Origin of the sequence: Salinisphaera sp. C84B14 (assembly GCF_040361435.1) — a bacterium.
In the GTDB taxonomy this organism is placed as follows: domain Bacteria; phylum Pseudomonadota; class Gammaproteobacteria; order Nevskiales; family Salinisphaeraceae; genus Salinisphaera.
Genome location: NZ_APNL01000014.1, coordinates 1 through 57,671 on the forward strand (window position 1 = coordinate 1; position 57,671 = coordinate 57,671).

The 57,671-nt window shown below is 62.2% G+C and carries 52 protein-coding genes and 1 pseudogene (1 of these 53 running past the window's edge); 31 read left to right on the plus strand and 22 right to left on the minus strand.

The features are described from left to right. Nucleotides 1-65: 65 nt before the first annotated feature. From C84B14_RS12580 to C84B14_RS12595, 4 genes are all read right to left on the minus strand, one after another. On the minus strand, nt 66-422 hold the full coding sequence (locus C84B14_RS12580; protein ID WP_353224555.1) for a hypothetical protein: 357 nt from the start codon (nt 420-422) through the stop codon (nt 66-68). Nucleotides 423-467: 45 nt separating this feature from the next. Beyond that, the gene (locus C84B14_RS12585) at nt 468-824 is read right to left on the minus strand and encodes an ArsR/SmtB family transcription factor (protein WP_353224557.1); all 357 of its coding nucleotides are present in this window, start codon (nt 822-824) and stop codon (nt 468-470) included. A 279-nt stretch (nt 825-1,103) separates the two neighbouring features. Beyond that, nucleotides 1,104-2,738 carry an alkaline phosphatase family protein gene (locus C84B14_RS12590; protein WP_353224559.1) on the minus strand — a complete coding sequence of 545 codons (1,635 nt, stop codon included), beginning with the start codon at nt 2,736-2,738 and terminating at the stop codon, nt 1,104-1,106. Nucleotides 2,739-3,100: 362 nt separating this feature from the next. After that, complete coding sequence (locus C84B14_RS12595; RefSeq protein WP_353224561.1) at nt 3,101-4,039, minus strand: AraC family transcriptional regulator; 939 nt, start codon at nt 4,037-4,039, stop codon at nt 3,101-3,103. Nucleotides 4,040-4,184: 145 nt separating this feature from the next. On the opposite strand from C84B14_RS12595, the gene C84B14_RS12600 reads away from it, so the two are divergent. The 7 genes from C84B14_RS12600 (at nt 4,185) to C84B14_RS12630 (ending at nt 12,945) form a co-directional block, all read left to right on the plus strand. Beyond that, nucleotides 4,185-5,498 carry a GntP family permease gene (locus tag C84B14_RS12600; RefSeq protein ID WP_353224563.1) on the plus strand — a complete coding sequence of 438 codons (1,314 nt, stop codon included), beginning with the start codon at nt 4,185-4,187 and terminating at the stop codon, nt 5,496-5,498. Nucleotides 5,499-5,598: 100 nt separating this feature from the next. After that, nucleotides 5,599-7,125: a CoA-acylating methylmalonate-semialdehyde dehydrogenase gene (locus C84B14_RS12605; RefSeq protein ID WP_353224565.1), complete on the plus strand. Its 1,527-nt coding sequence runs from the start codon at nt 5,599-5,601 to the stop codon at nt 7,123-7,125. Nucleotides 7,126-7,134: 9 nt separating this feature from the next. Then, nucleotides 7,135-8,295: an acyl-CoA dehydrogenase family protein gene (locus C84B14_RS12610; RefSeq protein ID WP_353224567.1), complete on the plus strand. Its 1,161-nt coding sequence runs from the start codon at nt 7,135-7,137 to the stop codon at nt 8,293-8,295. After that, nucleotides 8,292-9,083: an enoyl-CoA hydratase gene (locus C84B14_RS12615; protein WP_353224569.1), complete on the plus strand. Its 792-nt coding sequence runs from the start codon at nt 8,292-8,294 to the stop codon at nt 9,081-9,083. The genes C84B14_RS12610 and C84B14_RS12615 overlap by 4 nt, the downstream gene beginning before the upstream one ends. Beyond that, nucleotides 9,080-10,219 (plus strand): enoyl-CoA hydratase/isomerase family protein, encoded by a 1,140-nt coding sequence (locus tag C84B14_RS12620; protein WP_353224570.1) that lies wholly within the window; start codon nt 9,080-9,082, stop codon nt 10,217-10,219. The genes C84B14_RS12615 and C84B14_RS12620 overlap by 4 nt, the downstream gene beginning before the upstream one ends. Nucleotides 10,220-10,272: 53 nt before the next feature. Next, nucleotides 10,273-11,184: a 3-hydroxyisobutyrate dehydrogenase gene (gene mmsB / locus C84B14_RS12625; protein WP_353224571.1), complete on the plus strand. Its 912-nt coding sequence runs from the start codon at nt 10,273-10,275 to the stop codon at nt 11,182-11,184. A gap of 78 nt (nt 11,185-11,262) precedes the next feature. Continuing rightward, on the plus strand, nt 11,263-12,945 hold the full coding sequence (locus tag C84B14_RS12630; protein ID WP_353224573.1) for an AMP-binding protein: 1,683 nt from the start codon (nt 11,263-11,265) through the stop codon (nt 12,943-12,945). A gap of 324 nt (nt 12,946-13,269) precedes the next feature. On the opposite strand, the gene C84B14_RS12635 is transcribed toward C84B14_RS12630, so the two are convergent. Beyond that, complete coding sequence (locus C84B14_RS12635) at nt 13,270-13,764, minus strand: Fur family transcriptional regulator (RefSeq protein WP_348765654.1); 495 nt, start codon at nt 13,762-13,764, stop codon at nt 13,270-13,272. A 49-nt stretch (nt 13,765-13,813) separates the two neighbouring features. Then, complete coding sequence (locus C84B14_RS12640; RefSeq protein ID WP_348765655.1) at nt 13,814-14,248, minus strand: MerC domain-containing protein; 435 nt, start codon at nt 14,246-14,248, stop codon at nt 13,814-13,816. A 62-nt stretch (nt 14,249-14,310) separates the two neighbouring features. Here C84B14_RS12640 and C84B14_RS12645 point away from each other — a divergent pair, with 62 nt between their 5' ends. The 9 genes from C84B14_RS12645 to C84B14_RS12685 all read left to right on the plus strand — a co-directional run bounded on the left by C84B14_RS12645 (nt 14,311) and on the right by C84B14_RS12685 (nt 20,771). Beyond that, nucleotides 14,311-14,934 carry a copper chaperone PCu(A)C gene (locus C84B14_RS12645; protein ID WP_353224575.1) on the plus strand — a complete coding sequence of 208 codons (624 nt, stop codon included), beginning with the start codon at nt 14,311-14,313 and terminating at the stop codon, nt 14,932-14,934. Between the two features lie 7 nt (nt 14,935-14,941). Next, entirely contained in the window at nt 14,942-15,784 is an 843-nt protein-coding gene (gene dapF / locus C84B14_RS12650; RefSeq protein ID WP_353224577.1) for a diaminopimelate epimerase, read from the plus strand. Nucleotides 15,785-15,865: 81 nt separating this feature from the next. Continuing rightward, nucleotides 15,866-16,594 carry a DUF484 family protein gene (locus C84B14_RS12655; RefSeq protein ID WP_348765658.1) on the plus strand — a complete coding sequence of 243 codons (729 nt, stop codon included), beginning with the start codon at nt 15,866-15,868 and terminating at the stop codon, nt 16,592-16,594. A 25-nt stretch (nt 16,595-16,619) separates the two neighbouring features. Beyond that, on the plus strand, nt 16,620-17,534 hold the full coding sequence (gene xerC / locus C84B14_RS12660) for a tyrosine recombinase XerC (protein ID WP_353224579.1): 915 nt from the start codon (nt 16,620-16,622) through the stop codon (nt 17,532-17,534). 178 nt (nt 17,535-17,712) lie between these two features. Next, nucleotides 17,713-18,255, plus strand: coding sequence for an ATP-dependent protease subunit HslV (gene hslV, locus C84B14_RS12665; protein ID WP_293623558.1), 543 nt, complete (start codon nt 17,713-17,715; stop codon nt 18,253-18,255). A gap of 64 nt (nt 18,256-18,319) precedes the next feature. Beyond that, nucleotides 18,320-19,660: an ATP-dependent protease ATPase subunit HslU gene (hslU, locus tag C84B14_RS12670; protein ID WP_353224734.1), complete on the plus strand. Its 1,341-nt coding sequence runs from the start codon at nt 18,320-18,322 to the stop codon at nt 19,658-19,660. A gap of 117 nt (nt 19,661-19,777) precedes the next feature. Continuing rightward, complete coding sequence (locus C84B14_RS12675; protein WP_353224581.1) at nt 19,778-20,137, plus strand: gamma-butyrobetaine hydroxylase family protein; 360 nt, start codon at nt 19,778-19,780, stop codon at nt 20,135-20,137. Nucleotides 20,138-20,202: 65 nt separating this feature from the next. Next, the gene (locus C84B14_RS12680; RefSeq protein WP_353224583.1) at nt 20,203-20,475 is read left to right on the plus strand and encodes a YlcI/YnfO family protein; all 273 of its coding nucleotides are present in this window, start codon (nt 20,203-20,205) and stop codon (nt 20,473-20,475) included. After that, complete coding sequence (locus tag C84B14_RS12685; protein WP_353224585.1) at nt 20,472-20,771, plus strand: type II toxin-antitoxin system RelE/ParE family toxin; 300 nt, start codon at nt 20,472-20,474, stop codon at nt 20,769-20,771. The genes C84B14_RS12680 and C84B14_RS12685 overlap by 4 nt, the downstream gene beginning before the upstream one ends. Before the next feature lie 215 nt (nt 20,772-20,986). Here C84B14_RS12685 and C84B14_RS12690 read toward each other — a convergent pair whose 3' ends face one another. Further along, a complete protein-coding gene (locus C84B14_RS12690) occupies nt 20,987-21,379 on the minus strand; it encodes a hypothetical protein (protein WP_353224587.1) in 393 nt (130 codons plus the stop codon). 233 nt (nt 21,380-21,612) lie between these two features. Here C84B14_RS12690 and C84B14_RS12695 point away from each other — a divergent pair, with 233 nt between their 5' ends. From C84B14_RS12695 to C84B14_RS12720, 6 genes are all read left to right on the plus strand, one after another. Further along, nucleotides 21,613-21,813, plus strand: coding sequence for a hypothetical protein (locus C84B14_RS12695; RefSeq protein ID WP_353224589.1), 201 nt, complete (start codon nt 21,613-21,615; stop codon nt 21,811-21,813). Next, nucleotides 21,810-23,165 (plus strand): amidase, encoded by a 1,356-nt coding sequence (locus tag C84B14_RS12700; RefSeq protein ID WP_353224591.1) that lies wholly within the window; start codon nt 21,810-21,812, stop codon nt 23,163-23,165. Before C84B14_RS12695 ends, C84B14_RS12700 begins: the two co-directional genes overlap by 4 nt. Nucleotides 23,166-23,300: 135 nt before the next feature. Next, nucleotides 23,301-25,007 carry an AAA family ATPase gene (locus C84B14_RS12705; RefSeq protein WP_353224593.1) on the plus strand — a complete coding sequence of 569 codons (1,707 nt, stop codon included), beginning with the start codon at nt 23,301-23,303 and terminating at the stop codon, nt 25,005-25,007. Between the two features lie 683 nt (nt 25,008-25,690). After that, nucleotides 25,691-26,557: a hypothetical protein gene (locus tag C84B14_RS12710; protein WP_353224595.1), complete on the plus strand. Its 867-nt coding sequence runs from the start codon at nt 25,691-25,693 to the stop codon at nt 26,555-26,557. A gap of 234 nt (nt 26,558-26,791) precedes the next feature. Then, the gene (locus tag C84B14_RS12715) at nt 26,792-26,992 is read left to right on the plus strand and encodes a hypothetical protein (RefSeq protein ID WP_353224597.1); all 201 of its coding nucleotides are present in this window, start codon (nt 26,792-26,794) and stop codon (nt 26,990-26,992) included. Then, a complete protein-coding gene (locus tag C84B14_RS12720) occupies nt 26,989-28,383 on the plus strand; it encodes an amidase (protein ID WP_353224599.1) in 1,395 nt (464 codons plus the stop codon). Before C84B14_RS12715 ends, C84B14_RS12720 begins: the two co-directional genes overlap by 4 nt. A 236-nt stretch (nt 28,384-28,619) precedes the next feature. On the opposite strand, the gene C84B14_RS12725 is transcribed toward C84B14_RS12720, so the two are convergent. The 3 genes and pseudogenes from C84B14_RS12725 to C84B14_RS12735 form a co-directional block, all read right to left on the minus strand. After that, nucleotides 28,620-30,662 (minus strand): DUF8754 domain-containing protein, encoded by a 2,043-nt coding sequence (locus tag C84B14_RS12725; RefSeq protein ID WP_353224601.1) that lies wholly within the window; start codon nt 30,660-30,662, stop codon nt 28,620-28,622. A 1,010-nt stretch (nt 30,663-31,672) separates the two neighbouring features. Then, entirely contained in the window at nt 31,673-32,668 is a 996-nt protein-coding gene (locus C84B14_RS12730; protein ID WP_353224736.1) for a methyl-accepting chemotaxis protein, read from the minus strand. A 107-nt stretch (nt 32,669-32,775) separates the two neighbouring features. Then, nucleotides 32,776-33,048, minus strand: a pseudogene (locus tag C84B14_RS12735) (PAS domain S-box protein); the annotation flags it as partial. Nucleotides 33,049-33,587: 539 nt separating this feature from the next. Between C84B14_RS12735 and C84B14_RS12740 the strand changes: the two are divergent. From C84B14_RS12740 to C84B14_RS12750, 3 genes are all read left to right on the plus strand, one after another. Continuing rightward, the gene (locus tag C84B14_RS12740) at nt 33,588-35,090 is read left to right on the plus strand and encodes a flavin-containing monooxygenase (protein WP_353224602.1); all 1,503 of its coding nucleotides are present in this window, start codon (nt 33,588-33,590) and stop codon (nt 35,088-35,090) included. 199 nt (nt 35,091-35,289) lie between these two features. Further along, nucleotides 35,290-36,204, plus strand: coding sequence for a bestrophin family protein (locus tag C84B14_RS12745; RefSeq protein ID WP_348765669.1), 915 nt, complete (start codon nt 35,290-35,292; stop codon nt 36,202-36,204). Nucleotides 36,205-36,396: 192 nt separating this feature from the next. Then, a complete protein-coding gene (locus C84B14_RS12750; RefSeq protein ID WP_353224604.1) occupies nt 36,397-37,527 on the plus strand; it encodes a GGDEF domain-containing protein in 1,131 nt (376 codons plus the stop codon). A 324-nt stretch (nt 37,528-37,851) separates the two neighbouring features. On the opposite strand, the gene C84B14_RS12755 is transcribed toward C84B14_RS12750, so the two are convergent. From C84B14_RS12755 to C84B14_RS12765, 3 genes are all read right to left on the minus strand, one after another. Further along, nucleotides 37,852-39,867 (minus strand): methyl-accepting chemotaxis protein, encoded by a 2,016-nt coding sequence (locus C84B14_RS12755; RefSeq protein WP_353224606.1) that lies wholly within the window; start codon nt 39,865-39,867, stop codon nt 37,852-37,854. Nucleotides 39,868-40,285: 418 nt separating this feature from the next. Next, a complete protein-coding gene (locus C84B14_RS12760; RefSeq protein WP_353224608.1) occupies nt 40,286-40,738 on the minus strand; it encodes a hypothetical protein in 453 nt (150 codons plus the stop codon). Between the two features lie 183 nt (nt 40,739-40,921). Further along, nucleotides 40,922-42,088 (minus strand): thiolase domain-containing protein, encoded by a 1,167-nt coding sequence (locus C84B14_RS12765; protein WP_353224610.1) that lies wholly within the window; start codon nt 42,086-42,088, stop codon nt 40,922-40,924. A 190-nt stretch (nt 42,089-42,278) separates the two neighbouring features. On the opposite strand from C84B14_RS12765, the gene bla reads away from it, so the two are divergent. After that, nucleotides 42,279-43,163, plus strand: a complete 885-nt coding sequence (gene bla / locus C84B14_RS12770) for a class A beta-lactamase (protein ID WP_353224612.1) — start codon at nt 42,279-42,281, stop codon at nt 43,161-43,163. A gap of 69 nt (nt 43,164-43,232) precedes the next feature. On the opposite strand, the gene C84B14_RS12775 is transcribed toward bla, so the two are convergent. From C84B14_RS12775 to C84B14_RS12810, 8 genes are all read right to left on the minus strand, one after another. Then, nucleotides 43,233-44,849 carry a hypothetical protein gene (locus C84B14_RS12775; RefSeq protein ID WP_353224614.1) on the minus strand — a complete coding sequence of 539 codons (1,617 nt, stop codon included), beginning with the start codon at nt 44,847-44,849 and terminating at the stop codon, nt 43,233-43,235. A 2-nt stretch (nt 44,850-44,851) separates the two neighbouring features. After that, nucleotides 44,852-45,373, minus strand: coding sequence for a hypothetical protein (locus C84B14_RS12780; RefSeq protein WP_353224616.1), 522 nt, complete (start codon nt 45,371-45,373; stop codon nt 44,852-44,854). A 703-nt stretch (nt 45,374-46,076) separates the two neighbouring features. Further along, nucleotides 46,077-46,799 carry an aspartate/glutamate racemase family protein gene (locus C84B14_RS12785; protein ID WP_353224618.1) on the minus strand — a complete coding sequence of 241 codons (723 nt, stop codon included), beginning with the start codon at nt 46,797-46,799 and terminating at the stop codon, nt 46,077-46,079. A gap of 206 nt (nt 46,800-47,005) precedes the next feature. Next, nucleotides 47,006-48,514: an NCS1 family nucleobase:cation symporter-1 gene (locus C84B14_RS12790; protein ID WP_353224620.1), complete on the minus strand. Its 1,509-nt coding sequence runs from the start codon at nt 48,512-48,514 to the stop codon at nt 47,006-47,008. After that, on the minus strand, nt 48,511-49,050 hold the full coding sequence (locus C84B14_RS12795) for an ureidoglycolate lyase (RefSeq protein ID WP_353224622.1): 540 nt from the start codon (nt 49,048-49,050) through the stop codon (nt 48,511-48,513). The genes C84B14_RS12790 and C84B14_RS12795 overlap by 4 nt, the downstream gene beginning before the upstream one ends. A 49-nt stretch (nt 49,051-49,099) precedes the next feature. Further along, a complete protein-coding gene (puuE, locus tag C84B14_RS12800; RefSeq protein WP_353224624.1) occupies nt 49,100-50,032 on the minus strand; it encodes an allantoinase PuuE in 933 nt (310 codons plus the stop codon). A gap of 43 nt (nt 50,033-50,075) precedes the next feature. After that, complete coding sequence (locus C84B14_RS12805; RefSeq protein WP_353224626.1) at nt 50,076-50,768, minus strand: GntR family transcriptional regulator; 693 nt, start codon at nt 50,766-50,768, stop codon at nt 50,076-50,078. Further along, complete coding sequence (locus C84B14_RS12810) at nt 50,765-51,613, minus strand: bifunctional allantoicase/(S)-ureidoglycine aminohydrolase (protein WP_353224628.1); 849 nt, start codon at nt 51,611-51,613, stop codon at nt 50,765-50,767. The genes C84B14_RS12805 and C84B14_RS12810 overlap by 4 nt, the downstream gene beginning before the upstream one ends. 528 nt (nt 51,614-52,141) lie before the next feature. On the opposite strand from C84B14_RS12810, the gene C84B14_RS12815 reads away from it, so the two are divergent. The 5 genes from C84B14_RS12815 (at nt 52,142) to C84B14_RS12835 (ending at nt 57,248) form a co-directional block, all read left to right on the plus strand. Then, a complete protein-coding gene (locus tag C84B14_RS12815; RefSeq protein ID WP_353224630.1) occupies nt 52,142-52,462 on the plus strand; it encodes a hypothetical protein in 321 nt (106 codons plus the stop codon). A 553-nt stretch (nt 52,463-53,015) separates the two neighbouring features. Then, nucleotides 53,016-53,831, plus strand: a complete 816-nt coding sequence (locus C84B14_RS12820) for a DUF3800 domain-containing protein (RefSeq protein ID WP_353224632.1) — start codon at nt 53,016-53,018, stop codon at nt 53,829-53,831. Between the two features lie 115 nt (nt 53,832-53,946). Then, nucleotides 53,947-54,324, plus strand: coding sequence for an Ltp family lipoprotein (locus C84B14_RS12825; protein ID WP_353224634.1), 378 nt, complete (start codon nt 53,947-53,949; stop codon nt 54,322-54,324). A 135-nt stretch (nt 54,325-54,459) separates the two neighbouring features. Then, on the plus strand, nt 54,460-56,082 hold the full coding sequence (locus C84B14_RS12830) for a TIGR04141 family sporadically distributed protein (RefSeq protein WP_353224636.1): 1,623 nt from the start codon (nt 54,460-54,462) through the stop codon (nt 56,080-56,082). 209 nt (nt 56,083-56,291) lie between these two features. Then, complete coding sequence (locus C84B14_RS12835; RefSeq protein WP_353224638.1) at nt 56,292-57,248, plus strand: TIGR01777 family oxidoreductase; 957 nt, start codon at nt 56,292-56,294, stop codon at nt 57,246-57,248. Between the two features lie 81 nt (nt 57,249-57,329). Here C84B14_RS12835 and C84B14_RS12840 read toward each other — a convergent pair whose 3' ends face one another. After that, a protein-coding gene (locus tag C84B14_RS12840; protein WP_353224640.1) for an alpha/beta fold hydrolase crosses the window boundary here: on the minus strand, nt 57,330-57,671 show its final stretch. Its footprint extends 633 nt past the window's final position; only the last 342 of its 975 coding nucleotides appear in the window; the start codon falls outside the window, past its right edge — the gene reads right to left on this strand; the stop codon is at nt 57,330-57,332.

The window sequence follows — 57,671 nt, forward strand, 5'->3', positions numbered from 1 at the left end:
AAAAAAAACCCGGACGCGTCGGCGTCCGGGCATGCGGGGTCGTTACAACCCGGCGGATCGACGGCTTAGTTGACGACTTCGAGCGGGCCGTGATCGTCGCAATGATCGCTGTGCGGGTGGTGCAGGTGGCCATCGACGAGATAGTCGACATGATCGCCATGGGGCACCGGCTCATGCCCGCAGCCGGGGCCGTGGACATGGGATGCGTCGTGGCAGCCGCAGTCGTGTGCCGGCGTGCATTGATCGGGGTTCTTGTCCGATACCTCGATCACGTGCTCGTCCACGTGGTCACCGTGCGGATGGTGCAGGTGGCCATCGTGCAGATAGTCCACATGGTCGCCGTGGCGCACGCCGGTGTGCTCGCACTCCGGGCCGTGCGTATGCGGATGGGGCTGATGATGGTCGTGATTGCATTCGGTCATATCGGGCTCCTTTGCTTGGGTTATCGAGAAGACGTGCTTGCGCGGTTAGCGCGAACTCGTGTCCTCGGCTGAATGTTCGAGGGCGGTGACAACGATCTGCAGTACGTGATCGTCGGTCAGCCGGTAATACATATGTTTGGCTTCACGGCGCCGGCTCACCAGCCGCGCGCCGAGCAGCAGCTTGAGCCGTGCCGATACGGTCGTAACCTTTTGATCTTCCAGCGCGGCCAGTTCGGTGACACAGGTTTCGCCGTCCGCCAGCCGTGCCAGCAGGCGCAGGCGATCCGGGTCGGCGAGTGCCTTGAACATATCCGCGGCAAACGAAAGATCAGCATCGATCGGCAGCCGTGGCGGCTGGGGGTCGACCGAATGTTCGCAGGCGCTATGTGTTGTGGCCGTCATCAAAAATCTATCATTCCATGAATCGATGGAATGATAGATTCATGAGCGGGCGCATGCAAGCGTTTTCGATATTTTTCGACGTGTTTGGGCACGCGGGTCAGGCGAGCGCCGGCCGGCCCGAGCCGTGCTTGGGTATTGAACTGGCACCCACATCAACAATTGTTCGCGGTGATAACGCGTGGTTGTGGATACGCGTGCGCCGTCAGCGGCTGCGAAGGTATTGAAAATAAACGACGGATGGGGCCGGATCGATAACGGCTCACCCGTCGAAAAACGCGTCTATTCGGCCGGCGCGGGCAGCTCGGCCGGTGGCGAGGTCCGCTCGGCACCGCCCGCAAACGCGCTCAGGAAGCGTTCGTAGAAGGCGTCCATTCGCAAGGCCGGGGCCGTGGCGCCGGGCGTCATGCCGGTCTGCCACTGCCAGCTATCGATGGCGGCGAGAACGGATGGATCGGTTGAGAGGATATGGATCGGCACGTCTCGCGAGGCCTCGGGCCCGGTGATGATGGGCGCCGGCTGGTGGTCGCCGAGGATGACCAGCACCAGATCGTCGTGCGCGCGCTCGCCGACAAACGAAGCCAGCGTCGCCAACGAATAGTCGATGGCCTTGAGGTACTGGGCGCGGACCCGGTCGGGGTCCTTCCATACCTCGACCGGGGGGTCGCCGGCGCGGGCATAGTCGTCGAACACCTGGCCATCGCCGATCGTGGCCCAGTCCAGCAGCGGCGGAATGGGTACCCACGGTGCATGGCTGGAAATCAGCGCGGCTTCGATCATCACCGGCTGCTCGCCTGCCGGGTCGAGCTCGGCGCGCTGCAGTGCAGTCAGGGTGTACTGATCGGGCATGGTCACCCAGTTGAAGGGCTCGCCTTCATAGCCGAGATCGTCGCTGGCATAGACGCGGTCGTAGCCGAACCAGGCGGCCTCCGGCCAGTCGCGGGTGATGGCCGGCATGACCGCCGCGGTGCGCCAGCCGGCCTGGCCAAAGCGTCGGTTCAGGGATACGCGATCGCTGGCGATCAGCGCCTCGTAGCGCGGCTGGCTGTCGATCCATAGCCCGGACAAAAGCGTGGCGTGGGCCAGCCAGCTCTGGCCGCCCACGGTGGGCGCGGTCAGCCAGCCGCTGCGGGCCGTAAAGCCGGCCTCGCCGATACGCCGTTCGAAGTCGGCCAGCCGTGATTTGACCGTGTCGGCATAAAGGGCGCGCTCGAACAGGGTACGCCCATAGGATTCGACGAATACGAACAACACGTCCTTGCCCGCCAGACCGGCCAGGGTCGTTTCGCCCGGCGTGGGGGAACCACGCAGACCGGCTTCGAAGCGGGCGGTGTCGGCATGGCGGTTCTGGAATTGTTCGACGTGCATCGCCAGGCGGTCGTAGACCGGCGTGGGCCCATGCGGCCCCAGCCAGGCAATGATCAGGCTCACTGCGACGTACACGCCGAGCACTGCGGCCAGCACGCGGCGTTGTGGGCCGCGCGCCTGTGTCCAGGCGCCCAGGGCATGAAACAACAGCGCCAGCAGTAGCAGCAAAACGCCGGCGACCGCGATCAGGGCTACGGCTGCCGGCCAGGGCCCGATCGCCTGAGAGAATACGTTCCAGCCGAAACCGGGCAATTGGCTGTCGCGGGCGAGGTTGAAGGGCCGGCCGAAGGCCAGGCCGGTGGCCCAGTCGGCTAAGGTCAATGTCAGCACACCGGCAAAGACGAGCGTGACCAGCGCACGCAGCGCTCTGTCCTGTACTCGCGCCAGCAGCAATAGCGCAGCGAGCAGCAGGGCGGGCTCGATTGCTGCCCAGCGCCAGTCGCCGCCGGGCAGGCCGGGAACGATGGCAAGCGCATAAAGCGTCAGCAGCGCGACGACAGCGCCTGCAACGGGGGCGAAACGAAAACCGGGCAAAGCGTTAAGCTCCATGGTCCAAAGCGCTCGGCGGTGGCCGTGTTCGGTGGCGCACCGCCGGTACCAGTGTTTCATAGTCCCTTCTGGAGCGGTCGCGATTCGGGCACTTGGCGATGACGCCCAACCGGCGCGCGGCGTTTTGCCTGTGCGTGGTGGATGCGCGAACGCCCCGGCTTCGAGCCGCTGCGCCGTGGGCCAATCGGCGTATACGGCGAATGGCGAATACAACGATTCAAACGCCGGGCGTAGGATCAGAATGCAGCCGATGAGCCGGTCCCGACGCCGGTCCCGGTCGGTGGCTGATTTCATGGTAGCTGTTGTGCGGTAAGAAATACCGGTATGCGCCCCTGGCGCATGCCGGTTTTTTTTTGTCCGGCTTAGAAGGCGTGGCGGTGGTCGGCGGGGGTAATCGTGTCCACCGCCTGATGTTCACGCCGATAGTCGCGTGGCGGAATGCCGGTCACCTTCTTGAACAGCCGCGAAAAATAATAGGGGTCGTCGTAGCCCAGATCGCAGGCGATCTCGGTCACGCTCCATTCGGTGATATCGAGCAGATAGCAGGCGCGGCTGATCTTCAGGCGCTGAAAGGCCTGCATGGGCGTTTGCCCGGTCTGGCGTTTGTATTCGCGGATGAAGTGATAGCGCGATATCGAGCTGGTCGCCGCAACCAGCGCGTCGAGGTCGATACGGTCATGCAGATGCGCCTGCAGCCAGGCCTGCACGCGATCGATATCGAGTGCCGTGCTCCGCTGACTGTGCTGGCGATGCACCAGCGCCATGAACGACAGAATGCTCTGCAGCAGGTTTGCGGCATACACGAAGTGATGATCGCGAAAGCGTTCTGCCACCGTGAGCAGCAGATTCAGGTCGTCGGTCAGGCGTGGATGCAGGCCGACCGGCACCACGAACGTCTCACGCACCTCGGCAATTTCGTCGAAGAAACAGTCGACGGCATCACCGCCCAGATGCGCCCAGTAGATCGACCACGGGTCGTTGCGATTGGCGCAGTAGCTGTGGCGTTCGCCGGCGCGTAGCAGCAGCACGTCCCCCGGGCCGATCGCCTGCTGACGCCCTTCCCGCCGTGCAATACCCGAGCCGGCCAGGCAGTAGATGAACAGATGATCGCGCGGATTGCGCCGGCCCATGCGATGGCCGGCCGCGGTTGGATAGTAGCCCACGCCGTGGGGCAGGCAGTCGCGACACAGCGGGTTGCCTGCCATTGCATCGACCAGCCCCTGCGGAATGATCACGCGCCGGCCGGTGTCGGGCAGCGGCCAGCGCGAGGTTTCTATGCCGGCATCCGCTAGATCACGCATGAAGCAATTTTGTCCAGCCCGGGTCAATTAAAGCCATTTCAGACGGTAGATCAGCATGATCTGATTGGCAATAAATTAGAAATCGGCACGACGGCCCAGGCGGCCGATCGTCGTCGAGAAATAACAATAAGGCGGAGGAGACGAAATGCTGGTGCTCAGCTATTTCGGTCTGTTGGCGAGCCTGGTGCTGCTCGTCGCGCTGACCATGCGCGGTGTGAACATCATCGTGGCCGCGGTTGGCTGTTCGGTGCTGGTGGCCCTGTGCAGCCAGGTGCCGCTGCGCGAGGCCATGCTCGTCGATTACATGGACGGCTTCACCGGTTTTTTCACCACCTGGTTTCCGGCCATTCTGCTCGGCGCCATCTTCGGCCAGCTCATGGATGACAGCGGCGCGGCGAAGGCGATCGCCGGCAAGTCGCGGCAGTGGTTCGGCGAACAGCGGGCGGTCGCGGCCGTGATCGGCGCCGCCGCCATCCTTACCTATGGCGGGGTGAGCGTCTTCGTGGTGGGTTTTAGCGTCTACCCCATCGCCTACGAGCTGTTTCGCGGCGCCGATCTGCCGCATCGCTTCATCCCGGTGGCCATGGTGTTCGGCTCGATCTCCTTCACCATGACCTCGCCCGGTTCGCCCGAGGTTCAGAACCTCATTCCGACCGAATATTTCGGCACCACGCCGATTGCGGGTGGCCTGATCGGCATTTTCAGCGGTCTGCTGATCCTGGCCATCGGCTCGCTGGCTATCCGCCGTACCATCGGCCAGGCAGTGGCCGCGGGCGAAACCTTCGATCCGCCGGCTGCGGCCGCTGCCCGTGCGGCGTCCACGCCGGCGGATCGGCCGGTGCCCATTCTGGCCGCCCTCGCGCCGATGGTGGTGCTCGTGGGCTCGTTCAACGTCTTCTCCTTCGTCTTCGATATTCGCGCGGTGGAGGCGCTGCTGATCGCGATCCTGATCAGCCTGGTGCTCGGCTTCGTGCTGTTGAATCGACGCCTGGCGGCGCGTATCCGCACCCTCGGCAGCGGCGCGGATAACGCCCTGGTCGCCACCGCCAACACCTGTGCGGTGGTGGGCTTCGGTGCGGTGGTATCGCAGACGCCGGCCTTCGATCAGATCGTCGAGCAGCTCACGAGCATGCCCGGCCTGGAATACGCCGGCCTTGCCATGGCGGTGACCGTGATCGCCGGCATCACCGGCTCGGCCTCCGGCGGGCTGGGGATCGCCCTGCCGATTCTGGCGCCCATCTATCAGGGCATGGGGCTGGACAACGGCGCCATGCACCGCATTTCCGCGCTGGCCTCGGGCGGGCTCGATTCTCTGCCGCACAACGGTTATGTGGTGACCACCGTCCGCGTGATCTGCAACGAAACGCATCAACGCGCCTATCCGGCGATCTTCATGGCCAGCGTGCTGGTGCCGTCCATCGTGCTCGCGATCGCGGTGGTGCTGTACACGATTTTTTGACCCGGCGAACGCAGCACAACCCGGTGCATGCTTCGACAGACATCCGTTGATTCGGCGGCTTGACCAGCGCCGACCATTTGAAAGCTAGAAGGTGAATGCCATGACCTCGTCCCAGATCCAGAACATACGCAAGAGTGGCCACGTGCCGCTGTTCATCGACGGCGAATTCGTCGACAGCGCCACCTCGGAGTGGATCGAGTTGAACAACCCGGCCAGCCAGGCGGTTATCGCCCAGGTGCCGGTGGCGACCGACGATGAAATGCAGCGCGCGGTCGAATCCGCCAAGGCGGCGTTCAAGGCGTGGCGCGATGTGCCCACCGTCGAGCGCGTGCGCTATCTGTTCAAGTATCAGGCCCTGCTCAAGGAACGTCAGGAAGACATCGCCCGGGTGCTTTCCGAAGAAACCGGCAAGACCTTTGCCGACGCCATGGGCGATGTCTGGCGCGGGATCGAAGTGGTGGAACACGGCTGCGGCATGACCACCCACATGATGGGCGAAACCGCCGAGAACGTGGCCCGCAATATCGATACCCACAGCTATGTGCACCCGATCGGCGTATGCGCCGGCATCACGCCCTTCAACTTCCCGGCCATGATCCCGCTGTGGATGTATCCGCTGGCGGTGGCCTGCGGCAACAGCTTCATCCTCAAGCCTTCGGAGCAGGATCCGCTCACGCCGGTGATGCTCACCGAGCTGTTCGCCGAAGCGGGCTTTCCCAAGGGGCTGCTCCAGCTCATCCACGGCGACAAACGCCAGGTGGACGCCATTCTCGATCACCCGGATGTGAAGGCGGTGTCGTTCGTGGGCTCGGTCCCGGTGGCCGAGCACGTCTATAGAAAAGGCACGCACAACCTCAAGCGCGTGCAGGCCATGGCCGGGGCCAAGAATCACATGATCGTCATGCCCGATGCCGACAAGGATCAGGTGGTGTCGTCGCTGGTCGGCTCCTCCTGTGGCGCGGCCGGACAGCGTTGCATGGCCATTTCCGTGGCCGTGCTGGTAGGCGAATCCACCCGCGACTGGGTCGACGATATCAAGAACGCGCTGGCCGAGATCCGTCCCGGCGCGCCGGGCGACGACGGTGCCGCCTACGGCCCGCTGATCAACAAGAAATCACGCGACCGCGTACGCGACTTGATCCAGGGCGCGGCCGCCGAGGGTGCCGACGTACTGCTCGACGGCTCGGACTGCACGGTCGACGGCTACCCCGACGGCAACTGGGTTGGCCCCACGCTGTTCGACAACGTCACCACCGACATGGCGATCTATCAGGAAGAGATCTTCGGACCGGCCCTGTGCGTGATGCATGTCGACACCCTCGAAGAGGCGATCGAGCTGGTCAACGCCAACCCCTACGGCAACGGCACGTCGATTTTCACCAAGTCGGGTGCGGCCGCACGCAAGTATCAGCACGAAACCGAAGTCGGCCAGGTCGGCATCAATCTGCCGATTCCGGTGCCGGCGCCGTTTTTCTCCTTCACCGGATCCAAGAACTCCTTCTTCGGCGATCTGCATGCCTATGGCAAGCAGGCGGTGCGCTTCTATACCGAAACCAAGACCGTGATCTCGCGCTGGCCCGAGGACGATGTGCCTTCGGGGCCGAACATGACGATCAATATGCGGTAGGAGGCGGCTATGGATTTCGAACTCAACGACACCCAGATCGCACTGCGCGAGGCCGCTGAGGACTTTGCGAGATCCGCTCTTGCGCCCAAGGCGGCCGAGTGGGACGCCGAGGCCTATTTCCCGCGCGAGGTGATCGCCCAGGCCGGCGAGCTGGGCTTCTGTGGCCTGTATACGCCCGAGGCTCAGGGTGGGCTGGGGCTGGCCCGCCTCGACAGCGCGATGATCTTTGAAGCCTTGTCTGCCGGCTGCACCTCGACCGCGGCCTATATCAGCATCCACAACATGGCGACCTGGATGGTCGCCACGTTCGGCGGCGACGACGTGCGCGAGCAGTGGTGCGGCGAACTCACGGCGGGTGACAAGCTGGCCTCCTATTGCCTGACCGAGCCGGGGGCGGGCTCGGATGCGGCATCGCTCAAGACCAAGGCCCAGCGCGACGGCGACGCCTACGTGCTCAACGGCAGCAAGTGCTTCATTTCGGGCGCGGGCGATACCGATCTGCTCGTGGTGATGGCCCGCACCGGCAAGGCCGGAGCGGGCGGCATCAGCGCCTTTGCGGTGCCCGCGGATGCGCCCGGTATCAGCTATGGGCGCAAGGAACCCAAGATGGGCTGGAACAGCCAGGCCACGCGGACCATCACCTTCGACGATGTGCGCGTGCCGGCGGCCAACCGGCTGGGCGAGGAAGGCCAGGGGTTTTCCATCGCCATGAAAGGCCTCGACGGCGGGCGGATCAATATCGCTTCCTGTTCGCTGGGTACTGCCCAGGCAGCGCTCGACGCCGCCCGCCGCTACATGAGCGAACGCCAGCAGTTCGGGCGCAGGCTGGAAGATTTCCAGGCGCTCCAGTTCAAGCTCGCCGATATGGCCACCGAACTGATCGCGTCGCGCCAGATGGTATGGCTGGCCGCCAGCCGGCTCGATGCCGGACACGGCGAAGCCACCGCGTTCTGTGCCATGGCCAAACGGCTGGCGACCGATCGCTGCTTCGATATCTGCAACGACGCGCTGCAGATCCACGGCGGCTACGGTTATATCCGCGAATACCCGCTGGAACGCCATGTGCGCGACGTGCGCGTGCACCAGATTCTGGAAGGCACCAACGAAATCATGCGCTTGATCATCGCCCGCCGGGTGCTGGCCGATCACGACGGGGATACTCTGCGATGAGCCGCGCACCGTTGCGTATCGAACGCCTCGGCCGCACGGCCGTCCTGACGTTCGATAACCCGCCAGCGCATACGCTGGATGCGGCCGGGCTGCGCGAACTGGCTGCGCAGCTGGACGCGCTCGAAGCCGAGCGCGATATCGCTGCGCTGGTAATCACCGGCGCCGGCGAGCGCTTCTTCTGTGCCGGCGACGATCTCAATATGTATGTCGACGTCAGCCCGGCCGCGGCCCGCGAACTCACCCGCCTGCTGGCGGCGGTGGTGACCCGCCTGCACGGGTTTTCCGGGGTCACGGTCGCGGCGATCAACGGCTGGTGTCTCGGCGCCGGGCTGGAATGCGCGCTGGCCTGTGATACGCGGATCGGCGAAGCCCATGCCCGCTTCGGCCTGCCGGAAGGGCGGGTCGGCCTGCTGCCCTGTGGCGGCGGTACCGCCACGCTGGCCGCCCAGGTCGGTGAAGGCTGGGCCAAGCGGCTGATTCTCTGCGGCGAAACCCTCGATGCCGAAACCGCGCAACGCATCGGCCTGATCGAGGCTTCGGCGGCGAAGGGTGCCAGCCGTGAGGCCGCGCTCGCCCTCGCCGATCTGGCCATGCGTCAGAGCCCGGCCGCGCTTGCGGCCGCCAAGACACTTATCCACGCCAACCGGCATGCTCCGCTGACCGAGGCGCTGGCTAGCGAGCGCGCGGCCTTCGGCCGGCTGTTCGAGGCGCCCGACGCGGCCGAAGGCGTGGCGGCCTTTCTGGAAAAACGCGAGCCCGTATGGGGCCATGTCAGGAGTACGCAATGAATGCCCAGGCGAGCGACACCCAGGTGCTGTTCGAAGAACGCGACGCCGGCAACGGCCGCTGCGTGGCCTTTGCCCAGCTCAACGCCGAGCGCGCCCTGAACGCGCTCTCGCGCACGATGATCGACCGTCTCCAGGCCCAGCTCGATGCCTGGGCCGAGCGCGACGATATCGTCTGCGTGGTATTGCACGGCGCCGGCGAAAAGGCGTTCTGTGCCGGCGGAGACGTTATCGGTCTCTACCAGGCAATGACCAATAGGGGCGCTGCCCCCAGCCCCGAAGCCGAGGCCTTCTTTGCCCACGAATACCGCCTCGACCACCGCATACACCGCTATCCCAAGCCGGTGCTGTGCTGGGGCACCGGCACGGTGATGGGCGGCGGGCTCGGCCTGATGGCAGGCGCCAGTCATCGCGTGGTGACCGAGCGCAGCAAGATCGCCATGCCGGAAGTCACGATCGGGCTGTTTCCGGACGTGGGCGCGAGCTGGTTTCTGGGGCGCATGCCGCAGCGTATCGGTCTGTTTCTCGGGCTTACGACGACGCCCATGCAGCCGGGCGACGCCCTCTGGCTGGGCCTGGGTGATTACCTTGTCGACTCCGGCCAGCGCGAGGCGGTGTTTGCATCGCTCACCGAGCTGGACTGGCAAGGCGAACGCCGTGCCGACGATGCCGTGCTGGCCCGCGCGCTGCGCGATTTCGAGGATGGCGCTGCGAGCGATAAGGCGCGCCACGAATCCGCCTTGTTCGCCCGTCAGCACAGCATCGCCCGGCTTACCGATGCGGCCACCGTGGCCGAGTTTCACGAGCGCCTGGCCAGACAGGCCGAAACCGACGACTGGTTTGCCCACGGTGCCAAGGCCATGGCCGGCGCGTCGCCGTTGTCGTTGGCCGTGGTGCATCGCCAGCTCGCCGGCGATCCGAAGCGGTCGATAGAACAGGTTTTTCAACGCGAGCTGGCGATGGCCGTTGCCTGCACGCGCCGGCCCGATTTCGCCGAGGGCATACGTGCCTTGCTGGTCGACAAGGACAAGAACCCGCAGTGGTCGCCGGCCACGCTCGACGCGGTCGAAGAACAACAGATAGCGGCCCATTTCGAGCTGCCCGATGACTACGCACAGCATCCGCTGGCCGACCTCTAGCGGTCGCCAACCAGCGGTTAAAAAAGATAAAGACACAAGACAAGGAGGAGAATATGGCTGCCAGAATCGCTTTTATCGGCCTGGGCAACATGGGCGCGCCCATGGCCGCCAATCTGATCGAAGCCGGCTATCAGCTCACCGTTTTCGATCTGGTGGAGCAGGCCATGGCCGATGCCGTGGCCCAGGGCGCCAAGCGCGCCAATAGCGCGGCCGATGCGGCCAGCGGTGCCGAGATCGTCATCTCCATGCTGCCGGCGGGCAAGCACGTGGCCGAACTCTATCAGGGCGAAGCCGGCCTGCTGGCTGCGGTGGCCGAAGGTACGCTGCTCGTCGACTGTTCGACCATCGACGCCGAAACGGCGCGCCAGGTCGCGGCCGCGGCCAGCGAACGCGGCCTGCCGATGCTCGATGCGCCCGTATCCGGCGGCGTGAACGGCGCCAAGGCCGGCGGGCTGACCTTCATGGTGGGCGGCGAGGCCGACGCGGTGGAACAGGCCAGTCCGTTGTTCGACGTCATGGGCAAGACCTATTTCCATGCCGGGCCGGCCGGCGCGGGCCAGGTCGCCAAGATGTGCAACAACATGCTGCTGGGCATTCTCATGACCGGCACCTCGGAGGCCATCAATCTGGCCGTGGCCAACGGCCTCGACCCGAGCGTGGTGTCCGACATCATGAAAAACGCCTCGGGCGGCAACTGGGCGCTCAACGTCTACAACCCCTATCCCGGCGTGATGGACAACGCCCCGGCCTCGAACGGCTATAAGCCCGGCTTCGGCGTGGATCTGATGTTGAAGGACCTGGGCCTGGCCACGGATTCCAGCCTGAAGAAAGGCGTGGCCACGCCGCTGGGTTCGATGGCGCGCAACCTCTACTCGGTGCATAGCCAGGCCGGGCACGGCGGCGACGATTTCTCGAGCATTCTAAACCTGCTCAAGGGCTATGGCGACAAAAGCGTCGACGCCTGAACAGCGGCGTTTTCAAGGCGAAAAAACATAATCACGGCGGCCGCACACCGGACCGCCGACTGCGAGAAGGAGACCACGATGCAATCGGCAGACGCATTCAAGGCCGCACGCCAGCAGCTGTTGGACATGCGCGAGGACTACGAGCGCGCCTACGCGGCCTTCAAATGGCCGGAACTCGACGAGTTCAACTGGGCGCTGGACTGGTTCGACGACTACGCCCGGGGCAACGACAAGATCGCCTTATGGCTGGTCGATGCCGACGGCAGCGAACAGCGCTACAGCTTCGAGGCCCTGCGCCAGCGCTCGAATCAGGTGGCCAACTTCCTGCGTGACCACGACCTCGGCCGCGGCGATACGCTGCTGGTGATGCTCGATAACGTGGTTGAGCTCTGGGAGACGATGCTGGCCGCGATCAAACTGGGCGCGGTGGTCATTCCGGCCACAACCCTGTTGTCGCAGAAGGACCTGGGCGATCGTCTCGGCCGTGGCGGGGTGACCCATATCCTGGCCGCCGAAGAACATATCGCCAAGTTCGAAGGCGTGGCCGACGGTCTGACCTGTATCGCCGCGGGTGAGCCGGTCGGGCAATGGATCGGCTATGAAGCGGCCTACGAATGCGCCACCGAGTTCGAGCCCGTGGGCACCACCCACGCCACCGATCCCATGCTGTTGTATTTCACCTCCGGCACCACCTCCAAGCCGAAGCTGGTGCTGCATACGCATCAGAGCTATCCGGTCGGCTCGCTGTCGACCATGTACTGGCTCGGCCTGCAGCCGGACGATATCCATTTCAATATCAGCTCGCCGGGCTGGGCCAAGCATGCCTGGTCCAATCTGTTCGCGCCCTGGGATGCCGGCTGTACCGTGTTCGTCTATCGCAGCGCGCGTTTTTCGGCGCCGCAAGCGCTGCAGGTCATTGCCGACAAGGGTGTGACCAGCCTGTGCGCGCCGCCCACCGTCTGGCGGCTGCTTATCCAGGAAGATCTGTCGGCGTTTGATGTGAAGCTCAAAAGCCTGGTCGGCGCCGGCGAGCCGCTCAACCCGGAAGTGATCGCCCGGGTGGAACGCCTCTGGGGCCTCAAGATTCGCGACGGCTATGGCCAGACCGAAACCACCGCCCAGATCGGCAACCCGCCCGGCCAGCCGATGAAGTCCGGCTCCATGGGCCGGCCGCTGCCGGGCTATAAGATCGCGCTGCTCGATGCTTTCGACGAAGAGGGTAACGAAGGCGAGATCGCCATCGACGTACGTGCCGATCGACCGCTCGGGCTCATGCAGGAATATCGCGACGACCCCGAGCGCATGGCCCAGGCCCTGCACGACGGCTATTACCGCACGGGCGACGTCGCCAGCCGCGACGAAGACGGCTACTACTGGTATGTCGGCCGTGCCGACGACGTGTTCAAGTCCTCCGACTATCGCGTGTCGCCGTTCGAGCTGGAGTCGATCCTCATCGAGCACGAATCCGTGGCCGAGGCGGCCGTGGTACCCGCGCCCGACGATCTGCGCCTGAACGTGCCCAAGGCCTATGTCGTGCTGCGACGTGGCCACGAACCCGGACGCGAGGCGGCGAAGGCGCTGTTCGAATTCAGCCGCGAGCGCATGCCGGCCTATATGCGTATCCGCGAACTCGAGTTCGCCGAGCTGCCCAAGACCATTTCCGGCAAGATCCGGCGCGTCGAGCTGCGCGCGCATGCCGCCGGCGACGACAGGGGCGAGTTCGCCTATAGCGAAACCGATTTTCCCGAGCTCAAGGCATAGCGCGGGCTACAAAAAGCAGGGCCCCGGTCGGGGCTGTCCGCAGCCCCGGCATCGCGGCGTGCCAGCGTTTGGAATCAGCCGGCCTTGTCTGGAAATCGGCTTATCAGCTGGCCCGTTCCCGTGTCGGCCTCACCGCCATCCAGTGCGAACCATAGGAATGCTGCGGTTGGCACGGTAAAGAAAAGCGAGGTCGCCGCGCCCGCCAGGCGCTCGCCCCAGCTGTCGTGCGTTTGCTTTCGTGTGGGCCGCCGTGTCATCCCCTACGACGTTACTGGCTCGAGCGGTTCGCGGCTAGCCGTTGAATGCGCCAGGCGAAAGTGGGCGTCAGTCGCGTTGCGCACAGGCGGCACAGGTGCCGCCGATTTCGATGGTTTCGTGATCGATGGTGAAACCGGCGCGCTTGGCCTCGCGTGCGAGGGCGGTATCCACGGCCGGACTGGGGATTTCGGCCACGCGCTCGCAGGCCCGACAGATCAGAAACTTCGGATGGCCGTCGCCGTGGGCAGCGTCGCAGCCGATGAAGGCGTTGAGCGATTCGATCTTGTGAACGAGGCCGGCATCGAGCAGGAAATCCAGCGCACGATAGACCGTGGGCGGGGCCGCGTTGCCGCGTTCGGCGTTGATCGAATTGAGCAGATCGTAGGCCTTGGTGGGCCGGTGATTTTCCCAGATCAGTTCAAGCACGCGGCGACGAATCGCGGTCAGGCGCAGCCCCTTTTGCGCACAAAGCGTTTCGGCGCGGGCCAGGGCATCGTGGATACAGGCGCCGTGGTCGTGGCCGCTGGCATCGAATACGGAGTTCGCGGGGGCTTCAATCATAGGGGCGAGCGTGCACGCTTCGAGTCTAAAAGGCTAGGGTTAACAGGCCCTAGACACCCGATACGTGCGCACGTTCATGATGGGGGCAGTGATTGCTGCGTGTGAGTCGATAATTCTGGATATGGGCCGCGGCCAGCAGCAAGCCACCGACAACCGTCACCCCGCGCTCTAGGCTTTCTGCGCCCAGCGCATGGGCGCCGAATGCGGCCAGCACCAGCATCAACACACCGAACACGCCCAGCGCCGGCACGCTCGCGTGCCGATGGCGCCAATACCCCATGCCGAGCGCGATGGCGGTGGTGGGCACAACCACCACCAGAATGATCTGGTGGAAAGTGGTATGCGAGACGAAGGAAAACCCGAACACCGGGAACAGCGCGATCAGCAGCGGAAGCACCAGGCAATGAACCAGGCAGATGCCCGAAAGGATGACTGCGGCCTTGTCGAGTTTGCCGGTAACATTGGAAGACGAGCCTAGGCTCACGGCGATGCCCTGAACGAAAAATATTCAATCGTTAGTATATAACATTTTAAGCGGAGCAAGCGATGGGACACACATTTATCGGGCAACAGGCACGGCGGTGGCTGCTGTTTACCGTGACCGGCGTACTGTCGCTGCCGCTCGTGGCCTGCGGCACGGCCGAGGCGCCCGACTGCGGCGCGCTGCGCGTGGACGAGCCGTGGGTGCGTGCCGCGCCCCAGGGCGCGGACGTGATGGGCGCCTATTTCACCCTCGTCAACGACGGCGAAGACAAGGTGGTGGTCAATGGCGTGTCCAGCACCCAGTTCGACCGCGCCGAAATGCACGAAACCGTGGTCAACGACGATGGCCAGGCGAGCATGCAGCCGATCGAGCGCGTGGTGGTGGCACCAGGCGAAGAGGTTGCCTTTGAAGCCGGCGGGCGTCACGTGATGCTGTTCTCCCCCAGTCAGGCGTATGCCACGGGCGATCAGGTGGAGCTGGTGCTGGCCTGCGGTGCCGATCAGGCCGAGCTGCCGGTGGCCGCCACCGTGCGCGCGGACGGCCCGGACGAACAGATGCAGCACGATGGGCACGACATGGGCGACATGAATCACGGCGATGCCGCGCACGAAAACGACGAACCGGCGCTGTCCGAGGACAGCGACAATGCCGGCAGCGCCAACGAAGACTCGGCCAGCGCCGAATAGGAAGCTCATGCGTTTTACCAAGATGCACGGTCTGGGCAACGACTTCGTGGTGCTTGACGGCACGCAGGCGCCGGTGACCCTCGACGAAGTCTGCGCGCGGGCGATCGCCGATCGGCATTTCGGTATCGGCTGCGACCAGATTCTCATCGTGGAAGCGGCGCGTAGCGCCAACGCCGATTTCGGCTATCGCATTCTCAACTCGGACGGTAGCGAATCCGGCCAGTGCGGCAACGGGGCACGCTGCTTTGCGCGCTATGTGCGCGAGCAGGGGCTGACCGACAAGCGCGAGATCGTGGTCGATGTGCGCGACGGCCAGATGGTGCTGGAAAGCCTCGGCGACGAACATTATCGCGTGGCGCTCGGTATACCCGCGTTCAACCCGGCCGATATCCCCTTGTGCGGCTTCGATACGGCCGATGAATACCGGCTCGACGATGTCGCCGGGCGTACGATATGTTTCGCGGCGCTCTCGATCGGCAACCCGCACGCGGTTTTACGCGTAGATGATATCGATAGCGCCGATGTCGAGTCTGTCGGCCCCGCGCTGGAAAGCCATCCGGCCTTTCCCGAGCGGGTGAACGTGGGCTTTATGCAGGTCGTCACGCCGCAGCATATTCGGCTGCGGGTCTACGAGCGCGGCGCCGGCGAAACGCTGGCCTGTGGCAGCGGCGCGGCCGCTGCGGCAATCGTGGGTATGCGCGCCGGTGTGCTCGAACCCAGCGTGGCCGTCGAGCTGCCCGGCGGCACGGCAACCGTGGACTGGGCTGGTGAGGGTAGGCAGGTATATTTGAGTGGGCCGGCCGAGCGCGTATTCGACGGCGAACTGGTATCGTCGAAGGCGGGCGGTTGAAACGAATAGCCGCGGCATGGCGCGATTCGTGCGTTGCCTGGAAACGGGCACTTTTACACCTCTTGGACGAGATGCTCCGACATGAACGAAGCCGAAAAACAAACGCCAGCGCCGGCCCTGGATGAAGCCGAAGTTGCAGCCTACCTGCAGGCACACCCGGGCCTGATCGACCGCTATCCGGCGGTGTTGGAAGCGCTGGAGGTGTCCCACGACAGCGGCAACGCGGTTTCGCTGATCGAGCGCCAGGTTGCCGGCCTGCGCACCACCAACCGCCAGCTGCAGGCCCGCTTCAACGACCTGGTGGAAACCGCCCGCGACAACGAACAGCGCGTGGTCCAGCTCAATCGCATGGCCAAGGTGCTTGTCACAGTGCAGAGCGCGGCCGAACTGGTGCCGCAACTCACGCAATGCCTGCAACAGCATCTGGACGTGGACGATATCTATGTCGGGCTGTCGGGCACGGCCGCCGATGTCGAAGCCCTGGCCGATGGCCAGATCCATGCGATTACCGACGAAAGTCCTGCCGGCAAGGCGCTCACCAACGTCTATCGCCGCGGCAAGCCGATCTGCGGGCCGATCTCCGAACAGCAATCCGAAGCGCTTTTTGCCACGCGCAGCAACGATGCGCCGGCCATGGCGAGCGCAGCCATGATTCCGCTGGGCGCGCGCGGCGTGCACGGGGCCCTGGTGCTGGCCAGCCGCAAGGGCGATCGCTTCGTGCCGGAGGTCGGCACGCTGTTTCTGGAACTGACGGGCGAACTCGTCACCGCCGCGCTGCAACGCCTGCTCGGCCGCGACGCGTTGCCGTAGCCGCGATTCGTCTGCACGTCACCTCGTGAGCGCGCTGGCCGACCGGGTCGATGCCTTTCTGGCTCATCTCGCCCATGAGCGGCGCATGTCGGCGCATACCCAGTCCGCCTATGCACGCGATCTGGGCAGTGCCGCCGACTGGCTGCAGGAGCGGGGGCTGACGGACTGGGGCCGTGTCACCACCGCCGATCTGCGCGAGTTCGTGGCCGGCCGTCATCGCGCCGGCCTGAAGCCGGCCAGCCTGGCCCGGCTGGTTTCCGCGCTGCGCAGCTTCTATGTCTGGCAGATGCGCGAGGGTCTGGCCCGACGCAACCCGGCCACCGACGTACGCGCGCCCAAACGCCCGGTACGCCTGCCGGAAACCGTGGACGTCGACGATCTGGCCGCGATGCTCGACGTGACCCCCGAAGACGATCTCGAAATTCGCGACCATGCCCTGCTGGAGCTGTTCTACTCTGCCGGCGTGCGTCTGGCCGAAGCCGTAGGCCTGGATATCAGCGACGTGGATCTGGCCGCGGGTGAGGCGCGCGTGCTCGGCAAGGGTTCGCGCCAGCGCAGCGTGCCGATCGGCTCGCGGGCGATCGCCGCACTTCGAAATTGGCTCAAGGTCCGCCCGCAGCTGGCAGCAGCCAACGAAACGGCACTGTTCGTCTCCCAGCGCGGCAGCCGGCTGTCGCGCTCGAGCGTGGCCGCCAGAATGCAGCGCTGGGCGCAACAGCACGGCCTGCCCGTACATCTGCACCCGCACAAGCTGCGCCATTCCTTTGCCACCCATCTGCTCGAATCCAGCGCCGACCTGCGTGCGGTGCAGGAACTGCTCGGCCACACCAATATCGGCACCACCCAGATCTATACCCACCTGGACTTCGCCCACCTGGCCAAGGTCTACGACGCTGCCCACCCGCGTGCCGGTCGGCGCGCCGATTCCGACGAGGCTTAGCTTCAGCCCGAGCGGCTTCTCCGCCCCCTGCGCCGACTCCGACCTTTGTACAACGCCCTGCATGCGCTTTGGCCGCTAAGCTGAACGGTGGCCGAACGGCCCCGCGAGACGATCGCTTGAATCGGCTCGCGCATGGCCCCAACTCGAAACAGATCGACGTCAACGCAGGGCAAACGCTTTGAAACAATTCGACGGCACAACAATTCTCGCCGTACGCCATAACGGCAAGGTGGCCCTGGCCGGCGATGGCCAGGTTTCCATGGGCGACACCATGTTCAAGGGCAATGCGCGCAAGGTGCGCCGGCTCTATAACGACAAGGTTCTCGCCGGCTTTGCAGGCGGCACGGCCGACGCCTTCACGCTGTTCGAGCGTTTTGAAGGCAAGCTTCAGGAACACGGCGGCCAGCTCGTCAAAGCCGCGGTGGAAATGGCCAAGGACTGGCGTACCGACCGCGCGCTGCGGCGCCTGGAAGCGCTGTTGCTGGTGGCCGACGAAACCGCCACGCTGATGATCTCCGGCAACGGCGACGTCATGGAGCCGGAATTCGCCTGTATGGCGATCGGCTCGGGCGGCTCCTATGCCCAGGCCGCGGGTCGCGCGCTGGTCGAACATACCGACATGGATGCGCCCACCATCGCCGAAACCGCGATGCATATCGCAGCCGATACCTGCATCTATACCAATCACCACATCACCGTCGAGGTGCTGGACAATGTCTGATACAGCCTCCGAGACCATGGCCGACGACAACCGCGAACAAACCGCTGCGTTGCCGCGCCACGAAATGACGCCGCGCGAGATCGTGGCCGAACTCGACCGCCATATCATCGGCCAGGGCGAAGCCAAGCGCTCGGTCGCCATCGCGCTGCGCAACCGCTGGCGGCGCATGCAGCTGGATGAATCCATCCGCGGCGAGATCACGCCCAAGAACATTCTCATGATTGGCCCGACCGGCGTCGGCAAGACCGAAATCGCCCGCCGCCTGGCCAAGCTTGCCAATGCCCCGTTCACCAAGATCGAGGCGACCAAGTTCACGGAAGTGGGCTATGTCGGCAAGGAAGTGGATTCCATCATCCGCGATCTGGTGGAAGTCGCCATCAAGATGACGCGCGAAGCCGCCAAGAAGGCCGTGCGGATCAAGGCCGAGGACGCCGCCGAAGAACGCATTCTCGATGCGCTGCTGCCCAAGCCCAGCAGCTGGGAAGAAGCCGGCGAATCCGACCAGAAGGCGGTCGAGTCCACCGCCACGCGTCAGGTATTTCGCAAGCGTCTGCGCGAAGGCAAGCTCGACGACAAGGAAATCGAGCTGGAGCTGCAGCAGGGCGGCCAGAGCTTCGAGATCATGGCGCCCCCGGGCATGGAGGAGATGACCAATCAGCTCCAGTCCATGTTCCAGAACATGAAGGGCGACAAGACCAAGCGCAAGAAGATCAAGATCAAGGACGCCTACCGTCAGATCGTGGACGAAGAGGCGGCCAAGCTGGTCGACGAAGAGCAGATCAAGTCCCAGGCCATCGATCAGGTGGAGAACTCGGGCATCGTCTTCATCGACGAGATCGACAAGGTCTGCAAGCGCTCCGATGCGGGCGGCTCGTCCGGCGGCGATGTGTCGCGCGAAGGCGTGCAGCGCGACCTGCTGCCGCTGGTGGAAGGCTCGACCGTGTCCACCAAGTACGGCATGGTCAAGACCGACCATATTCTGTTCATCGCCTCGGGAGCGTTCCATGTGGCCAAGCCCTCGGACCTGATCCCCGAGCTGCAGGGCCGTCTGCCGATTCGGGTCGAACTCGACGCGCTCAAGGCCGAAGACTTCGTGCGCATCCTCACCGAGCCGCACTGCTCGCTCACCGAACAGTACGGCGCGTTGATGAACACCGAAGGCGTAACAATCGAGTTCACCGACGACGGCGTACACCGCATCGCCGAGATGGCCTTCAAGGTCAACGAAGGCACCGAGAACATCGGCGCCCGGCGCCTGCACACCGTCATGGAACGGCTGATGGAGGAAATCTCCTTCGAAGGCCCGGACAAGGCCGGTGAAACGCTCAAGGTCGATGCCGAATACGTCGACTCCAAGCTCAAGGATCTGGCGGCCGACGAAGACCTGTCGCGCTACATCCTGTAACGCGGGCGCGCTATGCTCGAGTCCGACAGGTCGGTCTCGAGCGCGGCATTGCTCGAACGAGCCGGGGCGGGTTTATCCTGTCCCGGCTTTTTCATGCCCTCAACCAAGGCGAACGCCATGGATGCACCCACCGACATCACCCTGCATCAGAAATCCAAGGTTCTGGAGGTCGAATACCCCGACGGCGCGAACTACAAGCTGCCGCTGGAATACCTGCGCGTGTACTCGCCGTCCGCCGAAGTACGCGGCCACGGCGGGCCCATGCAGCTGGTCACCGGCAAGCGCGACGTCGGCGTGGAAAAGATCGAACCGGTCGGCAACTACGCCATCCAGCTCTACTTCGACGACGGCCACAACACCGGCATCTTCTCCTGGCAGACGCTGCGCGAGCTCGGCGATCAGTACGAAGATAATTGGAACGACTACCTCAAACGGCTGGAAGACGCCGAAGCCTCGCGGGGCAAGCTCTGGCACTGACTGCTTGGCGTAGCGCAGGCTGCGTCGTATAGTGCATTACAAATGCAATGCGTCGAGGCGTCGCCATGAAAACTGCTTCAATCCCCGCTGTGCGTGTTTCACCAGATCTGCGTGAGGCCGCTGAACGGGTACTCCGCGACGGAGAAACGCTGTCTGCGTTCGTGGAAGCGTCGATTCGCGAGCAGGTCCATGCACGGGAAAGCCAGGAGGCATTCATCGCACGCGGTCTGGCAGCGCGCGAAGAAGCACAGCGCACCGGCGAATACTTCACGGTGGATGAAGTCCTCGATGGGCTGGACGCGATCGCCGAAGAGAACGCCCGGGCGGGCGACACGTGACCTACCGCGTGGTCTTTACGCGCCAAGCGCGTGACGATCTGACGCGTCTGTACGATTTTCTCGACAAGCGTGACCCCGCCGCCGGCGCCAACGCGCGTGTCGCCATACGCAAGGCGTTCGGTCTGCTCGCCGATTTCCCCTTTACCTGCCGCAAAATATCCGAAGAAACCTCGTTCCTGCGCGAGCTGGTCATCAGCTTTGGCCGGGCTGGCTATGTCGCCCTGTTCGAAATCAGCGATGGGGCGACCGTAACCGTTCTTGCGGTTCGTCATCAGCGCGAGCGGGACTATCTCTAGCCGCGGGCTGGCGCAGCCGATTGAGGTCCTCTCGTATATTTGGACGGGGTCCGGGGGCAGTATGTGGAATTCGTCGCACGGGCTAAAAGTCTTGAGCTAATCGTTTCTTGAAGCTCGAAACTGAATAAAGTGCCCGCGGCTAAAACGCTTGCTGTGGTGCTGCCCCAGCTTGCTGCGTAGGCGAAGTGCCGGCAGTAAGGCTACCAACCGCTCGCTTATGGGCTGTTGTTCAACTTCCTTTTGATGTCTGCGATTGACTGCTGGCGTTTTATATAGCTTTCGAAAATCTCGTGGACCTCTTCCATTTGGTCACACATGAGTTGCGAGGGTTGCCGATTCGCATCCGCCATCAACTTGCCGGCCTCGTCGGACGTATCGATGTAGCGATCACTTTCGCCGTACGCCTTGGTTAGTGACCGCATCTGTTGATGGGCCTCGCGTTCGTTATCCGAGTTCTCGATGTAGCCATTGATAAGCTCGGCATTCTCGGCCATCTGCTTATCCAGATTCGCGCGGTTGCACTCCATTTCAGAGGCAGCAGCGGCTTGCCCCCATGTGGTAGCAAAAAGCAAAGCGGCGATTAGTTTTGTCTTGCCTGGCAGGGTCATCAATGCACTCCGATGTAGCGGCTCGCATCTTACCCGCCCTGTGAGACAGGCCGCTAAATGGGCAGCACTTGCGACCCTTCGTGCGCGCTCCGGGGGCACTATGAAATGTCCCCGAATATGAAAGCCGCGCACCGAGCTATGGCATCAGACGTCTAGCACCACTGGTTTACCGGCTGCCGGGTGCGTAGTACGTTCAATGGCCAGAACAACAATCGATGGATGGAGATAAAACCATGTCGCGAGCGCCTCTGGACGATGCCCGGTTGACCACCCTCAGCGAGTCCGTGGGGCTCGATCTCTCGCCCGAACGCCGCGCTGGTCTGATGCCCGCGCTCGACGGTCTGCTACAGCAGTTCGACGTGCTGTACGGCATCGAAGTCGACGAAAATGCGCCGCTGCACTCCTTTGACGCCCGCTGGGGAGAGACGAAATGAACGACATGCTCTTACTGTCGGCAACCGAACTCGGGCAGAAAATCAAGCCTGGCGAGATCTCTCCCGTCGAAGCGGTCGACGCCTGCCTCGCCCGTATCGAAGCGACCGAACCCAATCTCAACGCCTATGTGCGTGTCCTGGCGGACGAGGCGCGCGCCGCAGCCAATCAGGCAGAACAGGAAATCGCGGCCGGGCAATGGAAAGACCCGCTGCATGGCGTGCCCGTCGCGCTGAAGGATCTCTACGACCTGGCTGGCGTGCCTACCACCGCCTCGTCCCGTGTGCGCGAAAGCTGGACTCCGGATGCCGACAGCGCCGCCGCCGAGCGGCTCAAGGCCGCCGGTGCCATCGTCCTGGGCAAGACGCATACCCACGAATTTGCCTGCGGCATCGTTACGCCCACCACGCGCAACCCCTGGGACACCGAGCGCACGCCCGGCGGTTCCAGCGGCGGCTCCGGTGCCAAAGTGGTATCGGCCGGCGCGTTCATGGCGATGGGCTCGGACACTGGTGGCTCGATCCGTATCCCCGCTGGTCTATGCGGTACGGTCGGCCTCAAGCCCACCTTTGGGCGCGTCAGCCGGGCAGGCATCACTTCGCTTTCCTGGGGGCTCTACCACGCCGGCCCGCTCACGCGCACGGTCGAGGACGCCGCCACCTGCGTACAGGTGCTCGCCGGTTACGACCCGCGCGACCCCGGCTCGGTGGACGAGCCCGTGCCGGATTATTCAGCCGGGCTGCGTGACGGCATCAAGGGACTCCGCGTTGGTGTACCCAGCAATTATTTCTTCGACCAGCTGGACGAAGAAGTTGAAGCTGCCGTTCGCAAGGCCTACGAACAACTGGAATCGCTTGGCGCGGAACTTGTCGATGTGGCCCTACCGATGCCCGAACAGCTCGGCGCAGTCGAGTTCGCCATCCTGTTGCCCGAAGCCAGCGACTATCACTGCCAGATGCTGCGCGACGGCGCCCATCTCTATAACGACGACGTGCGCGTCATGGTCGAAGCTGGCGAATTCGTGCCTGCCACCACCTATACCCGTGCCCAGCGTGTGCGCAATCTGCTGCAGCAGGAATTCCGCAAGCTCTACGGCACAGTGGACGTCATCGTCGCACCTACCGTCGCCGCCTCGGCCGTCACCGCCGGCACCGAGTCCATCACCTGGCCGGACGGCAGCGAAGAACCGCTTATCTCCGCCTACACGCGCTTCGCCGTGCCGGGTAACGTCACCGGCCTGCCGTGCCTGAGCGTGCCCTGCGGTTTCTCGTCTGAAGGTCTGCCGATTGGCTTTCAGGCTATCGGCCGGCCCCTCGACGAAGCGACCTTTCTACGCTTGGGCGCCGCCTACTAGGCCGCCACGGATTGGCACAAGCGCCGGCCGGATATGTGATGTCGGCTAGGTAATTCGAGAAGCAGCGTTCATAGTCGGCACTCTAATCGTCTTAGGCGCCATTTTCTATATCACGAAATATTTCAATTTAGTCGCATGAAAATACTTTGGTTGAATTTTGTTCAGCATCCAATTTTAGGGGATTTGAGTCTAGATTTTCGATTGAGTAATTGCGAGCCTGCGTCGGTTGTCTATCTTGCAGGCGAAAATGGAACCGGAAAAACCGCGATTCTCAACGCTATTTACCGAATTTCTAGATTGGAGCCTGCTCCCGCCGATTCAGACGGAGGGGTTCAAAAAATTGGAATGATTCTCTCGCCGAAAGAGCAGGACGTCTTGAGTAAAGTTGATGACCCTAACCTTTCAGGTCGAGATGTCCTTGGTAGTAAAATAGAGCTAACTATAGACGAGTCGCGAGAAGCTTGGGGTAAATTTAGTCTAGTTGCTGAAATTAATGGATATAAAAAAGAATTACGAAACGCCATTTTTTCGAAGCCCAATACGCAAAATTTATTTAAGGTTTTGTTTTCAAATGTTGCGATAAATTTTACGCCTAAAAGCATAGCTTCAGTATCGTCGAAAGCTTTGGATGAAAGTGCGGAGAGTAGTAAGAGCTCAGAAAATCTCGCTACGGAGATTGCTCAGCTTTTAATCGACGTTCAGGCTTTAGACGATGCTGATTTTACTAGGTGGGGGCGTGAAAATGTCGGAAACGAGGTGATCCATTCCGCTTTGGATTTGCGGATCAAACGTTTTCGAAAGGCGTTTAATTTGATATTTCCTGCTAAAAAATATCAAGAAATTCGAAATTATAAGGGGGTAAAGAAAGTCGTATTTTCCGATCGCGGAAAAGAGTGTTTTATTGAAGATTTAAGCTCTGGTGAAAAACAAATCGTCTTCCGTGGAGGGTTCTTTTTAAAAGACTCAGAGGCTTTAGCTGGTGCGCTTAAGCTCATTGATGAGCCTGAAATTAGCTTGCATCCAGATTGGCAGCTTAGGGTAATGGAGTTCTATAAAACTATAGCAAACGTGGGGGCCAGTAGTTCGGAGAGTCAGATTATCGCGGCGACTCACTCTCCCTTTATTCTTCACAATATAAATGATGACAAAAGTCTTCCGGTTGTGCTGAAAAGGGACGAAGCTGGGGAAATATATTCCGAAAAGAATCCATCGTTTTATGGGTGGACTCATGAAAAAGTCGTACAGTCCGCGTTTAATATTGGAATTAATTTAGACGACCGGTCGCCTTTGATTTTAGTAGAAGGAGAGACGGATGAGTGGTATTTAAATAAAGCTATTGATGTTCTAAATCCGGCTATTGAAGATGCAGAAGTAAAATGGGTTGGCGCGCTTAATGATCGTGGCGACGCCGAATTTACCGGCGATAAGGCGTTGAATCACGTCTTGGCATTCGTGAAGTCTAATCCAGATTTGATAAATAAGACGATAGTTCTGCTTTATGATGGCGATACTCGAAAACCTGATATACGCCTTCGTGGCGTAGCCGCGCTTTCTATGCAGTATCGTCCGAGTTGCGCCAGTTCAAGCGGTATTTCTAAGGGAATCGAGAACTTGCTTAATTTGCCGGAGTCGATCGATCTAGAAAGCTATGCCGATGAGAACGTAAAAGACGACGGTTACGGAATAAAGTCGATAATAAGGACTCTTAATAAGAAAGAGCTCTGTAAAGATATTATTCGACTGCCAGAGAATGAATTGAACGACGTATTTTCGGAATTCGAAGCTCTGTTCGAACGTCTCAAAGTGATAATTCAGTCTATAAAGCAGAGCGAAGATCGCTAGCTTGGCCTTCGGTGCATAAATGTGGAGTTGACGTGGGTCGGCTATCGTGGGCCACAAGCCCAGTGAGAGACCTTGCTCAGCCGGAATGCGAGTATCTTAATCTCATTCCTATGCCTTTTCCCGAACTGCTCTAGACTCCATAAATACCTTGAGAGCGAGTAATGTTCTTCGTGTCGGCTGAGGCGCGTTGCGTCTGAGTCGCGTCGGCGTAAGAGATCGAACGTTGTTTGCTGGCCCGGTGATTCTGGCTGTGGGCTGCCGGGTTTTGCTAGTTGACCGCATGGACGATGTCGATCTACTGCTGGACGCGATTTGCGTCCTCGACGGCGATGGGGGACAGTATCCTAGGCTCAATCGCTCAGATCGCGACGAGCGCCAAGAACGGCGTAGGTCCTCCAGCTAAATATACTGTCGCCCGATCGCCGCGCCGGTTCAGCATGTGTACGAACCGCGGAATAGTTAACCGGTGAAAGGCGTGCGCGGCAGGTCGATGCTGTCTGACTTTCTCGCCTGGGCCGAATACCGACTTGAAGTGCTGAACGATCTCGTTAGCGCGGCGTACCACGGTTCGCTGGCACGAGCGTGTCGTCGCCCAAAGGCAGGTGCCTATGCGGCAATAGAGTTCACCGCATTCGATACCGCGACCGTGGCAATATTCTGCCCGCCAACACGATAACCGTTGATTGAAACGTATTGATATGGACACGCGTGTGACTGTTCAGGGGGAGCGGAAGATCACGGCGAATGAACAGGCGTATGCGAAGCAGGTATTGGCGCTCAAAAAGCTCCAGCTTCGCGCTTATGTTCTGATTGGCGGCTTTCTCCTGGCCCTGGCGTGCCTGTTGATCGCGGCGCTACCGTTCGGCCTGGCGCGGGGTGGAATTCTGGCCATATTGTTTGTGGGCATACCGACCATCGGTCTCACTCTCTACGCCGGCCGGGGGATTGGTAATCAGGGGCTTCGCAAGCGTGCGGCCCTGGGCAATACGGTGTGCACCGTGAAAGGCCCTGTCACCTACATCACGCATCGGGTCAAAAACTCCCGCGCGGAAGAGTTCTTCGTCGGCGACATCACGCTCTGGTTGCCGCCTTCCACGTCGCTGCTTCCTTTTGTGGCTACCGAGAAAAACGGCTATCGCGAAACCGAGCTGGACGTCATTTTTATCGAAACCCGCTCGAAGCAGAAAACAGGTGGCGCAAGCGTTGCCCCGCACAAGGAAGCGCTCGTTGTTTATCTCGCGGACTACATCGATATCCATACCGTGTTTAATCGGCATGGCCGTCACTACTTGATTCGCGAGAGCATAAGCACGTTCGCGGGTACGATTGGCTGCATTGTTATCGGGGCGTTGGGGTATCTATATTTTTTCCCGACCGAACAATGGCTGCAAACGGGGTTGATGGTTCTGTTCCTGGCGTTGCTCGCCGATTTCGCGATCGTCGCGCTGGGCTGTTACCTGATCAACAAGCTCTACTTGGCCGTGCGTAAGCGGCTGGACCCGAACTTCAGGCCCAGCAGCTACGGCGAACGGCTCGCCGGCAAAGCGTAGGCGCTGTGGTGGGCAAGGCTGCGCCGGTGTGACGAGTCGTAATTGCGACAACGCTTTTCGAGTTATTCGCCCGACGCCCGGATGACGCGCCGGCTGTCGATCGCGCTTGCTAGGCTTCGGCGGTGACGAGCGGGGTTAGCGTAAGCGCGCCGCTGATGCGCCCTAATCGCGCTTTACCGCAATTTTTGCGCGTAGTAGTTTCACAGGAACTGCTTTAGCGATATGAGGTTAGCGATGTCTCGACCGCCCCTGGATGATGCCCGGTTACAAACGCTCGCCGCCGCGGCCGCGCTGGAACTCTCGCCCGAGCGCCGTGAAGTGTTGCGGCCAGTGCTCGACGGCGTGCTGCAACAGCTCGATCGCCTATACGACGTAGAGGTGGATGAAACGGTGCCGGTGCATTCCTTCGATGCGCGTTGGGAGGCAGAACAATGAACGATATGCTTTCGCTGTCTGCTGCCGAGCTGGGCGCCAAACTCAAGGCCCGCGACCTGTCGCCGGTGGATGCCGTCGAGGCCTGCCTCGAACGCATCGAAGCCACCGAGCCCAAGCTCAATGCCTACGTGCGCGTATTGGCCGACGAGGCCCGTGCTGCTGCCCGCCAGGCCGAACAGGAGATTGCTGCCGGCGACTGGCGTGGGCCATTGCACGGCGTGCCGGTGGCCCTCAAGGACCTCTACGATCTGGCGAATGTGCCCACGACCGCCTCGTCGCGCGTGCGTGAAGACTGGACGCCGACGACCGACAGCGCCGCCGCCGAACGGCTGAAGCAGGCCGGGGCGGTGATTCTCGGCAAGACCCATACCCACGAATTCGCCTACGGCATCAGCACGCCGACGACGCGCAACCCGTGGGATACCGAACGCACGCCGGGCGGCTCCAGCGGCGGCTCCGGTGCCACCGTGGCTTCGGCCGGGGCGTTCATGGCCATGGGCAGCGATACCGGCGGCTCCATTCGCATTCCGGCCGGGTTGTGCGGCACCGTGGGGCTGAAGCCGACATTTGGGCGTGTCAGCCGTGCCGGTATTACCTCGCTCTCCTGGGGGCTGGATCATGCTGGGCCACTGACGCGTACGGTCGAAGACGCAGCGCTTTCGCTGCAGGCATTGGCCGGCTACGACCCGCGCGACCCCGGCAGCGTCAACGAGCCGGTGCCAGATTATCTGGCCGGCTTGCACGACGGCATCCAGGGTCTACGCGTCGGCGTGCCGAAGAACTATTTCTTCGACCGGGTGGACACCGAAATCGAAGCCGCGGTGCGCCAGGCCTACGAGCAGCTCCAGGCACTCGGGGCCGAACTGGTCGAGGTCGAACTGCCCATGGCCGATCAGTTCGTGCCTGTGGAGTTCGGCATCATGATGCCCGAAGCCAGTGATTATCATCGCGATATGCTGCGCGAGAAGGCCGAGCTGTATAACGACGACGTGCGCGTGCTGCTCGAGGCGGGCGAACTCGTGCCGGCAACGGCCTATATTCGTGCCCAGCGCGTGCGCCACCTCATCCAGCAGCAATTCAGCCAGCTCTACAAGCAGGTCGATGTCATCGTCGCACCCACCACCACGGCCCCGGCGGTCACTGCAGGCACCGAGTCCGTCACCTGGCCCAACGGCCGCGAAGAATCGCTGATGTCGGCCTATACACGCTTTGCCGTACCCGGCAACGTCACCGGGCTGCCGGCCATGAGCGTGCCCTGCGGTTTCACCGAAAACGGCTTGCCGATTGGTTTCCAGGCGATCGGTCGTCCCTTCGACGAATCCACGGTGTTGCGTCTGGGTGCGGCCTACGAGGCGGCGACGGATTGGCACCAACGCCGCCCGGGTATCTGAGTACAGGTTCAGGCGGCGCGGCGACAACGATCCGGTCCTTGAGCCGCGCCGCCACTGGCTATCCCGGTGAAGCTGTACTGCCCCGCGATGAAGGGTCATTCGGGTGTTGTATGTCGAATTCGTGGCGCCGGCTCAAAGCCTTGGGCTAATCGGTTTCCGCAATCCGGGATGAAGCATCCTGTCGCCAGAGATCGCGCCAGATATCGCGAGATGTTCGGCCAGTCTGGTCGCAGCCCCTAGCCGGACTTCCAGGTCTTGCGCCGTTCGCGCGCCAGCTCGACGACCCTGGCGATATCCTCGTCCGTATAAACGCCGTTCACGCCCGCGATAGGGGCCAGCTTCATGCCGTGCTTGAGGCCGAGCTTGTAAATCTCCTTGACCTTGCGCCACTCGGTATCGCGGCCGACCGTAAACGCTTCGAAGCGACCTTCCAACGCCAGCACGATGGTCTCTGCGAGACAGGCATAAACGATGTTTTCCGGCAGGGCGATATCGCGCATGCCGCGGACCTTGGAGGGCAGTTCGATTTCGCCGGATTCGATCACCAGAACGTCCGGCCGCTTGGCGCATTCCTCGGGCGGCAGGTCGAGCGGGCGGGCCACGTCGGTGATTACGCAGCCGGGTTTGACGCGGGTGATGTCCAGCACCTTCTTGCCGGCGCCCGAGGTCGTGGTGACGATCATATCCATCTCGGCTAAATGCCCCTCGTAGTCGGCCGCCGCGACCACTTTCGCCTCGGGCGTCTCTTCGAGGATGGATGCCTTCAGCGCCTTGAGCTTGTCCTGATCGCGGCCGCCGAGATAGACCTCGTCGAACGTCATCGCCAGCAGGCGCGCGCTCACCGAGCCGATCGAGCCGGTCGCGCCGATCACCATGGCCTTGGCCTGTACGCGGCCACCTTTCGGCGTTTCCACCAGGCCCATGCGGCGCATCGCGTCGGCGGCGGCCCAGAGCGCGCCGGACGCCGAGTAACTATTGCCGGTGGTCACCGGCAGGTTCGCGCGCTGGGCCACAGTCATGCCCGCGTCACCGACAACCTTCGTGAATGCGCCCAGGCCGATGATCTGGGCGCCCATCTTCTGTGCCTTGTCCGCGGCCGCGAGCAGCCGGCGATAGGTGAATTCCGGGCTACGGGCGAGCATCTCCTTGGGCGTGCCACCTACCGCAATCAGCCAGCCCTCCGCTTCCGCGCCGGTCGGCGAGATGATGTTCGTCATCTTGCAGTACTCCATGGGTGGCAACATGGCAGCGGCTTTTTCGACCTGATCCATCAGGCGCTTGGGTGTGGATTTCGGTAGCAGCGGTAAACCCTTCCGGATCGCTTGCTGGCTGAGCGGATGGATAATGAACGCGAAACGGCGCACGTTGCGGAAGTGCCCGGTGGGGTGCAGCAGCTGCGCGGTGAGCTCCAGCTCGTCGATGATGCCGGCCCGTGTTTCGTCCGAGAGCTCCTGCGGCTCAAGCTCGGTCGCCGCAAGGATCATCGCCTCGATCACGTCGACGTCGACCACTTGCTTGAACGGCTGCGGGCAGATATCGATCGCGAGATTGGCCTCCTGTGCCTTCAGCCAGGCCAGGCTCTGTTCATCGATCGCCGAGCTGAGCAGGGTCTTGCCCTTTAGATTGCCGTCGCCAGCAAAGGAGCGGATATCCTCAATCGCGCCGACAATCACATGCGACTTGGCCATTTCCTGGGCCAGCAGGCGCTGCTTGATCTTCGCCAGCCTGGGCAGCACGGCACCTAGCTTGCGTGTCGCCCAGATGCCGTTGGCCATGGTGCTGCCGGTGGCGAACAGTTCCAGCTGTGCCAAAGACGACAACATGGTGGGCGTGCCCGTCTGTAACAGCGCGTCGGCAAAACTTAAATTGGGCGTGTAATGCGACATCTCGACGGCGATGTCGTAGTTCACGCTGCCGGACATGAACAATACCCGGCTGTTGTTGAAGTAGCTGCCCAACGTTTTATGCACATGGCGCACCGCTCGCAGCTGCAGCATGCGACGCAGATGCGCGCCGGTGGTCGCCGGTACCCGTGTTACCACCTTCAGCAGCTTGTCTTTATCCACGAAACGCCGCGTGCCCACGTCGCAGTAGTCGCGGATCAGACCCAGCCCCACCGCATCGGCGTGGGACTGCGCGCGGCGCAGCAGATCCCAGGCGCGATCCTCGTCGCCGTCCGCGCCCTGGCGGGTGACGGTGAAGTCCTTACCCAAAAATTTGGTTTTAAGGGAATAGTCCTGCGCGGACGGGCCCATCGAGACGGAAATGACGTGTTTCAAAGCCAGCTCCCCGGTCCGTTTTCTTGTGCGAACAACTTGCTCTGGGTGCGAGGTCTTACGATCACCGGCGCCTGCTTGTCCTGGAGACGGTAGGTTTAAGTTCCGACTGCGACACGGCAGCGGTGCTCCAGAGCCTCTCGAAGCGCGAGATAAGCCAAGCGTTTTCGTGGGCAATAATTAAGCGAACATACTACTTTTGTCTAGGTCTGCTTGTGTGACACTTCGCAACGAGGGGTTTTTGCGGTGAAACCGTCGGCGGATATGCCGCGCCCCTCAAAACACGCGTAGCAGATGTCGCCGGTGCAATTTCTCGTGCTCTCGGTTGATCGAGTCCACGAGACGGGAGAGGCATCGACGGCGTTGTTGGACTTCCTTTGTACGGCCGGAGTGATGTGAGGCGCCATGTTGACGTCTTCGGCGGTTGCCCCGATCGCTCGCGCCATCCGATGGCCGTCTTTCTTGAGCATCTGGGCGGTGTTCGCGGTGAGAGCAACGGGCATCTGGAGGCTGGTGCGTCGCGACAGTGCTGTCCGTTCGCAGACCGGTGTCCGGGTCGCTACAGTTTGCCTCTGCCTGGGCGTGGCGCCTGCGTTCTTTATTGGGAGCGGCACCTCGGCCTATGCGCGGATGCTTGCATGGCTGCCGCCGTTATCTGTGCAGCCGGGCTGGTCGGCTACCGCCACCGGGCGCCTATTGGCTGGCCTGACTCTTGCCCAGGTCGTAGTGCCTGTCAGGCTTCGACGCAGATGGCGCGTCGTCCGTGCACGGGTACGTTCTAGCTCGTAGCGCGATCTTGGCGATGAGTCGGCCGAGTGACCCGCAGACGAGGTATGGCATTTGCGACAGGGGTCAAAAACTGACCCTATATCGAGATTAACGAAACTGAGATGTCGCCAGCTATGCACTTGGACCGGCTGCTTGATGGGTGCACGCGGTGTCCGGCGCCGGATTCGTTAGTCTGGCAAGCGTTACCTTGATCGTCTCGCAATAGCGAAGAATTGATACGGCCGTTACGAGGCGATGCGCACGGTATTCGATTCCTCACCGCCTGGCGCTTTGGCGGCGGCGTCAGCGTCGCTGATCTCATCGTGGTTCGCGGCTGCGCGCGGCGGCCGCGTCTGTGTAGGGGATGAACTACAGGGTCTTCCCTGGTGTAGCGCTTTCGCATCATCGAGATTTGCGGTGGTGGCCATGTTGCGTACCGCGGTAACCAACCCGTTGGTGCAGTCGCTAATGCGCACGATGGCCTCGCCGGCATGGCGGGCCATATCGACGCCTCGATCGACGCTGCCGCGACAGTTTTGCATGCTGGTCGTGGCGTCGCCGGAAAGTGTCTGCAGCTTGCCGATCATCTCGGAGATTTCGCTCGCCGCTTCGGCGGTTCTGTGCGCCAGCTGGCGTACTTCGTGGGCCACCACGGAAAAGCCGCGGCCGTGCTCGCCGGCTCGTGCAGCTTCGACGGCTGCGTTCAACGAAAACATATTGGTTTGCGACGCAATCGAGCGAATGGTTTCCACGATGACCGTGATGGCGTCCGTCTGCCCGGCCAGTTCGCCGAGCAGGTTCGAGGTGACGCTGATCTGATCGGCCATGCTGCGGATTTCACACACCGTGTCGTCGATAACGCGCTGGCCGGCGCCGGCTTCGGTTTCGGTGTCGGCGGAAATACGGCAGGCGGTGCGTATGCTTTCGCTTTCGCGGTCGACCCGCTCGGTGATGTCGCTGGCGAATTTGATGATTTTGTAGAGTTGGCCGTCTTCGTCAAAGATCGGGTTGTAGGTGGCTTCCAGCCACAGCACTCGGCCGGCGTGGTCGTAGCGTTTGAATTGCCCCGCCATGAACTTGCCTTCGTTGAGTCGTGCCCAGAAATCGCGATACTCGGCGCTACTGGCCAACTCGCGACCGCAGAAGATGCGATGATGAGCACCGACGATCTCATCAGCGTATAACCCACGGTGGCCAGAAAGTTGTCGTTGGCGGTCAGGATTTGCCCACTCGGCGTAAATTCGATGACCGCCATGGAGCGGTTGATAGCCCGCAGCCGCCGGCTGACTTCCTGTTCTTCGTTAACCTTCGCCGTGATGTCGGTTGCGATCTTGATCACGCGAACGACGCGCCCGCGCCGGTCGTGGATAGGGTTGTAAGAAGCCTCCAGCCACAGGCGCTCGCCAGCCTGGGTCAAACGTTCGCAGCGGCCGTTGACGAACTCGCCTTCGCGAAGCCGCGCCCAGAACGCTGCGTAATCCGCGCTTTGTGCGTATTCCCGAGAACAAAGCAGGCTGTGATGCTGGCCGATGATCGACTCGGCGTCATAACCGGTGGTTTCCAGAAACGCGCTATTGGCGCACAGGATCTTGCCCTGCGGATCGAATTCGATCACGGCCATGGATCGATGAATAGCCTTGATTAGCGCGGTTTTATGGCAAGCTGCCTCCGATTTGAACACGTCTTTTTCTCCCCGTTAGGCGCCGCTGCCCGTTCTGGGTATATGAGTTTTATTGGGCGCATGACGGCAACATCGGCTCGCCGCGAGCAATACTTGAGAAAAATCCGTCAGACTGGCGCCAGAATGCAGTTAGAGAAGTGTAGAAGGCGCCTGCTGAGGCTAGAAGTCTCGATAAAATGGCAGCACTCGGCACTCAGTCGAACTGTGACGCTCCGGCATGATGATGCGGGCGTGGCGACCGCCGGGTGTACGACGGGCCATCGCGCTGGGCTGCCTTTGTCGAGGCAAAGCCAAAGCGGTCAAGGCGGCGGCAGAACGCAGGCCAGCGTATGAGTAGAGCCCTGGACCGGCGGTGCCGTCTGAAGCTCAAGCGGGTCGGTGCGATCCTTCGGTCTGAGCCGGTTTGTGGACGCTGTAAGCTGACCATGTGGCATTGAGCGGCTGAGCGACTTGGCCTCTAACAAGCATGGAGAACGTGAATGGATACCAGCGATACTGCGACCGCCGGCGCCGGTTCGATTGAAGAACGCATCTGGCCGGTCGTCATCATCGGTACGGGTTTTGGTGGCCAGGCCACGGCGGTGAACCTGCTGCGCCGCGATATCGACGACTTCCTGATGCTCGAGCGGCGCGATTTCATGGGCGGCACCTGGCAGCAGAACAGCTACCCCGGCGCGGCCGTGGACGTGCAGTCGCCGCTGTATTCGTTGTCGTTCGAGCCCTGGCCCTGGACGCAGATGTTCGCCGAGCGCGAGGAGCTGGCCGAATACACCGCACACGTCATCGACAAATACGGCCTGCGCGAGAAAACCCGTCTATCTCACAACGTCGAACAGGTGGCCTGGCAGGAGGACGAGGGCGTCTGGTATATCCAGGTGGCCGACCGGCCCACGATTCGCGCACGCGTGCTCATCAACGCGTCCGGGCCGCTATCGACGCCTGTCATCCCGAATTTTCCGGGGCGTGAGCGTTTCAAGGGCGAAAGCTTTCATACCAATGACTGGAACCACGACTTCGATCACCGCGGCAAACGCCTGGCCATCATCGGCAGCGGCGCGAGCGCGGCCCAGATCATTCCGGCCATCGCGCCCGACGTCGCCGAACTGCACGTGTTCCAGCGTAGCCCGCACTGGGTCATTCCGCGACCGGACCGCAAGTTCGGCGCGCTCACGCGGCGGCTTCTGTCGATCAAGCCGGTCTACAAGGCGGTACGCACCGCGATCTACTGGGGGCTGGAGTCGCGCATCATCGGCTTCAAGTATTCGCGCACCATGCTCAACCTCATCGCCCAGCGAAAGGCCGACAAGCATCTCGAAGAACAGGTGCCGGATGAGGCGCTGCGCGCCAGGCTTACGCCGGATTTCACCATCGGCTGCAAGCGCATCATTCTCTCGAACACGCTCTACCCGGCGCTCATGCGTGACAACGTCACCCTGCACGACGCGCAAGACGGCATCGAAGAAGTCACCGAAACGGGTATCCGCACGAAGCAGGGCGAAGCAATCGATCTGGACTGTATCGTCTGGTCTACCGGCTACGACGCAACCGACGGCATGATTTCCTACCCCGTGATCGGCCGCCACGGCAAGACGCTCGCCGATTTCTGGGCCGACTATCCGCGGGCCTATCTCGGCACCGCAATTCCGGGTTTTCCCAATCTGTTCATCGGCACCGGGCCGAATACCGGCATCGGCCATACCTCGCATATCTTCATGATCGAATCGCAGCTGAAATACATCATCCAGTGCGTGGAGAAGGTGCTCAAAAGCGACGCTGGCCAGATCGAGGTCACGCCCGAAGCCGAGGCGCGTTATACCGCGAAGATCCATGACGAAATGGCGCAGACCGTCTGGCATACCGGCGGCTGTAACAGCTGGTACAAGAGCGCTTCCGGTCGCGTGACGGCTATGTTCCCGGGCTTTACGTTCACCTACCGTCGCATGGCCGAGAACTTCAAGCGCGACGACCATCGGCTGGTGTAAGCGCGAACGCAGGCGCTGAAGCGCTCGAAACGACCTGGGCGGGCCTTGGGCCGCGTTGGCGATCCGGCGATTTGCCGGGCGAGGCGAACGAGCGCGCCTATTCGCGGTCAAGCAAGTAAGTCGACCGCGATTGATTGCTGCGCCGCAGCGCGATCGCCCGTTGCCATTTAGCGATCGCCCCGAGGTGCGCGCCTGAACAATGATCATTCCCACCATTCCGGGCTTCCGTCATATCCTGAAAGGCATCTGGTGGCCGCTGCTGCTGATGTTCATCTGGGACGTGCTGATTACGCTGTTGTATTTCGCCCAGCCCGAGCGCTACCAGGAATTTCAGTCGTCGGCCTTGTCGCGAACCACGCTCACCCTGTTCGGCACGGTCATCGTGCTGTTTCTGGGGTTTCGATCGAACTCGGCGTATGCGCGCTGGTGGGAAGGCCGGGTGCTGTGGGGGCTGATGATCAACGCGTCCCGCAATATCACGCGCCTGGCCCTGTCGTGTATCGACTCGGCCGATGCACGGGCACGCGAGCTGCGTGAGGCGATGGTGGTCAATCAGGCCGCCTACGTGCATATCCTGCGCTGCCAGCTGCGCGGTACGGATCGCTCGGAGCCGGCCTATCGGCTGCTGCCGCCCGAGCGGGCCGAACGCGTGCTTGCCTACACCAATGCGGCCAACGCCCTGCTCAACGAAAACGGGCGTCTGGCCGGCCAGGCGTTGGCGCACGGCTATATCGATACGATCCAGCAGTCGCGCATGGAAGCGGTGAATGTTGATATCGCCAATTCGCAGGGCGGTATGGAGCGCATCAAGAAAACGCCGCTGCCCATGCAGTATCGGTTTTTCCCGCAGCTGTTCGTACGCCTTTTCTGTATCCTGCTGCCCATTGGCATCGCGCCGTATCTGGGCATATTCACGCCCATCGGCTCGTCGCTGGTCGCGCTGATGTTTCTGGCCGCCCTGCACATCGGCGATGAACTGGTCGATCCGTTTGCCAACAACGCGCACGATCTGCCGCTCGAGGCCATGTGTACCACCATCGAAATCGATCTCATGGAATCGATCGACAGGCCGGCCCCGCCGGCGACCCAGCCGGTTAAAGGCGTTCTTTGGTAGGCGCTTGCCGTTGAAACGACGCGCGGCGTGATCAGGTTCTGCCCGCATCGGCCGATACCGATAAGACAGCGGTGGCAAGCATAGCGCCGCACCCTGCGCAGCCGTGGTCTGGCTTGGCCTGCGGCGGATCGCGTGCGGCCGATACCCGCGCGAACACCTTCAATGCCGGCCAAGGACGGCGGCCCCGATACAATGCTGAAATGGTTGGCCAAACTCTGGAAGATCGGGGCCCGCGACACCGATCCGGCCATGCGACGGCGAATCATGCTCAGCAATCAGCTCGCCGTGTTCGGTGCCGTGACAACCCTGCCTTATCAGCTGTTCTATGCCTGTACGGCGTTTACCTATTATGCGCCGGTGTTCGCCAGCAATGTCGTGATCATGTCGGGCTATCTGTGGACACTGCGGGCCAACCACCGTCGCCGGCACGATTCGGCACGCAATTTCGTCGTCTTAGTCGCGATGATCCAACTCGCGGTTGTGACCTGGTATCTGGGCCGTGGTCTGGGCGTACACCTGTTCTACTTCACGATCGTAAGCATTCTGCCGCTGTTGTTCGAACGGGCCCGGGCCACGACGATCGGCGCGCTGGCGTTTGCCAACGTGCTGCTGTTCTGGATCTGTGATCAGTATTTCGGCAACGGCACGGTGCCGTTGCTCGTGCCCGATACGGCGCGTTCCGTGGCGTTCGGCTTCAGTGCGGCCGCCGCCGTCGCTTTGATCAGCGCCTTCATGCTGTTGTTTAGGCATCAGATTGACGTCGTCGAGCAGAGCCTGCGAAGGACGAATCGGGAACTCGAGCGTCTGAGTGCGACCGATGCGCTCACCGAGTTGCCCAATCGTCGCGCCGTGGACGCCTTTCTGGTGCGCTGGTCGCAGACGCCCGATGCGACCGTCGGCGTCGTGCTATGCGATATCGACTATTTCAAGCTCTACAACGACCACTACGGCCATCTGCTTGGCGACAGAACGCTGCATGCCATAGGCACTGCCCTGCGTGGTGCCACGCGCTGCGATTTCGACATAGTGGCGCGCTACGGCGGTGAAGAATTCATGATCCTGTTGCCGCAGGCCGACGCGGCCTATATCCGGACGGCGGCCGAGCGGCTGCGAGCCGCCGTCGAAGCACTGGCAATCGAGCATGCCTATCGCCCCGACGCGTTCGGCATCGTCACCGTGAGCATCGGCTACAGCCGGTTCGATACGCTCGACTGGACGCCTGGCGCGCCTAAACGGGAACCGATCGATGCCGCCGACCAGGCCTTGTATCGCGCCAAGAGTCTCGGCCGCAATCGCACGGAGAGCGGCTTTCTGGGCGACTAGTTCAGACGGGCGCGCAAGGGGGGCGTTGGTGAAACGCCGCCGTGTCGGCCCGCGGAGCACGCGCCAAGACCGACGCCCGCGGTTATCGGGTCATGCAGGCCCAGCCGCCGTGTCCGAACAGAATGCCTGTCGTAGTCGTGGATAACGCCAGACCATGGGCCCATCGTCGCGGTCACGCCAGCCCCGTCAGCGGGCGGGCCGTCGGCCTGTGTATGCCGGGTGTTTGAAGGGGCCTGCAAGGCCTGGTCGCATAAACCGGCCGCATAAAAAAAGCGCCGACCGCACTTCGCGGATCGGCGCCGTCGCCCCTGGCCTGCGTCAGCGCTAGCTGCCCAGGGCGAGTGCGCCCGCCATGCCGCCGGACGGCGCGCGGGACGTCGCTACGGGCGAACCATGCGTGTGCGTGGCGTCCGCGTGGGCCGGTGCCAGGTCGTCGACCGTGAACTGGCCGACTTCGCGGGTCATCTCCACCGCCTGCTCGTCGAGCGACTTGCTGGCCGCGGCCACCTGTTCGACCAGGGCCGAGTTCTGCTGCGTCACCGATTCCAGCTGCGCAATGGCCTGGTTGATCTGTTCGATCCCCTGCGACTGTTCGTTCGTGGCGCTCGATATATCGGTCACCAGTGCGGCAACCTGGCGGATACGCGAGGCGATATCCGTCAACGTGGTGTGCGTATCGCCCACCAGCCTGTTGCCCGTATCGATGGTCGATACGTTGCGTTCGATCAACTGGCGGATACGCTGGGCTTCGTTCGCGCTGCGGCTGGCGAGCTGGCGTACTTCCGAGGCAACCACGGCAAAGCCGCGGCCGTGTTCACCGGCCCGGGCCGCCTCTACCGAGGCGTTCAGGGCCAGCAGGTTGGTCTGGAAGGCGATGCCGTCGATCGCTTCGACGATGTCGGTGACTTCCTGGTTGGCGCTATGGATATCGTTCATCGCCTTGCGTGCGTTGTCGGCGATCGTACGCGCCTGAGAGGCCTGCTCGGACACGTCTTCGGACAGACGCTGTGCCTCGCCCGCGTTCTCCGCCGTGTGGCGGACCGTGGCGTTGATTTCCTCAAGGCTGGCAGCGGTTTCCTCGATGGAGGCCGACTGCTGCTCGGTTCGTTGCGCCAGGTCCTGATTGCCCTGGGAGATTTCCCCGCTGGCCACTTCCACCGACAGGGCGCTGCGCTGAATGTTTCGCACCAGCTGGGCGGTGCTTTCGGTCGCCTCGTTGAAAGCGCGATAGAGCTGCGATAGTTCGTCGGTGCCGGGCACCGCCAGCCGCTGACTCAGATCGCCATCGCGATGGGTGATGTCATGCAGTGCGCGTTTGAGCGGGCCTACGATCGCGCGCACGATGGCCGTGGTCAGCGCCAGCGTCAGCAGCGATGCCAGAATCGCGATGGCGGCATAAGCCCAGAGGTCGGTTCGGGCCTGGCTGCGCAAGGCCTCGGCCATGCTGACGATATCGGCGGTAACCGTGTCTTCCACACTCTTGAGCCGGCCGATCTTGACCGTTTGCCAGTCGAACCACTGCTGTGGATCCACTCCGAAACCGCCCTGGTCAGCGCGCTCGATGGCGCGTTGCCGCAGACCGCCAAGACGGTCGATCTCGGGGCCGGACAAGGCGGTTTGATATGCGTCGCGCATGGCCGGGGCAGCCAGCGTGTCGAATGCTTTCAGGAACGCGCTCTCGGAACCGATGAGGTTGAGAAAGCGCCGGTACAGCGCCGGCGGCATCGCGTCCGCGGCGAATGCGTTTGCCAGCACGGCGCGCTCGATACCGGCGAGATCCTTGGCTTCCAGCAGATTGTAGTAGGCGGACAGCGCGCGTGCGATCGGGGCTTCGCTGGTCATATCGCCCAGTTCGCCGGCAAGGCCGATGAGCGCGGCGTTGGTGCTCGTGTAGTGGCCCAGCGCATCCGCCAGTGGTACCGACAGCGCATCCACGCGGCTGCGCATGGCGGCGGTCGCATTCAGGCGTTGCCGAGCGTCGTCGATCCGGTCGCGGATGGCGGCGCTTAGGTGATTGTCGTCCAGGGCGGCGAGCTGATTGATGAAGGACTTGACCGCGCTATCGACGGCCGGGCGTTGTTCGCGCAGTTCGTTGTCGAAGCTCTGGCCGGCGCTGCCCAGAAAGCCAGCGGTCATGCCGCGCTCGAGCTGAAGTTGATGCACCAGCCCGCCGGCCTGCTGGGCCACGGCGGTCAACGATTGCAGGCGCTTCATTTCGCCGACGAGTTGCTGGCGTTCGACGATGCCGGTCACGGCAAAGTAGAGCATGGCCAAGGCGGGCAGGCTCAATGCCAGCAAGAACTTGCGACTGATACCGATACGATGCAGTAAGTGTTTCATGGTCCGCGTAAAGATTGGGGACGCGTGCCGAGCCCATGAACAAACGGCTCGTCCACTGTCTTTGGTGGCAGGGATGTCGAGATTCTGGCTTCCTATCGGCGGGAGGATTGTTTTTTTAAGATCGCCTTGGCATGCGTTACGCGTTGGCTGTGCGCATGGCGCAAGTATCGTGGCCGCGCCGACCGCGCCCACGCATGGGGCGCTGCCCGGCCCGGCTCGGCTGTAGCAGGTGGTGGGTTGGCTTCGTGTGGCTGCGTGATTCGGGCCGATGCATTCGCCAGCGCGGCCGCCAGAGCCGATTAAACACCAGGGCGCGCATCTCGGCCGGCGGCCGGCCCACACGGTGGTGTTTTCCATTAGCCGGCTCATGCCAGCCGGCGGGCGGCCAGAGCGTCAGGCTGACACGAGCCTCGAGCGTTTAGCCGGGGTCGCGCTCGAACTCGCTGAGCGCGTTCATCAGGTCGTCGTCATCGTCGCCCTGTTCGGCCGCGCTGTCGGCCATGGCATCGAGTTCGTCGGTGGGCGGCACGTCGAACCGGGGCGGGGCCGGCGCTGCATTTTCTTCCGCCGCGTCGGCCCAGGCGGCAGGGGCGGTGGGCGCGGCCTGCCCGCTCTTCTGCGCCGGCTTCTTGCGCGGCGGCTTTTGGGCGTCGTCGGTGCCGTTGGATTGCTGCTTTTCGCTGGCAGTTGCACAAATACAGACCTGTCCATCGGTCCATACCACTTGGGTGATCTGCGCCGGCCATTGCTTGTTGGCCCGGGTGACGATCTGCACCGTATCGCCCACCTGAACGGGCTCTTGCGTTTTGCAGCCCCAGTCGCCGTTACGCAGTTTGCAGGGGTTGGCTTCGATCAGGTCGTCTTCACTCATGGCGTTCGTTGCTTGTACGGTTGTCGAGAGTATCGATGCCGGCAACGCGATGTTCAAACGCGGATAATGTCCGGCGCCGGGCGTGGTTTGGCGCAGCAGCCGATCACCGAGTGTCGATTTTGCATGAAGTTCGGCATTCGGCTCGCGCCGCCGCTCGTCGTACGGAACCCTACGCGGTAACCGCTAACCCGCTTCGAGCACGGATACGTAGTTCGCCACCGCCGCGCCGCCCATGTTGAAGATCAGCCCGAGTGCGGCGTTGGGCAGCTGCAGCTCGCCGGCCCGGCCGGTGAGCTGGCGATAGGCGATCGCATGCATGGATACGCCGGTCGCACCCACCGGATGGCCTTTGGCTTTCAGCCCGCCGGATAGATTTACAGGCAGGCGGCCGTCGCGATAGACGCTGCCGTCCTCGATCGCGCGTGCGCCTTCGCCTCTGGGCGTGAGGCCCATGGCTTCGTAGGTGAGCAGCTCGGCAATGGTGAAACAGTCGTGGACTTCGGCGAAGTCGATATCGGCGAGCGCCACGCCGGCCTGTTCGAGTGCCATGGCGAAGGCGCGTTCCGGGCCTTCGAAGGCTACGAAATCGCGGCGACCCATGGGCAGAAAATCGCTCACATGGACCGCCGAGCGAAAACGGGCGGCGTTCGCGAAGTTCGCGGCGTTGTCTCCCGCCGTGAGCACGATCGCGGCGGCGCCGTCGGTCACCAGCGAGCAGTCGGTCAGGCGCAACGGCGGGGCAATCTCGGGGTTCTTGTCGCTGACCTGGCTACAGGCCTCGAAAGAGAATGCCTTCTGCATATGCGCCAATGGGTTGCGCATCGCGTTGTGGTGATTCTTGGCCGCGATATGCGCCATCGCATCGAGCGGGCTGGCATGGCGTTCGGCGTACTGCTTCGCGGCCACGCCGAACACCTGCGGAAAACTCAGCGTCTTTTCATGGGCGTCGTTCTGGTAACCCGCGCCGGCGAGGGCCGTGGTGACATCGGCGGTGGGGCGATGGGTCATCTTTTCTGCGCCGACCACGAGCACGGTCTTGGCCTTGCCGGCGAGAATGGTGTTCATGCCCGCATGGATGGCCGCCGAGCCCGAGGCACACGCGTTTTCGGCGCGCATGGCCGGCTTGAAGCGCAGCTCTGGATAGGCCTGATGAATCAACGATGCAGCAAAGCCGTCGGTGACCATGCCGGAATTGAAATGGCCGAGAAAGACCGCGTCGATCTGCTCGGGCGCGAGGCCGGATTCTTCCACTGCTTCGCGCGTAGCGGCCACGATCAGGGCTTCCAGATTGTCGTCGAGCCGGCCGAATTTCGTATGCCCGCTGCCGACGATCGCTACTGTGTTGCTCATATCGTATGTCTCGGGTTGGACAGGTAGACGCCATAAGCCGGGGCGCTTATGCCGACCGTTGTACGAGTGCGGCAACGATTACGCAACCGCGAAGCGAACTTTGCCTGCATGGGTGCTTCGACAACCGTTGGCGATGCCCAGGGGGCACCACTGCTAAGCTCGCGCGCCGTTCTCATCATGGATATGTCTTGTGGCCACACGTCGCCGTGTTCTCAAACAACTCACCGCGGGTGCCGCGCTATCAGTGCTCGGTATGCCGACGGTTGTTGCCCGCGAGACTGACGATTTCGCGGCGACGGTGCACGAGCTCGAACAGCGCCACGGCGGCTGCCTCGGCGTCGCCGTGCTCGATACCGGCAACGATCGACATATTGCCCATCGCGGCGATGAACGCTTTCTGTTGTGCAGCACGTTCAAGGTTGTCGCCGCGGCGATGATCCTCTCCCGCGTAGATGCGAACGAAGAGTCGCTCGACCGACATATCGACTACAGCACGCAGGATCTCGTGACCTATTCGCCCGAGACCGAAAAGCATGCCGGCAGCGGCATGCGTCTGGGCGCGATCTGTCGCGCCGCGATCACGTTGAGCGACAACACCGCCGGCAACCTCATGCTCGACAGTCTGGGCGGACCGGAAGCGCTTACCGCCTTCATGCGTTCGCTCGGCGACGACGTCACCCGGCTGGATCGCTACGAGACCGCGCTCAACGAATACATTCCCGGCAACCCGCACGACAGCACCACGCCGCGAGCGATGGTGGGACTCATGCAGAAGCTTCTGTTGGGTGATCGTCTTACTTCGGCCTCGCGCGACCAGCTGGTGGCATGGCTCGAAGCCAATGAAACCGGCGACAACCGCCTGCGTGCCGGCCTGGGCAAAGGCTGGCGTATCGGCGACAAGACCGGCTCGGGCGGCAACAACACCGCCAACGATATCGCCATTGCCTGGCCCGATGGTGCCGCGCCGGTATTGATTGCCACCTATTACACGGGCTCGGACGCATCGAACGCCCAACGTGATCGCGTGCTCGCCGAGGTGGGTGCGGCGGTGGCGCGTTGGCATGCCTCAGCGTGAATACGTATCGCTGAACCGCCAGGTCCGCGTACGGCGCGACGCCTGGCGGTCGCCGGTACGCACACGGGGTTATGGCTGAGTCGACGGCCGTCGCGCTGCGCCGTCGCGGTATTCGCGGCCCGTTTGCAGGTCGATATAGAAATGGATCGGCTCGCCGGTGTCCGGTTCGAACAGCACGCGGCCGTCGTCTTCGATATAGCCGTAGACCGGCGCGACGACGATGTCGCCAGTCTGACTGTCGAGCAGACCTTCGCTAACAGCCTTGCCCTCGTCGTTCTCGGCGCGGTAGGCGACCCGGTCGGGCGCGAGCGCCGTGCTGTCGAGGGCGATGTTCGCTGCTCGAAATACCCAGCGGTGGTGTTCGGTGTCGTAGATGCCCTTGCGGCCTTTGCTGTCCGTGCCTGCATAGCGGTGCGGGCCGAGCGCGCCGCTGCCCATGTCGGTCATGGGCAGCGACTCGAATGTCAGATCAGGCGAGAGCACGCCATAAGGCTCGGCATGGCGAAACAGCATGCGCCCGTCGGCGAGCATGCAGTAGAAGCCAGGGCGCGGCTCCCAATCGGGCGCCCATTGACCGTCGCTGTCGAAGAAGAACGTCAGCGTCGTGCCCGGCTCGATTCGGCCGGTGCGCGTCACCCGCGACGTGAGCGCAAACCACCGGCTGTTCGGGACCGGCGTGAGTGCAGCCACCGCGCCCGGCTGGGCGAACACCGTGGTGGCCAGATAAGTGCCATCGTTGAAACGAAAGTCCGGTAGCGCAGCGGGCAACGCGCGCGACAGATCCGGGAAGAGATAGAAGCGCCCGGCTTCGTCTTCGAAAACCTCGCTGCGCGCCAAGATAATCGTATCGCCGTCGTCGGTCTTGACCGGCACGCCGAAGCGTTCGGTAAAGATCTGCTTATCGACCGGCCGGCCGTCGCGGCCGACACGGCGATGGCGCTTATCTTCGATACGTTGCAGAAAGCTGCCGTCGGCAAGGCGGTCGCGTATATCCTCGGCCACGGCGACGAAACGGCCGGCCTCGTCGCTCGCATACAGCGTGTCGTCGATCACCACTGCGCCGTCGGGCCAATGGCCGATCCACAGATCGGCCGGGCGATAGCGTTCGGGTTTCCAGTCGTCGCGCCAGTAACGGCTGGGAGCGCCGCCCTTCTTGTCGTCGGCCCGATTGCTTTCATAGAGGGTCTGGCCGGTTGTCGGGTTGTACACCCGCCAGATCGCGCGCGGCACCCGGGTCACCAGCGTGGGCCCGTTATGCGACGTACTCAGGATGTTGAACTCCGGCCAGAAACGCCACTCCCACACCCGCCACCAGGCGTTGTATTCGGTCTTGGTGACGACGAGCGCGGCATGCGGCGTGTCGATGAACTCCATCGCTGTATAGTCAAAATCCAGCGCCATATGGCCGTGGGCGTCGACCAGTCCCCAGCGATCCGGGCCGGTGGCGACCGGCGCATAACCGTGACCGCCAGGCCGGGCCTGTGCAAAGCGCGGCTCGACGAGCGTGCGCCCGTCGCGGGTCGAGAAGCCGAACTGCCCGCCGGCGCCGCGCCAAGGCACCATGCGGATATCGGCGACCGACTCGGAAGGCGCGCTACAGCCGATCACCACCAGCGCCAGCAATAGCGACAGCAGGGCAGCGGGCCAGAGGCGCCGACGCCCGGCACAGACGACGGTCGGCGTCATTCTCATGGTGGCGGAGCGCCGGCTGTCGAGCGGTCGAGGTCGAACAACCGCCCGCACAGCGCGCCGGCCGCCAGTGCAAGCGGGGTGAAAGCGATGGCCTGCAGGTGCTCTGCGTCGGCCGCCCATAGCGCAGCGACCGAAATCTGGAGCAGCCAGCCCAGCGTGCCGGCGAGCGCGCCCAGGCCCCAGCGGCTGCGATGGCCGCTGCGGTATTTCATCCAGCCATACAGTGCCCCGGCCACGGCCGCCGAGGGGCCGGCAAAGAAATAGGCGAATATCGAGAAGAACAGCCAGCCGCCGAGCACTTCGTCATGGGTCACCGGCGAACCGGTAGGTGAAAGCAGCATTGCCGGTACCACGAATAGCGCGGTGCCGATCGGCGGCCCGGCCAGGGCGAAACGCCAGGCGCCGGCCCAGATCGGGCGCAGCGAGCCCTGGTCGCTTGAGCGTGGGTGCGGCGAACGACCCGGAGCCGGGCAGTGGTCAATGGTCATGCGGCACCAGGCGGGTCGGGATCGTTGCATAGTGTGCCCGACTCCGCCGTTCACTTACCACGATCGATCGCGGGCAATTCTTTGATTTAAACTCTTTAATATCATCCGTTTGGGATCGACGCGTAACGTCGCTTGGCGATGACGGAAGAAGTTCCGGCATGCCCCCCGAGCCGGTTCGCATACTCGGTGCACTGTTTGTCGTCGCGGGTATGCGCCTACGCTCCGACTGTAGCGACGTTGGCACGATGATATTTCAGTTGGGCCAAAGCGATCCGCTCGCCGGGGCCACGCGACCGGTTCCTGAAAGCTTCAGAGCTCGCGTCGACGAGCGATTCGGCCCGTTCGGATAGCGGTGCTTCGAATCGATGGCGTCAAAGCAGAGCCCGTACGCGAGCAAGAGCAACCGGGGCACGAAGTTCTACACGTAGCGTCATCGCATGCGCGGGATCTTCGTCGACGATCTCGGCGCCGGCCCGCGGCAGGCAATACGAAATGCCTGCGCCAAGGTGGGCGATGCGCGCAAAAAACCGGCCGCCCGGGCTCCCCGTGGGCGGCACCACCGGTCAGGGAGCGCTGGGCGATGGCGGCACGTCGCGGACCTATTTAAAACAATGCCGGTATGGCTCGATTTCGATACGTTCGCCGGCGCGCCCCGAGAACATGCGATCGCGTGATCGATGCCGAGCTTGATTTCCCGAAAGCGTCTGACGTGCCGGCGACTGCGACCGCGCGCTCAGCCGCGCGGCGGCCAGTTCTTGAACTGCTTGGGCCGCGGCGGCGCATAGGTGCGGCTCTTGGAGGTGGTCAGGCCCTGGCGGACCAGCCCTTCGGCCAGGCACACAGCCGCGGCCACGCCGTCGATCACCGGCACGCCGGTACGCTCGATCACCCGCTGGGTCAGCCCCGACATGCCGCCACAGCCCAGGCAGATCGCCTCGGCCCGGTCTTCTTCCACGGCGGCCACGGCCTGTTCGACGATGCGCTCGATGGCGGCGTCCGGGTCGCGTTCGAGATCGAGCACGGCCAGCCCGCTGGCACGCACCGAGGCACAGCGCCGGTCGAGGCCGGCCAGCAGCAGGCGGTCTTCGATGAGCGGCACGGCCCGGTCGAGGGTGGTGACCACCGAGTATTTGTGGCCGACGAACATCGCGCTCGCTGCCGCCGCTTCGGTGATATCCACCACCGGCACGTCGAACAGCTCCTGTAGCCCCTCGCGGCCGTGTTCGCCGTAGCCGGCCTGGATGATGGCGTCGTATTCGCCCTCGTAGGCACGAATGGTTTCCATCACCGCGATCGCGGCGAGATAGCTTTCATAGTTGCCTTCCACCGATTCGGCGCCGAACGCGGGCGTGAGGGGGACAATTTCGGTGCCGGGGGCGGCCACGCGCCGTGCCTGGGCGGCGATGGCGTCGGTCATGGAGGCAGTGGTGTTGACGTTGGCTATGAGAATTCGCATGCAATGCTCTTTTAAGTTGGGGAACCTCTGATCTGTTCATACACGGATCGCGTTTGGGCCAAACCGCCCTGCGGCAGGGCTTTTGCGCGCGCCTGAGCGGCGCGCATTCTTGTTTATTTGCAATCAGCAAACTGCGGCTCGCGGCTGCTCGTTGGTCGCGCGCAAAAGACTCCGGCGCGACCGTGCATGAATAGATCAGAGGTTCCTTAGATACCGGGGCGCGAAATGCCTGCGCCGCTGACGTCGTTGAAGCGCTGGCCGCGCGGGGTGAACAACAGATACAGCACTGCCGCCAGGGCCGCGCCGAAGAACCAGGAAAAGCCTGCGACGTAGTCGAAGGCGGGCACGAGCGCGACCACCACGGCGACGACGGCCGAGGGGATCAACGCGGCGAAGGCCCGCCGGTTGATGCCGCCGCTGTAGTGGTAGTCGCCGTCCGGGCGTTCGCTGTAGAGATCGGGCACGTTCACCCGCTCGCGGCGCAACAGCCAATAGTCGGCCATGATCACGCCGAAGAATGGCCCGAGCACGGCACCGAGGCCGCCCAGGAAGTACTCGATCACGAGCGGGCTGTTGTAGAGATTCCAGGGCAGGATCGCCGCGCCCAGCACCGCGCTGATCACCCCCGCGCGCTTGAAGTTGAGCGCGCGCGGCGCGATATCGGCCAGGGTATAGATCGGGGCCACGAAGTTGGCCACCAGATTGACCGCCACGGTGAGCACGATCAACGCCAGGCTGGCCGGTATCTGCAGCCAGGGCTGGGCCATGCTGCTGACGATATCGGCCGGGCTCTGGATAATCTGGCCGTCAATCTGAAACTGAGCGCCGGCGAGTATCACCACGATCGCGGCGAACAGCATCATGTTGAGCGGAATGCCGGCCAGGTTGCCCACCACGATGGCCCGCCGGCTCTTGGCACAGCGGGTGAAATCGCTGAAGTTGAGCGCGAAGGTGGCATAGATGACCACCCAAAGGCCCGCGCCGGCAGAGATCTTCTGCCACATTGCCGCCCCGGTGAGCGGCTCGTCGATCGACCAGGCCATGGTGAAGTTGGCCTGGGCCAGCACCCAGATCGCCAGCAGCGCCATGGTGGTGAGGATCACCGGCCCGGCCAGCGATACATAACGGCGCACCATGGCCATGCCATAGCTCACGATCACCACCTGCAACAGCCAGAGCGCGGAAAACGAGATCCAGCCGAGCAGCGACAGCCCCAGGATCTGGGTCTGTTCCAACGATGCCAGGCCCGGGGCGAGGGTCACCAGCACCACGTTGAGCACTTCGGCGGCGAGGAACGTCTGAATACCGAACCAGACGATGGCCACCGCGCCGCGGGCAATGGCGGCAATACGCCCGCCGTGGATGCCGAAGGCAATCCGGCTCATCACCGGAAAGGGCACCCCCGTGCGCTCGCCCACGAAGCCGGACAGGGTAAGCATGACGAACAGCACCAGCCCGCCGATGAGCATGGTGGTGAGGATCTGCCAGGCGCCCAGGCCGAGGGCGAACAGGCCGATGGCAAAGGTGTAATTGCCCAGGCTGTGGACGTCGTTCGCCCACAGGGTGAACACGTTGTAAGCGCCCCAGGGGCGAAAGTCGCGCTGCACGGGGGCGAGGTCGTTGTTGTACAGGCGCGGGCTGGGCTTGGGCACGTCGGCCGGGCGGCCGGTGTAGTCGACGTCGGCGGTGCCCGCGGGAGCGGCGTGATCGTTCATCGCTGGCCTCCCGTCGTGTCGGCCACATCCACGGCCATGGCCGCGTCGATGGCCACTTCATCGCAGTTGGTTTCGGGCCCGGCACGATGCACTTCCACGAATTCGCAGACGCGATCGAGGGCGATCATGGGGTGATGCCATACCCCGCGCCGGTAGTTGATGCCCTGATCGCCCGTGGCCACGAACGCCCGCAGCGATTCGGGTTTGGGCGCATCGCCGGCGGGTGCGACCACCACGATATAGCGCTGGCCGTCGACCGGCACGAATGCCTGGCTGGACAGCGGATGGCGTTCCATCAGGCGCAGGGCCACCGGCAGCGTTTCCGGCTGGCAGCGCATGCGGCTGATGGTCGGGCGTCCGCCGTCGGCGCCCAGCTCCAGCGTGGCCAGGTCGGCAAAGCGTTCGCCCATGCCCTGATTGATGGCGTTCGGCGTGGTGGTGGATTCGATCACGTCGCCGAACGGCGCGAAGGTATCGGCGCGCAGCGGCTCGGCCTGCAGTACCGCAGGCCGGCCGGGCGGGGTGGTATCGGGCATCGGGGCTCCTCCGGGGTCGTTTTATGCAAGCCGCTGAAGCGGCCTTTTCTTATTGATCGGCGTTATGCGGGTGCGTGGCGCGCCAGTGGCGGGCGATGTCCTGGCGCTGGCACACCCAGGCGTCGTCGTGCGAACGCACGTAGTCCAGAAAACGGGCCACCGCGGCGGCACGCGCCGGGCGCCCGGCCACGCGACAATGCAGGCCGACCGACAGCATCTTCGGCGCGGTTTCGCCCTCGGCATAGAGCACGTCGAAGGCGTCTTTCAGATAGTTGTAGAACTGCTCGCCGCTGTTGAAGCCCTGCGGGGCCACAAAGCGCATATCGTTGGTATCCAGCGTGTAGGGCACGATCAGCTGGGGCTCGCCGTTGACGTCTTCCCAGTAGGGCAGGTCGTCGGCGTAGGAATCGGCGTCGTAGAGAAAGCCGCCGTGTTCGGCCACCAGCCGGCGCGTGTTCGGCCCGCAGCGGCCGGTATACCAGCCCACCGGCGTCTGCCCGGTGATGCGCTCGATGGCAGCCACCGCCTTGGCGATATGCTCGCGCTCGGTGGCCTCATCCACGTGCTGATAGTCGATCCAGCGCCAGCCGTGGGAGGCGATCTCGAAGCCGGCATCCACCATCGCCTGCGCTGCCTGCGGGTTGCGCTCCAGGGCCATGCCCACGGCAAACACCGTCGCGGTCAGCTCGCGCTCGGTGAATAGCCGCAGCAAACGCCAGAAGCCGGCCCGGCTGCCGTATTCGTAGAGCCATTCCATGCTCATGTGGCGTACGCCTTCGCGGGCGTCGGTGCCCACCATTTCCGACAGAAAGCTCTCGGAGGCCGCATCGCCGTGGAGGATGTTGTTCTCTGCGCCTTCTTCGTAGTTGATGACGAACTGCACCGCGATGCGGGCATTGCCCGGCCACTGGGCATGCGGCGGCTGGCCGGCATAGCCGACGAGATCGCGGGGGTAGGAACGGTCGATATCGGTTTCGCTCATGGCAACGGTATCCGGGTCGGGTAAACGGTTGGGCGGTGGCCGGTCAGCGCGCGCGGCCGAGCATGTCGGCCAGGGCGTTGGGGCCGGCCGGCTCGAGTTCGAGCGCGTCGAGGCAGGCCATCAGGTGCTCGTGCATGGCTCGGCGCGCGGTGGCCCCGTCGCCGGCTTCGATGGCGTCCAGCAGCTCGTCGTGGGCGTCGTGCGAGCACAGCTCCGCTTCACGCGGGCGATACAGGGCGATGATCAGCGACGTCTGACCAATCAGTTCGTCGAGAAAATCGCGCAACACCGGGTTGCCATGCAGACGCGCCAGCGCGCGATGAAAATCGCCTGATTCGGCGATCGACTCGGCCGCATCGGTTTCGCTTGCCGGGCCGTGGTGATCGTGTGCCAGCGTGGCGCGCAGGGCCGCGATATCGGCCGGCGTGAAGCGCGTCATGCTGTCTTCGAGCATGGCGGCTTCCAGCGTCGCCCGGGCGGCGAACACCTCGCGCGCCTGGGCGGCACTGGGCTGGGCCACGCGCGCGCCGCGGTTGGCGCGGATCTCGACGAGCTTGCGGCTAGACAACTGGAACAACGCCTTGCGCACCACCGTACGGCTCACGTCGTACAGCTCGCCCAGGCGTTCCTCCGACAGGCGCGTGCCCGGCGGCATGCGCTGGTCGTAGATCGCGCGGGTAATATCCGCCTCGATGCGGCGATCGACCGACAGCGTTTCGTCCTGCTTGTCGCTCATGCGCCGGCCCCTGGCCGGGCGAGCGGGCCCATACGCGGGTGGCGGTTGACGTCCTTGTACAGCAGATAGCGAAAACGCCCCGGCCCGGCGGCATAGCAGGCCTGCGGGCAGAAGGCGCGCAGCCACATGAAGTCCCCGGCCTCGACCTCTACCCAGTCCTCGTTGAGCTGGTAGATCGCCTTGCCTTCGAGCACGTACAGCCCGTGCTCCATCACATGCGTTTCCGAAAACGGAATCACGCCGCCCGGCTCGAAGGTCACGATCGTTACATGCATGTCGTGCGACAGATCGTCGGCATCCACGAAGCGACTGGTCGCCCACACGCCGTTGCAGTCCGGCATGTAGGCAGGGGCCACATCGTCATCGTGGGTCACGAACGAGGCCGGCGCGGCGATGCCGGCCACTGGCTCATAGGCCTTGCGTATCCACTGAAAGCGCAGCGGCTCGTCGCCGTCGTTGTGCAGCGACCACGGGGCATCCGGGGCGAGGAATACATAGCTCCCCGCACGCAGCGCATGCGTATCGCCGCCAAGCGTGAGCGACCCACGGCCGGCGAGCACGAACAACACCCCTTCCACGCCGGCCTCCGGCTCGCCCTGGTCACAGCCGCCGCCGGGAGCGACCTCCATCGCGTACTGGGCAAAGGTTTCGGCAAAGCCGGACAGCGGCCGCGCCAGAATCCAGGCCCGCGTATCGCGCCAGTGCGGCAGCTTGCTTGTGACGATATCCCGCATCGTGCCGGCCGGAATCACCGCATAGGCGGTCTTGAACACGGCGCGATCGACCGTGCGATCAGTCTGCGGCGGCAGGCCGCCGGGCGGGAATGCGTAGCTGCGGTCGGTCATCGTGGGTATCGCTCGACGAAAGAGTTATCTGGATACTAACGGCCAGCATGATTGGATACAATTCATAGCAGGCACAGTAGACAATCGTCTAAGCCACCGCATCGCATGCTGTGACCGGCAATAGCGAACCCCTTCGAGTCGGGCAGTAGAGAGATTGCGCCGCCTCAGGCAAAGGACAGCGACAGCGGCTTTACGGGGCGAGTCGATAGGCAGGCCACGACGGGCTTGACCCTATCGGTTCGAATACTCGTCGCGCTCCGGCTAGCGTGAGCGCGCGGCGCACTGGCGCCGTTTTCCTTTCATAGGCCTCGCGTAGTCCAAATCGGTGCAGCACGTCCGCCCCGGTAATAACCGTATCCATTGCACGGCCTTGCATCGGGTTCGCCCTGCGACGAATGGCGGATAACGGCGTAGCAACGAGTCCCTTCCGTCGCCACGCGTTTTATGGAATGTTGCCGTTTCGGCTTTGGTGACGCGCCTGCGTGCCAGCCGGCCCGCGGCGAGCTGCCGCGTGAGACGAGGGGGACCATGAACTACCGAATCATCGCCGCGCTGGCGTTACTCGCCGGCGCCACCACGGCTGCACAAGCCGATCCCGCCAATGCGCTCGGCCGTGCCGTCGGCAGTTTCAGTAGCGGCGTCAGCCAGGCTGCCATGCAGCCGCTCATCAACAGCCAACCGCAATGGATCACCATCGCGCCGCGCTCCAAGGAAGAGTGTTTCGCCGAATCCGACGGAGTCATTAACTCGACGTTTGTCCGTTGCCGCCGTGGGCGTCAGGAACTGACGCGGTTCGATGCGGCGGGGAGTCGGGTGGTGTTGAGTGAGCGGGGGATTCCGGAGTGGTGAGCGCTCTACGCACTAAATATCTAATCGACGATGCTACGGATTCGGATAGCAGCGGGAAATTCCGTTCCACGCTCGATAAAGCGGGCGTTGTTTTATTGCTATGCGAAAAGGGCTTCAGGCGCTATACCTAGCTTCGTTCGTATACTTGGCGTTGGGTATAGTTAAAAAACGTTAAATGAGAGAGGGGAGAAATGGCAAAAGGCTACGCATGTCCGGAGTGCGGGAACCATACCGGTCGGTATCGTAACGGCGCATACCATTGCAGCACTCAACAGTGTCGTGCCGTCTGGTGGAGCGCATTTGATAAACCATCTGCTGGCTCAAAACGCAAAGGTTTTCGGTGCTCAACCTGCGGAAATCAAACTTTGCATCCGGTGGCAGATGTTGCGAACGCTAAAGTTTGGCGCTGTAGCGTATGCGCCACCACCGTTGTAAAAGCTGCGGCGGCGGAATGAGATACCCCACAGGTCGCTGCAGTTGACTGCCCAAAGCGCTGGCGCGCTTCGGGCGGCAACTGAGCTTAGGCGTTGGGTGAAACAATAACGGGGGATGCGTGAAATTCTGTTATGTCGATGAAACGGGCATAGGCGGTGAACCAATCGCGGTCATGGCGGGAATTGTGGTGGACGCGCATAGAATGCATCTAACGAAAACTCATTGGAGCGAATTGCTCGATGTTCTCTCCAATATCGTGGGCCAGCAAATCAACGAATTTCATACGCACAAATTCTACGGTGGAAAAGGAATATGGAAGCAAATTGATGGGCCGAAGCGGGCTGAAATAATAACGGCCGTTATCAACTGGATGGCAGCCAGAAAGCACAAGGTCGTCTATTCCGCTGTGCTCGTCTCGGCACTCAACGAGCAGATAGAAGAAGGAAACGGAATACTGTCCGACTTCACGCTATGGCGAACGCTGGGTTTTCACCTCGCGTTAGCTTTGCAGCGCGCACATCAAGGCGAATCAAAAACGAAAGGACATACCGTGCTGGTTTTTGATGAGGAGGTGCACGAGAAGTCGGAATACACTTCGCTGTTGTTGTCTCCGCCGGATTGGAGCGACGAATACTACAACCGTGGTAAGAAGCAAGATCCGCTCGATCAGCTTATAGATGTTCCGCATTTCGTCGACTCTACAAAAGTAGAGCTTGTTCAGGTTGCCGATTTGTACGCTTTCATCCTTCGCCGGCATTTCGAACTGGCCTCTGGCTTAGAAGAACCAAAGTATGCAGACGAGGAGGAAAAAATAAGCGAGTGGTCTAGCGCAATATTGAAGCAAACTATATCTAAGGCCAATATCTATCCAAAAACAAAAGTTTCAGCCGCCGCTCAAGCCTTTCGCGATGTGGCCCCGCCTTGTTGCCTATAAAAATATCCAACAGTGCGCTGCACTTGACCGTCCAAAGCGCTGGCGCGTTTCGGCCGGCAACTGAGCTTAGGCGTTAGGCGCAATGCATGAAATCTAGAAAAGAAGGGGTATTTGTATGATTTTTAAGACGTTCTTATTGGCCACGCTCTTGAGCGTTACCGTTACCGCTTGGGGGGCAGGATTGACCGGGCCGCAGAGGCACGCCGTTCGATCCGCGGAGCAGTACTTGAGTTTTCAGGGATTCTCTCGAAATGGCCTTATTGAACAACTATCTTCCGAAGGTGGTGAGGGATATAGCGTTGCAGACGCTACAGCAGCAGTAGATAGTTTGGACGTCGATTGGAATGCCCAAGCGGTAAAATCCGCACGTCAGTATCTTGAAATACAGGGGTTTTCTTGTACTGGGCTCATTGAGCAGCTTTCTGCGGAGGGTGGCGATGGCTATACGGAGCCCCAGGCACGCTACGGAGCGAACCAAACAGATGCGTGCTAGCAGTTTGAGGGGCACCTAACGAGGCGCTGCAGTTGACCGCCCAAATCGCTGCCGCGCTTTGGGTTCCCTACGCGGCCTTCGGCCGCTACGGCGGCAACTGAGCTTGGGCGTTATGCATAAAATCTGGGGCAGAAGGTGACTGACAAAAAGCCGTATCAATACCTCAAAGCTCTGTTAGGAAAAGAGCGATTTGCTAATCAATCGTTCCATGATTTCTTAGCCGCCGATTCAAACGTCGAACGATTCGAGATATCAGACGAACACAATTTCGAAGGCGTGTTGTACGTCAAGAATTCCGAAGAACGCAGACCGAAATGGGCTCAGCTGGCGGATTCCCTTGTCGGCGAGCAGGTAGAGCAACTCACGAATCGATCTAGCTCCGCAGTATTAATTATCCGAGTTGATGGCGGCGTATTGGCATTCCCGTTTGGCTATGGCCGATTCTTATTAAACATCACTTGTTTTGAGCAGGATTTTGGCCTTAAAAGCGCACTCAACACGCTAGACCACGAAAGTTTAAGAAGCATCGATCTCCATACGCTTGAAGATCAACCGATCCAAAAGAAGTCGCAAACGCTAAGGGGGTCGGAGGCAAGTGTATTTGGCATAGATATTTTCAAAGATGTACTTCGAGCAGTTACCGGTGCGCCGCGACCGGGAGTTAACTACAAGAATATTGCTGGCGGTGATGCTATCTATTCTTTCGGTGTAGAAATGCTGGTAAATGAGTTTCCACGAGTCGCCGGCGAGCTCGTAGATTATTACCGCGGTGATTTATATAAAACATCGTTCAGTTGGGTCGATAACATCAGGCGCATTAAGGACGGGGGCACAATTAGCGACTTAGACCAGGCTCTGGTCAACGCCATAAAAAATAACGATCAAGATCTAGTTATTACGCTACCAGAGATAATAAAGTGGGACGAAATTCGTGGCTTCAGTTTTACCAGAACAAAGGGAGATATTACGCCTACAATCGAGTCGGCAAAATATCTTGATAACGTCGATGCTGCCACGGTTTCGGTAGAATCAATAAAGCGCGATAGGCTATACGTAACCGATATTCATCAAAATGAATTCAACTACTCGATATATACTTGTCTCTACTTAGAGATCGACCAGGGCGATACCAAAAAAATCATCTTTGGTGGTGTTTGGTATGAAATAGACAAATCCTTCATGAGCGAAATCGAATCGATACTTTCGCAGGTTGAAGTGACAGATATTGCTTTTCCACCAATAGAAGAGTGGATCGAAGAAGACAAATACAAAATTGAGACTGAGGCCGATTATAATGTTCGCGCCTCTGCGTTTCTAGGTTGCCATTTGCTCGATAAAAAATTAGTAAAATCCACAAAGACGACGTCGCCCATCGAGCTTTGTGATTTATTCACTGCTCAAAGGCAGCTTATACACGCAAAACATAGAAAAGGGGGGTCCGCTGGATTGAGTCATTTGTTTGCTCAAGGGAATGTTTCGGCGGAGGTGCTTTTAGGCGATAGAACGTTTCGCAAAAAAGCTCGTACGGTGCTTAGACGAGTAAATCCGCTGGCTGTGGATCTGGTGCCGATTGATGGCTTGAAAAGCGCGGATTATGAAGTCGTTTTTCTGATACTTGGCGCCGACAGTAATAACGTCAAACAGAGCTTGCCATTTTTTAGCAAAGTGAATTTGGCTCGAACGTTTGAAAATCTATCGCAGCGCGGATTCACGGTGCGAATCGGCGGCGCCGCAAAAGTGTCAAGAGAAAATGCATAACAATACGCTGCAGTTGACCGCCCAAAGCGCTGCCGCGGTTCGGGTTCCCTCCGCAGGCTTCGCCTGCTCCGGCGGCAACTGAGCTAAGGCGTTAGATTAATGTATCAGGGCACTAATGCTCCGCTATTATCCCACTGGACGGGGCAGTATCTTGAGAAGTAGTCGTGATAGGCGAGGGGCGCGAGCGACACGACGCCGGTAGAAGCAATATGCATGTCGTTATAGGCGGTGGCAGCGGGTTCATTGGTACGGCCCTTGCGGAGCGGCTTCGCGAGCGGGGCGATCGCGTCACGCTGATTTCGCGGTTTGCTGGCGAGGGGCGAATTACCTGGGCCCAGGTCAAGGATGACCCGTTTCCCGCATGCGACGCTGTCGTCAACTTAGCCGGCAAGCATATTCTCGATCTCACCCGCCGCTGGACGCTAGCGTATCGGGATGAAGTGCTGGCCTCGCGCATTGAAACAACCGAAGCCCTGGTCGCGGCGATCAACCGTATGGCGTCGCCGCCCGAAGTGTTCGTATCCACCGCCGGCAAGTGCTTTTACGGCACGGCCGAGCTCGACGGCGAGCAGGCGTATCCCGAGTTAACGGAAGAGTCGGAACCCATGGGCATCGACTTTCCGGCCGAGCTGGTCAGCCAGTGGGAGCGCGCTGCCGAAGGTATCGACACGAGCCGTACACGGCATGTGCAGGTGAGGATCGGCGTGGTGCTCGGCGCCGTGGAGCGCAAGTCCTATATCGGCAAGCTATGGCGAATCGGCCGCGCGCGCGGCTTTCTGCCCATCATACGACTGCCCTTCTGTCTGGGCATGGGGGCGACCATCGGCCATGGCAGGCAGCCGTTCCCCTGGATTCATATCGACGACATGGTGGGCATTCTGCTGCACGTGATCGACAACCCGCAGCTTCAGGGCCGCTACAACGCCGTCGCGCCGGGTATCGTGTCCAACCATGACTTCACCCATGCCTTCGCGCGGCAGCTGAAGCGACCCGTGGTGTGGGCCGCGCCACGCTGGCTGATTAAACGCGTGGTGGGCGCCGAGCGTGCTTCCATTCTCCTGGAGGGGCAGAACGTAAAGCCCAAGAGAACGCTGGAATCGGGCTACCGGTTCGAGTACCCGACGATCGATAGTGCGTTGGACGACCTCGTTGAGATCACGGTCTGATGCACAGGCGGTTACTGAATCAAATGGCGCCTCGCTGGTCGTGCATATTAGGGAACGTCTTCGAACGGTCGATTCTTGCTGTCAGCCGGCTAGTCCACCCACAAACCCATCAATAGCCACCGCCGTGCGCCGCGGCGCTTCGCGGATCGGCGTATGGCCGACGTCGTCGAACACGGTGACCGTGGCGTTGGGCAGATTGTCTTCCAGTTCCTGGGTGACTTTTACATCGAAGATTGCGTCCTTCCGGCCCCAGATCACGAGTGTGGGCATGCGCAGGGAGTGCAGCACCATATGGAAGGTGCTGGGCGGCAGGTGGGTCTGGGTGTTGAGCAGGCTGTCGAGTACCTGCGTGTAGGCGGCGCGGTGGGCCACGGCCCGTGTGGCCAGGGCCTGCTGGATGCTGTCGGGGATGAACGGCGGCTT

Excerpts from the sequence above, each read along its gene's own strand:
- C84B14_RS12580 (WP_353224555.1), bottom strand. The coding sequence starts at position 422 with ATGACCGAATGCAATCACGACCATCATCAGCCCCATCCGCATACGCAC.
- C84B14_RS12585 (WP_353224557.1), bottom strand. The coding sequence starts at position 824 with ATGACGGCCACAACACATAGCGCCTGCGAACATTCGGTCGACCCCCAG.
- C84B14_RS12590 (WP_353224559.1), bottom strand. The coding sequence starts at position 2,738 with ATGGAGCTTAACGCTTTGCCCGGTTTTCGTTTCGCCCCCGTTGCAGGC.
- C84B14_RS12595 (WP_353224561.1), bottom strand. The coding sequence starts at position 4,039 with ATGCGTGATCTAGCGGATGCCGGCATAGAAACCTCGCGCTGGCCGCTG.
- C84B14_RS12600 (WP_353224563.1), top strand. The coding sequence starts at position 4,185 with ATGCTGGTGCTCAGCTATTTCGGTCTGTTGGCGAGCCTGGTGCTGCTC.
- C84B14_RS12605 (WP_353224565.1), top strand. The coding sequence starts at position 5,599 with ATGACCTCGTCCCAGATCCAGAACATACGCAAGAGTGGCCACGTGCCG.
- C84B14_RS12610 (WP_353224567.1), top strand. The coding sequence starts at position 7,135 with ATGGATTTCGAACTCAACGACACCCAGATCGCACTGCGCGAGGCCGCT.
- C84B14_RS12615 (WP_353224569.1), top strand. The coding sequence starts at position 8,292 with ATGAGCCGCGCACCGTTGCGTATCGAACGCCTCGGCCGCACGGCCGTC.
- C84B14_RS12620 (WP_353224570.1), top strand. The coding sequence starts at position 9,080 with ATGAATGCCCAGGCGAGCGACACCCAGGTGCTGTTCGAAGAACGCGAC.
- mmsB (WP_353224571.1), top strand. The coding sequence starts at position 10,273 with ATGGCTGCCAGAATCGCTTTTATCGGCCTGGGCAACATGGGCGCGCCC.
- C84B14_RS12630 (WP_353224573.1), top strand. The coding sequence starts at position 11,263 with ATGCAATCGGCAGACGCATTCAAGGCCGCACGCCAGCAGCTGTTGGAC.
- C84B14_RS12635 (WP_348765654.1), bottom strand. The coding sequence starts at position 13,764 with ATGATTGAAGCCCCCGCGAACTCCGTATTCGATGCCAGCGGCCACGAC.
- C84B14_RS12645 (WP_353224575.1), top strand. The coding sequence starts at position 14,311 with ATGGGACACACATTTATCGGGCAACAGGCACGGCGGTGGCTGCTGTTT.
- dapF (WP_353224577.1), top strand. The coding sequence starts at position 14,942 with ATGCGTTTTACCAAGATGCACGGTCTGGGCAACGACTTCGTGGTGCTT.
- C84B14_RS12655 (WP_348765658.1), top strand. The coding sequence starts at position 15,866 with ATGAACGAAGCCGAAAAACAAACGCCAGCGCCGGCCCTGGATGAAGCC.
- hslU (WP_353224734.1), top strand. The coding sequence starts at position 18,320 with ATGACGCCGCGCGAGATCGTGGCCGAACTCGACCGCCATATCATCGGC.
- C84B14_RS12675 (WP_353224581.1), top strand. The coding sequence starts at position 19,778 with ATGGATGCACCCACCGACATCACCCTGCATCAGAAATCCAAGGTTCTG.
- C84B14_RS12680 (WP_353224583.1), top strand. The coding sequence starts at position 20,203 with ATGAAAACTGCTTCAATCCCCGCTGTGCGTGTTTCACCAGATCTGCGT.
- C84B14_RS12690 (WP_353224587.1), bottom strand. The coding sequence starts at position 21,379 with ATGACCCTGCCAGGCAAGACAAAACTAATCGCCGCTTTGCTTTTTGCT.
- C84B14_RS12695 (WP_353224589.1), top strand. The coding sequence starts at position 21,613 with ATGTCGCGAGCGCCTCTGGACGATGCCCGGTTGACCACCCTCAGCGAG.
- C84B14_RS12700 (WP_353224591.1), top strand. The coding sequence starts at position 21,810 with ATGAACGACATGCTCTTACTGTCGGCAACCGAACTCGGGCAGAAAATC.
- C84B14_RS12705 (WP_353224593.1), top strand. The coding sequence starts at position 23,301 with ATGAAAATACTTTGGTTGAATTTTGTTCAGCATCCAATTTTAGGGGAT.
- C84B14_RS12715 (WP_353224597.1), top strand. The coding sequence starts at position 26,792 with ATGTCTCGACCGCCCCTGGATGATGCCCGGTTACAAACGCTCGCCGCC.
- C84B14_RS12720 (WP_353224599.1), top strand. The coding sequence starts at position 26,989 with ATGAACGATATGCTTTCGCTGTCTGCTGCCGAGCTGGGCGCCAAACTC.
- C84B14_RS12740 (WP_353224602.1), top strand. The coding sequence starts at position 33,588 with ATGGATACCAGCGATACTGCGACCGCCGGCGCCGGTTCGATTGAAGAA.
- C84B14_RS12745 (WP_348765669.1), top strand. The coding sequence starts at position 35,290 with ATGATCATTCCCACCATTCCGGGCTTCCGTCATATCCTGAAAGGCATC.
- C84B14_RS12750 (WP_353224604.1), top strand. The coding sequence starts at position 36,397 with ATGCTGAAATGGTTGGCCAAACTCTGGAAGATCGGGGCCCGCGACACC.
- C84B14_RS12755 (WP_353224606.1), bottom strand. The coding sequence starts at position 39,867 with ATGAAACACTTACTGCATCGTATCGGTATCAGTCGCAAGTTCTTGCTG.
- C84B14_RS12760 (WP_353224608.1), bottom strand. The coding sequence starts at position 40,738 with ATGAGTGAAGACGACCTGATCGAAGCCAACCCCTGCAAACTGCGTAAC.
- C84B14_RS12765 (WP_353224610.1), bottom strand. The coding sequence starts at position 42,088 with ATGAGCAACACAGTAGCGATCGTCGGCAGCGGGCATACGAAATTCGGC.
- C84B14_RS12775 (WP_353224614.1), bottom strand. The coding sequence starts at position 44,849 with ATGACGCCGACCGTCGTCTGTGCCGGGCGTCGGCGCCTCTGGCCCGCT.
- C84B14_RS12780 (WP_353224616.1), bottom strand. The coding sequence starts at position 45,373 with ATGCAACGATCCCGACCCGCCTGGTGCCGCATGACCATTGACCACTGC.
- C84B14_RS12785 (WP_353224618.1), bottom strand. The coding sequence starts at position 46,799 with ATGCGAATTCTCATAGCCAACGTCAACACCACTGCCTCCATGACCGAC.
- C84B14_RS12790 (WP_353224620.1), bottom strand. The coding sequence starts at position 48,514 with ATGAACGATCACGCCGCTCCCGCGGGCACCGCCGACGTCGACTACACC.
- C84B14_RS12795 (WP_353224622.1), bottom strand. The coding sequence starts at position 49,050 with ATGCCCGATACCACCCCGCCCGGCCGGCCTGCGGTACTGCAGGCCGAG.
- puuE (WP_353224624.1), bottom strand. The coding sequence starts at position 50,032 with ATGAGCGAAACCGATATCGACCGTTCCTACCCCCGCGATCTCGTCGGC.
- C84B14_RS12805 (WP_353224626.1), bottom strand. The coding sequence starts at position 50,768 with ATGAGCGACAAGCAGGACGAAACGCTGTCGGTCGATCGCCGCATCGAG.
- C84B14_RS12810 (WP_353224628.1), bottom strand. The coding sequence starts at position 51,613 with ATGACCGACCGCAGCTACGCATTCCCGCCCGGCGGCCTGCCGCCGCAG.
- C84B14_RS12815 (WP_353224630.1), top strand. The coding sequence starts at position 52,142 with ATGAACTACCGAATCATCGCCGCGCTGGCGTTACTCGCCGGCGCCACC.
- C84B14_RS12825 (WP_353224634.1), top strand. The coding sequence starts at position 53,947 with ATGATTTTTAAGACGTTCTTATTGGCCACGCTCTTGAGCGTTACCGTT.
- C84B14_RS12835 (WP_353224638.1), top strand. The coding sequence starts at position 56,292 with ATGCATGTCGTTATAGGCGGTGGCAGCGGGTTCATTGGTACGGCCCTT.